Source organism: Pseudarthrobacter sp. fls2-241-R2A-168 (assembly GCF_030209335.1).
In the GTDB taxonomy this organism is placed as follows: Bacteria; Actinomycetota; Actinomycetes; order Actinomycetales; family Micrococcaceae; genus Arthrobacter.
Genome location: NZ_JARVSG010000030.1, coordinates 1 through 56,601 on the forward strand (window position 1 = coordinate 1; position 56,601 = coordinate 56,601).

Below are 56,601 nucleotides of genomic sequence, written 5' to 3' on the forward strand. Positions count from 1 at the left end.
CCGGCTGGACCTCACCCACCGGCCGCCACTACAAAGCCGAACAACCCGACCACGATCCACCCCAATGGCCACCCGGACACCTGCCCCGTGCAACCGACACAACCCGGCTCCCGACGCGTGCGCCGGAAACAACAAGGCTCTTGAAGGGTGCAACGGATACAACCGGACTCCTGACCCGTGCAATCGACACGACTGGATTCCTGACGCCTGCTCAAGATCCACCCGCAACGGAATCAAGTGGATCCATGGACTTTCCGGGCTTCAACCCGCCCTTTGCAGAGCCAGTCGATGACGACCTTGACGATCCCTCCGACTACGCGCCGGACGATCCCATCTGGGCCGACTTCTACGCCCACCCCCCAAAACTGCCCAAAGACCCGCTCAAGGAGTGGCAGCGGAAGTGGGAGCGGGACATGATTAACTCCTGAAGCCGCCGGCAATCTGGAGTCGCCTGAAGTCCGATTCTGTTTTGAAGTCCGAGCTGCTCTGAAAACGTCAGCTCCGCTGGAACGACGAGCTCATGAACGGGACATAGGCAGAGCCAGTCCCGTCGGCCACTCCCGCTTCCTCATGCATCCCGCTGTCCCCCGTGGCCTTGTCGTCACGGGTACGAAGCTCCGTCACATGGGTCAGCACGTCGCCATCCACGCGCAGCGTATGGCGGGTCCAGCCGGCACCGCCGCGGCGCTCCACGCGCAGGGCTCCGTTGTGCCATGTGCACCGGACCGCAGCCGCGGGTGCCGGGCCTGCATTGTCTACGTAGTACCAGAAAACGTCCTGGTGATCCGGATCGACCGTGAAGATGCCATGGCCTTCGAAATGCGTCCCGTCCGGTTCGCGGTGACTATAGCTCTGCACCACCGCGGACCCGCCCGCTACCGGGGTGTACGTCACCTCGGCATCGACAGTTCGCTCGGGGCCCCAGGCACCAGCAGCGAACCGGGTACTCCCGCGCCAGTGGCCCAGGAATCCTGCCAGGGCCCGCGGGGCGCGGCCGGGAGGGATCCGTTCCACATCCCTCACCTCCAGAACTGAAGCCTTGCCCGGCCACCGGCCAGGTCCTGCCGTTCCCGCTGAGTCACGCCGTTCCCGCTAAATCCAGCCGTTCCGGCCAGGTCCGCGGTTTGCCCGGTTAGAGCCCGAAAGTCTCGGTCTCTTCAAAGGGTCCCACAACAGTCACGGTCCTGGGTGCCGCAGCCAGCTCCGCCGCAAGGTCCTGGACCTGCTCGGCCGTCACAGCCTTGATGAGCCGCAGGGTTTCATCGATGTCCTGGTACTCACCGGAGACGAGTTCGGCCCGGCCCAGCCGGGACATCCGCGAGCCCGTGTCCTCAAGGGCCAGCACGATGCCGCCACAGAGCTGGCCTACGGCCTTGCGGAGTTCGTCGTCGGAAATTCCATGCTCGGCAAGCTTCTCCAGCTCGATCGACAGCAGGTCCAGGACCTGGCGCACCTTGGATGGGGTGCAGCCGGCGTACATGCCGAAGTACCCGGCATCGGCGTAGGAGGACGCGAAGGAATACGTGGAGTAAACGAGGCCGCGCTTCTCACGGATCTCCTGGAACAGGCGCGAGGACATGCCTCCGCCCAGAACCGCGTTCAGGACGCTCATGACATAGCGGCGTTCGTCGGTGGCGACGATGGTGGGGCACCCCATGATGATGTTCGCCTGCTCCACCGCCCGCTTGACCACGTGGAGGCCTGCGGTCCCGGTGATCAGGGCCCGGTCCGTGGAACGGCGCTCGACGGGCGCGGCGTCGGGTTTCAGCGACCAGCCCGCAGACTCGAGGGCGTCCACCACGAGGTTGCAGACGACGTCGTGCTCCAGGCCCCCGGCAGCGGTGATCACCAGTTCATCGGGCCGGTAATACCGCTGATAGTGTTCCCACACGGAGTCGCGGGCAACGGCCTTAATGGCATCGGGCGTGCCGCCGATGGGCCGGCCCAGGGGATGGTTGCCGAGTACAGCGGAGACAAAGTGTTCGTGTGCGACGTCGGTGGGGTCGTCGCTGTCCATCGCGATTTCCTCGAGGATGACGTCGCGTTCCTGCTCCATCTCCGCCGGGTCCAGCACCGCTCCGGTGATCATGTCCGCAATGACGTCGATGGCCATGGGCAGGTCGGAGTCCAGGACGCGGGCGAAGTAGCAGGTGCTTTCCTTGGCCGTGGCAGCGTTCGACTCACCGCCTACCTCGTCAAAGGCGGAAGCGATTTCAAGGGCTGTCCGGCGCTTTGTCCCCTTGAACAGGAGATGCTCCAGGAAATGCGTGGATCCGTGCTGTCCGGGAGCCTCGTCCCGGGAACCCACTCCCACCCAAAAACCGATGGTCGCAGACCGCTGCCCCGGCATTGCCTCCGTCAGCACCCGCACTCCCCCGGGCAGCACGGAACGCCGGACCTCGGAGCCGCCGTCGGAACCGTGGACCAGGGTGTCGCCGCGGTGGTTCTGCTCAAGCGGCAGGGGTACAACAGTCATTGAGGCCTTTCAAAAGGGGCAGCCGGGATCTGGCTGCCATCGTAACAGCGGCGGGGCCGGTGGATCATCCACCGGCCCCGCCGATTCATGCAAGTACTGCGGGCTTCGCCCGCAAGCCGGAGCTGTTAGACGTCAGCGCCTTCAGCAGGTTCGGTGGTGTGGGCGCGCTCGGTCTCTACCTCGGCGCCTTCTTCCTCGGCAACCACCGGGGCGAGCGAGAGCTTTCCGCGGTCGTCGATCTTGGTGATCTCCACCTGGACCTTCTGGCCCACCGAGACAACGTCGTCGACGTTGTCCACGCGCTTGCCGTTGGCCAGCTTGCGCAGCTCGGAGATGTGCAGGAGGCCGTCCTTGCCCGGGGTCAGCGACACGAAGGCACCGAAGGTGGTGGTCTTGACGACCGTACCCAGGTAACGCTCGCCGATTTCCGGGACCTGCGGGTTGGCAATGGCGTTGATGGCGGAGCGTGCTGCTTCTGCAGACGGACCGTTGGTGGCGCCAATGTAGACCGTGCCGTCGTCCTCAATGGAGATGTCGGCGCCGGTGTCTTCCTGGATCTGGTTGATCATCTTGCCCTTGGGGCCGATGACCTCGCCGATCTTGTCCACGGGGATCTTCACGGCGATGACGCGCGGAGCGAACTCGGAGAGCTCGTCCGGGGTGTCGATCGCCGAGTTGATGACCTCGAGGATGTGCAGGCGGGCTTCGCGGGCCTGCTTCAGCGCTGCTGCCAGCACCGAGGCGGGGATACCGTCGAGCTTGGTGTCCAGCTGGATGGCCGTGACGAACTCGGAGGTACCGGCAACCTTGAAGTCCATGTCGCCGAAGGCATCTTCAGCGCCGAGGATGTCGGTCAGTGCCGCGTAGCGGGTCTGACCGTCCACCTGGTCGGAGACCAGGCCCATGGCGATACCGGCGACGGCGGCCTTCAGGGGCACACCGGCGTTCAGCATGGACAGGGTGGAGGCGCAGACGGAACCCATCGACGTCGAACCGTTGGATCCGAGGGCCTCGGACACCTGGCGGATGGCGTAGGGGAATTCCTCGCGGGACGGCAGGACCGGCACGAGCGCACGCTCGGCCAGGGCACCGTGGCCGATTTCGCGGCGCTTGGGCGAACCCACGCGGCCGGTTTCACCGGTGGAGTACGGCGGGAAGTTGTAGTTGTGCATGTAGCGCTTGGTCTTCACCGGCGACAGCGAGTCGATCTGCTGTTCCATCTTCAGCATGTTCAGCGTGGTGACACCCATGATCTGGGTCTCGCCGCGTTCGAAGATGGCCGAACCGTGAACGCGCGGCAGGACCTCAACCTCGGCGGTGAGCTGGCGGATATCCGTCAGGCCGCGGCCGTCGATGCGGATCTGGTCCTTGAGGATGCGCTGGCGCACCACGTGCTTGGTGACCGAGCGGAATGCTGCGGACAGCTCCTTCTCGCGGCCTTCGAACTGGCCGGCCAGGGAAGAGGTGACCTCGTCCTTCAGGGCGTCCGAAGCGTTGTCACGCTCCTGCTTGTCGGCGATCTGGAAGACGGCAGCCAGCTTCTCGGCGGCAGCGGCTTCAACAGCGGCGTAAACGTCGTCCTCGTAGTCGAGGAAGACCGGGAACTCAACGGTGGGCTTGGCTGCACGGGCAGCCAGGTCCGCCTGGGCGTCGCAGAGTGCCTTGATGAACGGCTTGGCAGCCTCGAGGCCCTCGGAAACAACCTCTTCGGTGGGGGCGGTGGCGCCCTGTTCCTTGATGAGGTTCCAGGAGTTGTCGGTTGCTTCGGCTTCAACCATCATGATGGCGACGTCGTCACCGGCAACGCGGCCGGCCACCACCATGTTGAAGACGGAGTTTTCCAGCTGGGAGTGCTTGGGGAAAGCAACCCACTGTGATCCGTTGTCGTCGGCGACCAGGGCAACGCGGACGCCGCCGATGGGGCCGGAGAACGGCAGGCCGGAAAGCTGCGTGGACATGGAGGAGGCGTTGATGGCCACCACGTCGTAGAGCTCGTCCGGGTTGATCGCCAGGACGGTGACCACGATCTGGACCTCGTTGCGCAGGCCCTTGATGAAGGCGGGGCGCAGCGGGCGGTCCATCAGGCGGCAGGCCAGGATGGCTTCGGTGGACGGGCGGCCTTCACGGCGGAAGAACGAGCCCGGGATGCGGCCGGCAGCGTACATGCGCTCTTCGACGTCGACCGTCAGCGGGAAGAAGTCAAAGCCTTCACGCGGGTGCTTGCCGGCAGTGGTAGCGGACAGCAGTGCGGTGTCATCGTCGATGTACACCATGGCTGCGCCGGCTGCCTGCTTGGCAAGGCGGCCGGTTTCGAAGCGGATTACGCGCTTGCCAAAACGGCCATTGTCAATGACTGCTTCCGAGAACTGGATTTCGGGACCCTCCAAGAGAGTCACCTCCGTTTCTGTTTGACGGAAGTCCAGCCGCATCAACCCGGCCAGCATCTGTCTACTGGCCCTGCACCCGGTCATCGATCGAGACCCACGGGCCGCCGGCTTCAATCAACGAAGCCGTTCCCGGGGATCACTACCGAGGACCGCGAATGCGTGATGCGGTTGATCCTCCTGTTTAATTTTTCATTTGAAGAAGGCGGCCCGTTCCGCGATGGAAAGGGCCGCCCCTAAGTCCGACTAGCGGCGCAGGCCGAGGCGCTCGATGAGCGAACGGTAGCGGGCGATGTCAGTCTTCTTGAGGTAGCTCAGCATGCGCTTGCGACGACCAACCATGGCCAGCAGACCGCGCTGGGTGTGGTAATCGTGCTTGTGCTCCTTCATGTGCTCAGTCAGATCCTTGATCCGCTGGGTCAGGACTGCAACCTGGACCTCCGGTGAACCGGTGTCGCCTTCTCCGGTTGCGTATTCCTTGATGATGGACTGCTTTACAGCGGCGTCAAGTGCCACAATAACTCCTAGGGATGTGCCGTGAGGGCCCAGGTCAGAAACTCACTGCCGGGTCTGCCGCTTGCAGCCGGACCAGGACATCCTGGCCAGCGCCGCGCGCGGCAGGAACCAGCCGCCACGGACTGCAGCCGGATCCATCGTCCAGTTTACCGGCCCCGTCCCAATCTTGTCGAAACAGGGCCCGCCAAGGAGGCAATCAGTCGAGGCAGGCACCCAGCTAGCGCAGCAGCCGGTCCCGGATCGCCGACATCCCGTCCAGGACTTCCTCGAAGCTGGTGCTCAGCGGCGACAGCCCCACGCGGATGCCGTGCGGGGCGCGGAAGTCAGGGATCACGTCGTCATCCCACAGCGCCGCCACCGTCTCCTTGCTGAAGGCGGGATGGTCCAGGGTGATGTGGCTGCCCCGCTCCCCCGGTCCCCGCGGCGTGGCAAGCTCCACGCCCAACGGGGCCAGCAAGGCATCGAAGACCTCGATGGCGAAGGTGGTCAGCTGCACTGACTTCTCCCGGATGGCAGCCATGCTTGCCTCTTCGATGAGGTCCAGCGTGCCGCGCATGGCGAGCATCCCAAAAATTGCCGGCGTCCCGCTGAGGAATCCGCGGATGCCGGGAGCAGGCTCATACCCGGCCGCCATTTCGAACGCATCCTTGCGCCCCATCCACCCCCAAATGGGCTGGTTGAGTGTGCCAACGTGCCGCTGGTTGACGTAGGCGAACGCGGGCGACCCCGGGCCGCCGTTGAGGTACTTGTACGTGCAGCCGGCAGCAAAGTCCGCGCCCGCACCGTCCAGATCCAGCTCCACCGACCCCGCGGAATGGCAAAGATCCCACACCACCAGCGCACCGGCGTCGTGCACCGCTTGGGTGATGGCCGGCAGGTCAGCCAAATGGCCGGAACGGTAGGCGATGTGGCTCAAAAGTACGACGGCGGTGCGCGGCCCTGTCACCTGGCGCACCTGGTCAACGGTCACCCCGGCCGCGGGATCGGTTTCGATCCAGCGGAGCGTCAGGCCTTCCTCGAGGGCGATGCCCTCGACAAGGTAGCGGTCCGTGGGGAAGTTTTCGGTGTCCAGTACCAGCTCGTTCCGGTCCGGGTCGGAAACGGCGGCGAGGGCTGCGCGGATGAGTTTGTACAGGACCACCGTGGTGGAATCGGCGATGATGGTCTGCCCCGGAGCCGCGCCGAGCACGGCCCGTCCCAGCTGGTCGCCGATGGCCTGGGGCAGCTCGAGCCATTCCTCGTCCCAGCCGCGGATTAAGCGGCCGCCCCAGCCGTCCCGGATAAAAGCGCCGATGTCCTCCACGGTCCGCTTCAGCGGCCGGCCCAGCGAGTTCCCGTCCAGGTAGGACAGAGGCGTGTCAGTGCCGATGAAGAGGTTCCTGTAGTGCGCCAGCGGGTCCTGCCGGTCCAGCACGGCAGCGCGCTGCTTCAGGGATGCGTCCGCGCTTTCTGCGTTTCCTGCCGCCGCGTTTCCTGCCACGGGCTGCTTTTGGATGCTCATTGGCCGATCTCCGTCCTGACCGCGAATAGTTCCGGGAAAAACGTCAGTTCCAGTGCCTTCTGCAGGAATGCGGCACCGCTGGACCCGCCGGTCCCCGACTTCATGCCGATGGTCCGCTGCACAGTGCGCAGGTGCCGGAACCGCCACAGCTGGAAGTTGTCCTCCAGGTCCACCAGTTCCTCGCAGGCCTCGTAGGCGGCCCAGTTGTCGGCAGCATTTTCGTAGATGTGCTTGAACAGTGGAACGAGTTCCGGAGTGAATTCATGGGCCTGGGCAACGTCCCGCTTGAGCACGGACTCGGGAACATCAAAGCCCTGCCGCGCCAGGTAGGCCAGGAATTCGTCGTAGATGCTGGGCGCATTAAGCAATTGCTCCAGCATGGCGTGGGCTTCGGGATCGGACTCGAAGACCGAGAGCATCTTGCCGTTTTTGTTGCCGAGGATGAACTCCACGGCGCGGTACTGGCTGGACTGGAATCCCGAGGCATGGCCCAGGAAACCGCGGAACTGCGAATACTCGGTTGGCGTCAGCGTGGCCAGCACGGACCACTGTTCGGTGAGGGTTTTCTGGATGTGCTTGACCCGGGCGATGCCCTTGAGCGCCGAACCAAGATCGTCGTCCCGCAGCCACGCCGCGGTGCTGCGCAGCTCATGCAGTACCAGCTTCAGCCACAGCTCGGTGGTCTGGTGCTGGATGATGAACAGCATCTCGTCATGGTGTTCCGGCCGGCTGACCGGGTGCTGTGCGCTGAGCAGGGTTGGCAGTTGCAGGTATGAGGCGTAGCTCATCCTCGAGCTGAAATCGCGGACAATACCTTCGTCCAGTTTCCTGGTGTTCTTCTCAACGGACACGGTACTGCCTTTCGCTCCTGCGCTTGTTGCCGGCGGCCTGGCTGGAATTCCTGCCTGCGCTTCCTGACTGTGGCGCCGACGTTCGAACCGTCAGCGCCTGGCCAGGAGGTCGTGCGCCTGGACCACGTCCAGGCGCATCTGGTCCACCAGCGCCTCAGGCCCACGATAGGCCACCATGCCCCGGAGCCGGGCCACAAATTCAACAACTACTGTCTGGCCGTACAGATCGAAGTCTTCCACCGCTTCATGCGGACGGTCGATCACGTGCGCTTCCACCTGCCGGCTCACGCCGTCGAACGTGGGATTGGACCCCACGGAAATGGCCGCGGGCCACCGTGTCCCGGCCTGGTCCACCAGCCAGCCGGCGTAGATGCCGTCGGCGGGGATGAGTCCGCTGGCATTGGAGGAGAGGTTGGCGGTTGGAAATCCGAGGGCGCGGCCGCGGGCAGCGCCATGGACCACTTCGCCGCGCATCCGGTGGGAACGGCCCAGCACTGCGGCCGCGGTGGCCACGTCCCCTTCCTGGAGGGCTTCGCGCACCCAGGTGGAGGAGCAGCGGCGGTCCGTGCCGTCGTCGTTATGCAGCGGGTAGCCCTCCGAGCCGAACTCGCTGATCACCTGGACGTCGAAGCCGAACTTCCCGCCCAGGGCCTTCATGGTGTCCAGGTCGCCGGAATTGCCACGGCCGAAGCGGGCGTCGTGGCCGATCACCACGTGGCTGGCGTGCAGGCAGTCCACCAGGAACTGCTCCACGAACTCTTCAGCGGTGAGGCTGGCGAGGTCCAGCGAGTACTTCATCACCAGGATGGCGTCCAGGCCGAGCTCCCCCAGTGCCTCAAGCTTGTCCTCAAGCCCCATGATCAGTTCAGGTGCCGACTCAGGGCGGTGGATCAGGGCCGGGTGGGGATCAAAGGTGACTGCCACGGACCTGGACCTGGTGAGCCGGGCGGTGCGGATCAGCTCGGACAGCACCTGCTGGTGGCCGCGGTGGACGCCGTCGAAGTTGCCGAAGGTGACAACAGATGGGCCGAAGTCCGCCGGGACTTCGGACGGATCGTTCCAGATGTAGACCATCACCCTCGCCTTTAACTGCGTGCAAGTATCAACGTTCAGGACCGTACCGGCCACGGAACTCTCTAAAGATTACCCGCACTCAGAGGTGCGGCTTTGCCAAGGGCCGGCTGCGGGAACCCGGCTCCTTGGCGGTCATGCCATCAGTGAGGGCCGGCGGCGGTACAGCCAGACCAGGCCCAGGATGGGCAGCAGCAACGGGATGAATCCGTAGCCACGGCCAAACAGCGACCAGACGGTCTCGTGCGGGAACTGGACGGAGTCAAACACGCTCAGGGCGCCCACCACCAGCACTCCCACCAGTTCCACCAGGACCGCGGCGACAGAGACCTTGAACCATGTGCTGCCGGGCTTGGCCAGGGACACTGTGGCCACCACGTACACCAGCGCGGCGAAGGCGGACAGCAGGTAGGCCAGCGGCGCCTCGGAAAACTTGGTGAGGATCTGGTACCCGGCGCGGGCAGTGGCTGAAATGGCGAAGACCGCGTAGACCGCGATCAGCAGTCGCCCCGGCCCGGTGTTGCGGGTGTTCTTGGCACCCGTAGCGTTGGCGGCTGCGCCCTTGGCGGGGGCTGCGGAGTTCTGGTTTTTCACGTTTGGTGCTTCTTCTTCCACTTCAGTACCAGATCTGGTTCATTCGGGCGGCCATCACCAGTGCGGTGACGCCAACAGCGGCCAGGACAAAGTTGCTCCACCGGGTCCGTTCCAGGATGGACCAGTAGACGGCGGCCGGCGGCAGGAGCATGGCGGTGGCGAGGTAACCCCAGAACTCCCAGGCCTCTCCGGCGATGGGTTCGCCGGCGATGACCCGCACGATGGATCCCACCAGGTACACCAGCAATGCCACCTCGACGGCCGCCACCGAGAGGATGGTGACGTCGTTCGGGGCTTTCTTGAGGATGCCCGCCAGCAGGCAGGTCCCGGTGGAGATCAGACCCACCACCAGGATGATGTAGAAATACGCGTCCACGCTCAGGCCGCCCCGGAGGTGCCGGGGACCGGCCTGTCGGTGGTGCCCGGCCGGTCGGAGGTGCCGGGGGCTGGCCCGTCGGTGGTGCCCGGCCCGTTTGAGGGTCCGCCGGTCCCGGGTGCGAACACCAGCACGGGTTTGGCGAAGCTGCCGGCGTCGGCCAGCAGTGCCACCAGGCTTCCGTCCGGGGCGAAGGCAGCGGCGGGATGTTCGGCAGTGGCTGCGGCGGAACTCCCGGGGGCGGCGCCGGCAGCGATCCGCCGGCCGAAGGAGATCTCCGTGGTTTCCTCCGGGCTGAGTTCGCGGTTGGGCATCAGCGCCCGGGCGGCATCGGCCATGTCGAGGACGTTGAGTTCCTCGGCAAGCTGTTCAAGGGTGCGCGCCTGCTCCAGCGAGTACGGTCCCACGTGCGTGCGCCGCAGGGCTGTGAGGTGTCCCCCGACGCCCAGCGCATTGCCGAGGTCGCGGGCCAGCGCACGGATATAGGTCCCCGACGAGCATTCCACGGTGACGTCCAGGTCCACGACGTCCGCCGCGGCGTCCCTGTTGATGCTGTGCACCTCGAACCGGTGGATGGTGACCGGGCGCGACGCGAGCGTGACTTCTTCCCCCGAGCGGACGCGGGCATAGGCACGTTCACCGTTGACCTTGATGGCGCTGACGCTGCTGGGCACCTGCTGGATCTGACCGGTAAGGGCCGCAACGCCGTCGTGAATTGCCTGCTCAGCCACCTCCGCAGTGGAAGCCGTGGCAGTCACTTCACCTTCGGCGTCGTCCGTCACGGTGGACTGTCCAAGGCGGATGGTGGCGGTGTACGTCTTGGAGGTGCCAACAATGTAGGTGAGCAGGCGGGTTGCTTTGTTGATGCCCACCACCAGCACGCCCGTGGCCATGGGATCGAGGGTGCCGGCATGGCCTACTTTCCGGGTACCGGCGATGCGCCGCATCCGGCCAACCACATCATGGCTGGTCCATCCCTGCGGTTTGTCCACTATCACCAGTCCAGAAAGCACGCTTCCCAGTATATCGGCGCTGGTCCCGGCCCCGGCCCACACCCGTCGGGCCTCGGCTGGCGGCCGACCCCTGCGGCTGATTGTGCAGTAAAGAGCCGGTTAGGATGGCAGGCATGCCTGAGCTTGCCGCCCATGTCCGCGACGTGCCCGTCAACCAGATCCGCGAGATCACCGAGGCCGCGTGGCGCACCCCCGGCGCGCTGGTCCTCAGCATCGGCGAGCCCGGGTTCCCGCTCCCACGTCACGTCCTCGACGCCGGCATCGCCTGCCTGGACAGGGACGAAACCAACTACACCCCCAATGCGGGCGTCCCGGCGCTGCGCGATGCGTTCGCGGCGCGCTTCCGGGAACGCGCAGGCGTCGGCCACAACAACAGCATTGGTGCTGAACGGGTGTACGTGGTGGCCGGCGCGCAGCAGGGCCTGCACCTTGCCATGAGCCTGCTGCTCTCCCCCGGCGACGAGATCCTGATTCCCAACCCGGGCTACCCCACTTTTGCCATGACCAGCCTGCTCCTGAACGCCGTCCCGGTGGGCTACCCGCTCTACCCGGACCACGATTTCCAGCCCAGGACCGAAGATATCGAGGCGCTCATCACGGACCGGACCCGGGTGCTGGTCCTGAATTCCCCGTCCAATCCGCTGGGCGCGGTCCTCGCGGAAGAGCTGACGCGGGAACTCGTGGAGCTGGCCCGGCGCCACGATCTGTGGGTGATCTCGGACGAGTGCTACGAGGCGTTCACCTACGATGTGCCGCACGTGAGCCCGGCGAGGTTCGACGGCGAACAGCCGGGCGAGGCGCGTGTCTTCACCTCCCTGACACTGTCGAAGACGTACGGCCTCACGGGGCTCCGGATCGGCGCCCTGGTGTGCCCGCCGGGCCTGGAGCAGAAGATGAACAATGTGATGGAGTCGATTGTCTCGTGCGTGGCATCGCCGTCACAGTACGCCGCTATCGCAGCTCTTACCGGACCCCAGGATTACGTCCGGCACGCGCACGAACACTACCGGGCCAACCGGGACGCGGCGTCCGCGGTGCTCGATTCAAAGGGCATTCCGTATTTGAAGGCCGACGGCGCGTTCTACCTTTGGGCGGATGTGTCCCATGTCAGCGGCGGCGACGTCCGGGCCTGGGTCCGGCGCTTCCTCGCCGACTCAGGTGTTGCCCTCGCACCGGGGACGGCGTTTGGTTCCATTGGCGAGGGCTGGGTGCGGATTGCGCTGTGCGGCAAGCGGGAGGAACTGCTCGAGGGACTGTCCAGGCTTCCCGAACGGGTGTGACTCAGCTGCTCAGCGCAGCTTTTCCGTCAGCGCCGCGTTCCCGCCAGCGCACCATCCAGCCAGGTGCGGAGCGCTTCGGCCGGTGCCGCTCCCGCCTGCCGGGCAGCCACCTTTCCGTCAACGATCACCATCAGTGTGGGGATGGCCTGCACGTCGAACCGCCGGGACAGGCCCGGATTCTTGTCCACGTCGACCTTGACCAGCTTGACGGCCCCCTCGCGCTCGCGGGCCAGTTTGTCCAGGACCGGGCTCACCATGCGGCACGGTCCGCACCAGGCAGCCCAGAAATCCACCAGCACCGGCACGGGCGACTGTTCGGCCACCGTGCTGAAATCGGCGTCGCCTGCGTCCACGATCCAGGGCAACCCGCCGTGGCAATTGCCGCAGCGTGGCCGCCCGGCGGCATGGGCCGGGACCCGGTTGGTTTTCCCGCAGTGGGGACACTTGATGAGGGAAGCTTCCATGCCTAGTAGTCCTTCCGGCTTTTATGCGCGCCCCAGGCAAGGAACGGGGCGTCCGACGCCGGCACATCGCCTCTGCTGACCGGCAGCAGCTCGGGACGGGTGCCGGAGAAGTAATCGTAGAAGATGGCATCATCAAAGCCGGCGGACGCGGCGCCGTAGCGGTCCGCCGCAAAGTAGACACGGTCGATCCGTGCCCAGAGAGCCGACGCCAGGCACAGCGGGCACGGCTCGCAGCTGGTGTAGAGGACTGCCCCACGCAGGTCAAAGTTCCGAATGGCGGCAGCTGCCGTGCGGATGGCCACCACTTCGGCGTGGGCGGTGGGATCGTTGTCGCGGGTGACCCGGTTGACCCCCTCGTGCACTTGCCCGTCTTTGGTCACCACCAGGGCACCGAAGGGACCGCCGCCTTCGGCAACGTTCCGGGTGGCAAGTGCCACGGCCCGTTCGAGGTAATGGTTCGCAGCGCCCTGGTCCGCTTGGTTCATAGCTCGATCCTAGCCAAAGGGGTTGGTATTAGGGGACGAAGTAGGGGGCGGATTAGGGGGCAGTTCCCCGGCAACTACCCGTGGGTACAGGCCTAGTCTTAGGCCGGGAGCTCCCTGCCCGTCCTCCCATCCACTCCATTCCCCGGCTCCCAAGGCCAAAAATCACGGAGTACCCAATGAAGACAAAGTTTCCGATCGCCGCGTGTATTGCTGCCGCGGCGTTAGTCCTTCCCGCTGGGCCCGCGGTTGCGGGTTCCAGTGACCAGCCGACTCCGCGCACGCGGGCCGAGGGCCTGGCAACACCTCTCAGCCTGGCCGTGGATGCGGAGGAATCGATCCTCGTCACCCAGAACTTCGCCGGCCTCCTCAGCCGTGTCCATGATGACGGCACCACCACTACGCTCTACCAAGGCAAAGAGGGTTGGGACGTTGGCGGCGTCGAAATGCACCACGGAACCACGTATTTTGTGGAGAGCATAGGCGCGGGCGTCGGTATACCCGAGAACCTCCAAGGCCACTTGAAGTCCATTGACGAGGACGGAGACGTCCGAACCATCGCGGACCTGGCCCGCTACGAACGTAAGCACAACCCGGACGGTGATCAGCATTACGGCTTCAGTGACGACGTCTCAGACAAATGTCTGGAGGGTTGGCCTGAGTTCCCGCCCGCCCGTTACAAGGGCACGGTCGATTCACATCCCTACGGTGTGGCGGTGAAAGGCGGTAAGGCGTATGTAGCTGACGCTGGCGCAAACGCCATTCTTGAAGTCGACCTTGAGAGCGGCGACATTTCCACATTGGCAGTGCTGCCCCCGCGGCGCACGGTTATTCCAGAAAGCGCTGCCCGTCCAGAGGCGGAGGGTGGCCTTGGTGTGCCGGCCTGCGTTGCTGGTGAAAAGTATGCTTTCGAGCCTGTGCCCACCGACGTAGAGTTCGGCCCCGATGGCCGGCTGTACGTCACGTCCCTGCCTGGCGGTCCGGAGGATCCGTCCCTGGGAGCCAGGGGTGCAGTGTTCCGGGTGGATCCCTGGGACGGCGACGTGCATCTGTGGGCTGACGACATCCTGACCCCCACTGGCCTTGCGATCGCTGACAATGGCGATATCTACGTCGCTTCGCTCTTCGGCGGCAACATCCTGAAGTTGAGTTGCTGGGGAGACCACCGGTCTGAGTTCGTGACAGTAAACCAGCCGGCGGCCGTCGAATTCCAGGCCGGACACCTGTTCGCTACGGTTGATGCGCTGTCCGGCGCTCCGGCGGGCCCGGGAGCGGCTCCTCCAGCAGAGCAATTCAACGGCAAAGTGGTCCGGATTCATGTCGACTAGCCACTGACGGCAGTTTTGCGGGAAACGGAAGGCCCGGACCATACGGTCCGGGCCTTCTGCTGCGTTGCCTTTGTTGCTACTTGTGGCCGTCTTCGTCGAATTCCTCGGCATCGGTGAGGTCGAGGTCCTCTTCGTCGAAGTCGTCTTCGTCGATGTCCACATCGCCGGACGCATCGGTCTTGTAGGGATCAGGGTCACCCGCATGCCTGGCCTGCGCCGCGAGGGCGGCCACTTCGGCGTCGCGCTTCTTGGCCTCCCGGAGCAGCTCCTCGAGGTTCGAAGCGATAACGGGAATCTCATCCGAGACGAACTCAAGGGTGGGAGTCAGTCGGATGCTGAGGTTGCGCCCCACCTCCTGGCGCAGCACACCCTTGGCCTTCTCCAGGCCCTTGGCAGCGTCAGCCTGGACAGCCTGGTCACCCAGAACGGTGTAGTACACAGTGGCATGCTGCAAATCATTGGTCACCCGGGCATCAGTAACAGTAATACCCTCCAGCCGGGGATCCTTAACCTTCCGGCCCAAGGCCTCAGCAACAACAACCTTAATCCGCTGCGCCAACTTGGCAGCACGTGCCGGATCAGCCATGAACAACTCCTAAAATTTGGGACGTACGACGGCATGTTGCAGCAGCCGTACCCACATTGGACTAATTGATGCCACGCACAAAAGGTGAGTCAAAGACGGACCCGTCGGGATTCTTCCGGCGGCCCGGGAGTGGCATCGGGCCTGCCGAAGCTGGGCGGCAAAGGATCGCAGATCCGTTGCCGCCCAGCGAAGGGGCGGGGCCGCCGGAAAAATCCCGACGGCCCCACGATAGAAGATCAACGCTTAGACGCGCGGCTTCTCACGCATCTCGAAGGTCTCGATGATGTCACCTTCGGTGATGTCGTTGTAAGACCCAAGACCGATACCACACTCGAAGTCCGTGCGGACCTCGGTGGCGTCGTCCTTGAAGCGCTTGAGCGTCTCAACGGTGAGGTTGTCACCGATGATCTTGCCGTCGCGGCTGATGCGTGCCTTGGTGTTGCGGCGGATGATGCCCGAGCGGACGATCGAGCCGGCGATGTTTCCGAACTTGGAGGAGCGGAAGACTTCGCGGACCTCGGCGGTGCCCAGCTGGAATTCTTCGTATTCCGGCTTGAGCATGCCCTTGAGCGCCATCTCGATGTCATCGATCGCGGAGTAGATGACGGAGTAGAAGCGCATGTCCACGCCTTCGCGGTCTGCCAGTTCGGCAACCCGCTCGGCGGGCTTGACGTTGAAGCCGATGATGACGGCGCTGTCCACTGTTGCCAGGTTGACGTCGTTCTGCGTGATGGCACCAACACCGCGGTGGATGACGCGCAGCTGCACGCCTTCGCCCACGTCGATCTTGAGCAGGGCGTCTTCGAGGGCTTCCACGGCACCGGACACGTCACCCTTGAGGATGAGGTTGAGGGTGTCGATCTTGCCTTCGGCCACGGCCTGGTCGAAGTCTTCGAGGCTGATGCGCTTGCGGCGCTTGGCCAGTGCGGCGTTGCGGTCGGCAGCTTCACGCTTCTCGGCGATCTGGCGGGCGGTGCGCTCGTCAGCGGTCACGAAGAAGGTGTCACCTGCACGCGGGACGTTGGACAGACCCAGCACCTGGACGGGGCGGGACGGGCCGGCCTCGGTCAGGGCACTGCCGTCGTCGTCGAACATCGCACGGACGCGGCCGTGGGCCGTGCCTGCCACGATGGTGTCGCCGACGCGCAGGGTGCCGGACTGCACCAGGACGGTGGCTACGGAACCGCGGCCCTTGTCCAGGTTCGCTTCGATGGCGATACCGCGGGCGTCCTTGTTCGGGTTGGCGCGCATGTCCAGGGCAGCGTCCGCGGTGAGCAGGACTGCCTCGAGCAGCTCGTCGATGTTGAGGTTCTGGCGGGCAGAGACCTCCACGAACATGGTGTCGCCACCGTATTCTTCGGGAACCAGGCCGTACTCGGTCAGCTGGCCGCGGACCTTGTCCGGGTTGGCGCCTTCCTTGTCGATCTTGTTCACGGCCACCACGATGGGCACGTTGGCTGCCTGGGCGTGGTTGAGGGCTTCAACGGTCTGGGGCATTACGCCGTCGTCCGCTGCGACCACCAGGATGGCGATGTCGGTGACCTTCGCACCACGGGCACGCATGGCGGTGAACGCCTCGTGGCCCGGGGTATCGATGAAGGTGATCTTCCGGTCGTCGCCTTCGTGGGTGTGCGTGACCTGGTAGGCACCGATGTGCTGCGTGATACCGCCGTGCTCGCCCGCCATAACGTCGGACTTGCGGATGGCATCGAGCAGGCGGGTCTTACCGTGGTCCACGTGGCCCATAACGGTGACTACCGGAGGACGTGCCTCGAGGTCTTCATCGCCTTCGGCTTCGAGTTCGGCTTCGAAGTCGATGTCGAAGCCGGAGAGCAGCTCGCGCTCCTCGTCCTCCGGGGACACAACCTGGAGCTTGTAGCCGAGCTCTTCACCCAGCAGCGCGAAGGTTTCCTCGTCGAGTGACTGCGTGGCCGTTGCCATTTCACCGAGGTGGAACAGCACGGTCACCAGTGCGGCGGGGTTTGCCTCGATCTTGTCAGCGAAGTCCGTGATGGACGAGCCGCGGCGCAGGCGGATGACGGTGTTGCCGTCGCCGCGGGGTACGCTCACGCCACCCAGCGACGGTGCGCTCATCTGCTCAAGTTCCTGGCGCTTTGCACGCTTCGACTTGCGCTGCTTGCCACGTCCGGCGCCGCCCTTGCCGAAAGCACCCTGGGTGCCGCCGCGTCCGCGGCCGCCCTTGCCAAAGCCACCGCCGGCGGGAGCTCCGCCGCCGCCACCGGGACCACCGGTTCCGGGAGCGCCGCCCGGGCGTCCGGGACCACGGCCGCCGGCACCGGGACGTCCTGCACCGGCCGGAGCCGGGCGTTCAGTGCGGTTGGGCATCATGCCCGGGGTGGGACGGTTTCCACCGGCACCACCGGGGCGCGGTGCACCGGGGCGGGGGCCACCGGCACCCGCTGCGGGACGAGGCCCGCCAGCGCCGGCCGCGGGACGGGGACCACCGGGACGGGGTCCACCGGCACCTGCTGCGGGACGCGGACCGCCGGGACGGTCGCCGTCGGTACGGCCTCCACCCGGGCGGGGCATGCCCTGCGAGGTAGCGAACGGGTTGTTGCCCGGACGGGGAGCACGCTCACCGTCGCCGCCACGGCCACGGGGCATGCCCTGCGAGGTAGCGAACGGGTTGTTGCCCGGGCGGGGACCGCCGGGACGGGGAGCAGAGCTGCCTGCCGAACCGCCCTGTCCGCCGGAGCGGGTGGGGGCAGCGGGAGTTTCGGCCTTGGGGGCCGGACGCGCACCGGGCTTTGCGCCGGTGGATGGAGCAGTGCTGGTAGGGGCGGCGGGGGCCGCCGGAGCTGCAGGCCGGCTGGCAGCAGGTGCCGCCGGAGCCGAAGCAGCAGGCTGGGCCGGTGCTGCCGGAGCGGCGGGGGCAGGTGCCTGCGCCGCGGGAGCCGGAGCCTTGGGAGCTGCCGGGCCGGGAGCCGGAGTTGAAGGACGTGCTTCTGCCGCCGGGGCGGGCGCCTTGGGCGCGGCCGCCGGTGCTGAGGCCTTGGCCGCAGCGTCGGGGAAGGCGTTGCGCAGTTTACGCACAACGGGGGCCTCAATGGTGGAAGAGGCGGAGCGAACAAATTCGCCCAGTTCCTGCAGTTTTGTCACTGCATCTTTGGAAGTAATACCGAGCTCTTTGGCGAGCTCATGTACGCGGACCTTGGCCACATTTCTCCTGTCTCGGTCCGCACCGAGCCAGGCACGAACCGTCTACTTCTTACTGCGGACCCCAGCCGCGATTACTACGGAAGGGCCCATTGCAGAGCGCAACAAAGTTGTTGTCATCGTTACGCACTCATCGCTGGGAACTCATCGGGTTTCCATCAGATTTCTGACCCGCTTTCAGGTTGGACGGTTGGTGTTGCAGTTGCCGTGGTGCCTGCAACGTTCGTTTCCGGCTTGATCCAGTCTTCGACGGCGGCAGTTTCCGTTGCGCCCGCAAGGGCACGTCCGAAAGCCCGCCGTTTGATCGCCAGAGCCAGGCACGATTCGCTGGGGTGCAGCCAAGCACCCCGGCCAGCCAGCCGGCGTCGTTCATCCACCAGGACAGCGGCAGAGCCGTTGCCTTCGGCGACGAGCCGGAGCAATTCAGACCGCAGGCCCTTCTTCCGGCATCCGATGCAGGTACGTTCGGGGTGATTCCCGGTGGAAAGCTCTGCCACGGTCATCTTCCTGACATGTATATCTGCTGGCCCCGGGAATGCCTGGCCTTCCGCTGAGTCAGCGGAAGGGGCATGCTCGAGGCACACGGCTGCCGGCCGTTGGGCGCGGCCTTTTCTATTCTAGCCCCTCCGGGCCGTTCTGCCCGAAACCGCAGAGCAGTCCCGGCGTGGCCACCCCGGAGAGGGTTGGTTCAGTTTTCGCGCGGAGCCGCTGCGTCGGACACGATATCGATGCGCCAGCCGGTCAGCTTGGCCGCCAGGCGGGCGTTCTGGCCCTCCTTGCCGATGGCCAGGGAAAGCTGGTAATCGGGAACCACCACGCGGGCGGAACGCGTAGCTTCGTCGGTGATGGTGACCGAATTCACCCGCGACGGCGACAATGCGCTGGCAATGAAGGTGGCCGGGTTCTCGCTGAAGTCAACGATGTCGATCTTCTCGTCGTTCAGTTCCGTCATCACAGCCCGCACGCGGGAGCCCATTTCACCGATGCAGGCACCCTTGGCGTTGATGCCGGGGGTGTTGGCCTTAACCGCGATCTTGGTGCGGTGGCCGGCTTCCCTGGCCAGGGCAACGATCTCCACGGAGCGGTCGGCGATCTCGGGAACTTCCAGTTCGAAGAGCTTCCGGACGAGGCCGGGGTGGGACCGGGACAGCGTGACGGACGGGCCCTTGGAGCCGCGGTGCACATCGATCACCAGGGCACGCAACCTGTTCCCGTGGAGGTACTTCTCCCCCGGCACCTGCTCGGGCGGCGGCAGGAGCGCTTCCACGGTGCCCAGGTTGACCTGGACCATGTGCGGGTTGTGGCCCTGCTGGATGGTGCCGGCCACAAGTTCGCCCTCACGGCCCTTGAACTCACCCAGGACGTTGTCGTCCTCAACGTCGCGCAGACGCTGCAGGATAATCTGGCGGGCGGTGCTGGCGGCGATACGGCCGAAGCCCTCCGGGGTGTGCTCGAACTCGCCGATGGGGGCGCCGTCGTCGTCGATCTCCACGGCCCAGATGGTCACGTGGCCGCTCTTGCGGTCAAGCTCCGCGCGGGCCTTCTCGAAGGCGCCGGGCGACTTGTGGTAGGCCACCAGGAGCGCCTGCTCGATGGTGGGGATCAGGAGGTCCAGCGGGATTTCACGCTCACGCTCCAGAAGTCTCAGTGCGCTCATGTCAATATCCATCAGGCCTCCTCAGAAGGTCCATTGTGTTCAGGTTCCAGACCGTCCTCGTGGAGGTGGCTGAATTCGATCTCGACTTTTCCGTTGCGGATCCTGTCGAAAGGAAGCTTGATGGGATCGCCCTGCCTGGGCTTCATTCCCTTTTTGACCGCTATCTCGGGGACGATGGTCACGCCTGAGGCGTCCACCGCCTGGATGCGGCCCGTGACGTTGTCGCCTTGGAGGACGTTGACTTTCGCCATTCGCCCCTTGGCGCGGTGCCAGTGGCGCGGCTCCGTCAGGGGTCGACCGACGCCGGGCGAAGAGACTTCGAGGTCGTAGGGGCGGCCGTCATCTGCGGGATCATTGTCCAAAACATCGGAGAGCACCTTGGAAATTTCGGCGATGACATCAAGGCTGACTCCGCCGGTCTCCTCCTGCGGCAGATCCACCACTACGTGGACCACGCGGTGGGATCCGGGGATGATAGCCACGTCCTCCAAGTACAGGCGGTTGGCCTGGACGGAGGGTTCAAGGAGCGCCCTGAGCCGTGCAGCTTCCGGATTGTGCGCGGCCTCAGCCTTACCCGTTCCGGTATGGTCTGATGAAGCTGTGGCTTCTGCATTGCTCACGATGCCGGCCGCCTCCCTATAGATGATGTTGTGTGTACTAGCGTAGCTATTTTACCGGTTCATTGGAGCACGGGGATTCCCCCTCGACGTGGCACCATGGTCTGTTGTGAAAGACGACAACCAGGAAAACCGCCCGCGGATGCGCTATTTCCGGTACGCCGTTTTTTCCCTCGCAGCCCTTCTGGTGGTCAGCCTGGGCTTCGCTTTTTCCCCCGCTGAACCGCCCGCTCCTGCGGAACCGCCTTTCTCGGAGCAGGCCCGCGAAGCCGCGCTGAACGAGGCGCTCGAGCTGCGGTCCGCAGCGTTGGAGCTGGGCGCTGCAGACGCCGGCAGCAATGCCGGCGCTCCGGCGGAGGAGCCGATGACCCAGGTTGTGACGTTGCTGACCATCCAGGCCCGGGCACTGCTGCTGCCTGGAAGCCAACCTTCCGCGGAGGCACCCGGGCCAACCTCTGCGCCGGCTTCAGCGGCCGGGGTCCCGCCAACCGCCGCTCCCCCACCCTCCAGTCCTCCAGTGGTGACCGTTGCGGACTTTGCCGCCAGCCTCGCCGCCAGTGGCCGGCAACGCCTCAAGGATGCGGAAACGGCCGACGGCGGCATGGCACGTTTGCTCGCCGGCGCCGGCACAGCACAACTCCTCGCCGCCGAACGGCTCGGCGCGGCAGGCTCCCTTGAGGCAGAAGCGCAAGGGACCGAATCTCACGACGCCACGGTGCCGGCCCCTGCGTGCCCTGCCACGCCCTCCGCTGCTGGCTCCGCCTCCACGTCCCCTCCCACCGGAGCCAGCCTGGGAACCGCCCTCGTCGCGGCCGCCGGCGCCGAACTGGAGACGGCGTACGGCTACCAGGCAGCCCTCACGCGCCTTCCGCCTGAAGCCGTCCGCCCGGCGTCGGAATTCCTGGCGCAGCACCAGGACCTTGCCGTCCATGCCGAGGAATACGGGCGAACGCATTGCGCGACACTGCTCCCGCAGCCGCCGGGATATGTCCTGGACCAGGGGTTCCTTGACGCCCCGGCGGCCGGACTTGCCGGCCTGGAAGCGGACACGCTGCCGCTGTACGGCGACGTTGTGGCGCTGGCCGACGGGGCCACACGCGCCTGGGCACTGGCGGCCCTGCAGGATGCCGCGCGGAGGGCGCAGCACTGGGGGGCGGACACAAGTCCTTTGCCGGGCCTGGTGCTGGATGAAGGGCAGCTTCCGCCGCTGCCGCAGTAATCACAGGGCTCCTCCTCCGCTGCATGCCGTGCTGGCAGGCCGGGGCGCCGGATGGTTTGCTGTAGGGATGGACACAGCCAGTGCATCCGCCTTCCATGACAATGAACCGCACAGCAATGACCTGGCCCAGCGCCTCAACTGGCTGCGCGCCGGTGTCCTGGGCGCCAATGACGGGATTGTCTCCGTGGCAGCGATCGTGGTGGGAGTCGCCGGAGCAACCGCTGCCTCCGGCCCGATCCTTGCCGCAGGCGCAGCCGGCCTGGTGGGCGGCGCCGTATCCATGGCGCTGGGCGAGTACGTCTCGGTGAGCAGCCAAAGCGACAGCCAAAAGGCCCTGATCGAGAAGGAACGCCGCGAGCTGGCCGAAGAACCGGAAGTGGAGCTCGCAGAACTCACGGCGATCTACCAGGCCAAGGGCCTGAGCGAGGAGACGGCAGGACGGGTGGCGGCGGAATTGACAGCACACGATGCCCTCGCCGCGCACCTGTCCGCGGAGCTCAACATTGACGAGGACGACATCGTCAGCCCCTGGCATGCAGCTTTTGCATCAGCGGTGTCCTTCGTGATCGGGGCGGCCCTGCCCATGCTGGCGATCCTGCTTCCGCCGCGGGACGTCCGGGTTCCGGTCACGTTCCTCGCCGTGCTCCTGGCATTGGCACTGACGGGCGCACTCGGGGCGTGGATCGGCGGCGGCTCCAGGTTCCGCGCCGCAGTGCGGGTAGTGGCCGGGGGCGCACTCGCCCTCGCCGCCACCTTCACCATCGGCAACCTTCTGGGGGCCACGGGCGTGGTCTGAAGGGTATCTGCGGTACGTGCCGCACCAGTGGACTTAGGCTGGAACTGATGAGCCAGCCAGCGGTAGTACCCATCCCTCCGGACCTCACTGCCCGCTACACCCGCAGCAGTGCCGGACGCGCCTGGCTCGCTTCCCTGCCGGACCTCATCCAGGGCCGCCTGGACAACTGGGAGCTGGCCCCGGACCTGCGTCCCGGCGCCCTGCCCTGGAACGGCCATGGCGGCATCGTGATCCCGGTGCGGCAGCAGGACGGCACCCCGGCAGCCCTCAAAATCGCCTTCCCGCACGACGAAGCACGGGTTGAGCGGCACGCCCTGGCCCTCTGGCAGGGCCACGGCGCGGTAGCACTGCTCGCCTCCCACGCCGGCACCTGCGCCATGCTCCTGGAACGGCTCGACGGCGAACGCTCGCTCGCCACCGTGCCCATGGAGGACGCGGTGGTGGTATGGGGCGGCCTGGTGCGGCAGCTGAGCGTCACCCCCGACGACCGGCCGCAGTGGTTTGAGTTCGAGCACATCGCCGCCCGCGCGGAGCAGTGGAGCGATGACCTGCCCGCGGACTGGGAACAGCTGGGACGGCCGTTCCCCCGGTGGCTCCTCGAGGCCGCCCTGGAGGTGTGCCAGACCCGGGGTGCGGTGGGACGGCGGTCCGCCCGCGACGTCCTCGTCCATACCGACCTGCATTACCTCAACATCCTCGCCCGTCCGGCTGACCCTGGCCGGCAGGTGCTTCCGACGGCGGAGGGTTACGCCGCCATCGACCCCCAGCCGATGATCGGGGATCCCGAGTTCGCCGTGGCACCGCTGTTGTGGAACCGCCTGTCGGATCTGCCGTTGGACAACCCTGCGGCCGGCCTGCGACGCCGTTGCGCCGGGTTCAGCTCCGCGGCGGGCCTGGACCCCGAGGCAGCCAGGCAGTGGGGAATTGCCCGGGAGGTGGCCAATGCCCTGGGGTATGCAGGCAAACCGGATCATCGCGGGGACCTGGCCCGCTCCCTCTGGGTGGCCAGCACCCTCGCCGGCAGGACCCTGGACGGGCTGCCTCCGGCCCACCGCCTGCCGGAGCCCGGCGAAGCGGTAGGCGCCCGGTAAAGGGGCGCCCGCTAAGGACGTACCGTGGTCAAGCGTGCCAGTGGTCAGGCACTGCGGACTGCGGCAACGGCGGATCCGACCGCAGCAACGGCAGTGGCCACCTCTTCTTCCGCCGTCTGCCAGTTGCTCACGGAAACACGCAGGATGTCCCGGTCCCGCCAGCGGGAGCCGGACATCCACACTTTTCCGTCCTCGATAATGCGCGCCGTCACCGCGCGGGTGGTGGCATCATCGCCGAACGCCACGCTCACCTGGGTGTACTCGACGTCGTTCAGCACCTCCACGCCGTCCAGGGCTCCCAGCCCCGCCGCGATCTCCGACGCGGCAGCCGCCAGCCCCTGCACCTGGGCTGCCACGCCGTCGCGGCCAAGGCTCTTCAGTGCCGCCCAGACCGGCACGCCACGGGCGCGGCGGGACAACTCCGGGACTTTATCGAACGGGTCTCCGGGCCCTTCAGCGTCATGGATCAGGTAGCTCGTGTGCAGGCCCATCGCGGACCGGAGGGCTGACGCGTCCCGGACGACGGCAATGCCGCAGTCGTACGGCACGTTCAGGGTCTTGTGCGCATCGGTCCCCCACGAATCGGCGTCCTCGTACCCGCGGGTCAGATGGCGAAGCTCCGGCGCTGCCGCCGCCCATAGGCCGAAAGCGCCGTCGACGTGGACCCAGGCCCCGTGCTGCCGGGCAATGCGGATGGCTTCGGGGAAGGGGTCAAAAGCGCCGGAATGGAGGTTCCCTGCCTGCAGGCACACGAGAGCCGGCCCCGTCCCTTCAGACAGCGCAGCTTCCAATGCTGCTGGGATCAATCGTCCCTGGGGGTCTGCGTCCACCACCACCGGCCTGCCGAGCCCCAGGTACCGGAGGCCGAGGTCCACGGTGTCGTGCCGCTCCCTGCCAACGAAACACCGGATCCGGGGTGCACCGCTGAGCCCGTCACGGTCCAGGTCCCAGCCGGCATCGGCGAGGAGCCGCCACCGCCCCGCTGCCATCCCGGTGAAGTTGGCCATCGTCGCGCCGGTGACAAATCCGACGTCGGACCCTGCCGGAAGCCCCAGCAGCTCCAGCAGCCAGGTGCCGGCACTTTCCTCAATGGCTGCCATCGCGGGGGTAGCGTAGCGGAGGCCGGCGTTCTGGTCCCAGGCGCTGACCAGCCAGTCTGCAGCAAGCGCAGAGGGCAGGGTTCCGCCGATGACCCAGCCGAAGAAGCGGCCTGAGGGCATGGCCATGAGCCCGGGTTCGGCTGTCCGGGCAAGGAGGTCCACGACGTCGGCTGCGGGCATGCCCGAGGTTGGCAACGGTCCGCCGAACGCCCCGGTCAGGTCGTGGGCCGGTAGGAGGGGGCCGACGTGACGGTCTGGAAGGCTTCGAAGCCATGCCGCGGCATGGCCCGCCGCTGCGGATAAAGCACTGGAGTACTCATCGTCACCATTGGGCATATCTGCATGCTACGCCCGGCTCCCGACAGCCACGAGAGCCTTGTCCTACCCTTGTCCGGCGAAGTTTTCCTGCCAGACGTCATAGCCGAGCTTAACGATCAGCGCAGCCACCACCACCAGGAAGACCACGCGGACAAATTTGCTGCCCTGCGCCACCGCTGTCCGTGCCCCGAGATATCCGCCGGCCATATTGGCAGCGCCCAGCAGCAGGCCCAGCGCCCACAGGATGGACCCGTGCGGCAGGAAGAACAGCAAGGCCCCCGCGTTGGTTGCCATGTTCACGATCTTGGCCTTGGCACTGGCTTCCAGGAACGCGTACCCCATCGCCGAGACCAGGGCGATGACCAGGAAGGATCCGGTACCCGGACCGATCAGGCCGTCGTAGAAGCCGATCACGGCACCGATCAGGCAAGCCACCACGTAGTGTTTATGGCCGTCGTGCCGCAGCGCCGTGATGTGGCCGGCATCCGGTTTCAACGCCGTGAAGAGTGCCACCGCCACGAGCGCGGCAACAATGATGGGTTTGAACACGCTGGACGGCAGGTTGGCGGCCAGCACTGCGCCGCCGAAGCTTCCCGCCAGGGCAATAACGGCCATCGGCAAGGCCGTCCGGAGGTCCGGCCCCACCCGCCGATAGTACGTAACGGCGCTGGTGGCAGTACCAAAGATGGACCCCATCTTGTTTGTTGCCAGCGCCTGGACGGGCGTAATGCCCGGCACCAGCAGCAGGGCCGGGAGCTGGATCAGCCCGCCCCCGCCCACCACGGCATCCACCCAGCCGGCAGCGAAACCGGCCACCACGATCAGGACCAGCGTTGTCAGCTCGATGGATTCAAGCCCGGGGAGCACGCCCGGGGATCAGGAGGCGCGGACGGCGTTGACCACGTAGTCAACGGCCTTGTCCACGGCTATGTTCTCGGCTTCGCCGCTGCGGCGGTCCTTGATCTCCACCACGCCGTCCACCAGGCCGCGGCCGACGGCGAGGATCGTGGGGACGCCCACAAGTTCGGCGTCGCCGAACTTGACGCCCGGCGAGACCTTGGGCCGGTCGTCAAGCAGGACATCGAGGCCTGCGGCTTCCAGGTCCGCTGCCAGCTGCTCTGCGGTGGCGAAGATGTCCTCGCCCTTGCCCACGGCCACCACGTGGACGTCAGCGGGTGCCACGGCCCGTGGCCAGACCAGGCCTTTGGCGTCATGGTTGGATTCGGCCAAGGCCGCCACGGCGCGGGTGACGCCCACACCGTAGGAACCCATGGTCACGGTGACCTGCTTGCCGTTCTGGTCCAGGACCTTCAGTTCCAGGGCTTCGGCGTACTTCCGGCCCAGCTGGAAGATATGGCCCATTTCGATGCCGCGGGCCGTTTCAAGCGGCCCGGAGCCGTCCGGGGCGGGATCGCCTTCGCGGACGTCGGTGCATTCGATGACGCCGTCCCAGGTGAAGTCCCGGCCCGCAACGAGCCCGAATACGTGCTTACCGGCTTCATTGGCGCCGGTAATCCAGGCGGTGCCGCTGACGACGCGGGGATCCACCAGGTACACCAGCTTCGTGGCGCTTTCAGTGCCCAGCAGAGGTTCCTCGAGCGTCAGGCCGGGCCCAAGGTAGCCCTTGACGATCAGCGGCTGCTTCTTGAGGTCATCGTCGTTCGCGGCCTCCAGTCCGATCTCGCCGGCGATGGGCAGGAAGGATCCGATGTTCGCTTCGACGCGCTTCAGGTCCACCCCGCGGTCGCCGGGCAGGCCGATCACCACAAGCTGGCGTTCCCCGGTGGGCAGGGTCACGGCTAGGACAACATTCTTCAGCGTGTCCGCACCGGTCCAGGCGCCGCCGTCAGCCTCCGAGCGGGGGGCTATCTGATTGGCGGCGGCCACCAGCGTTTCGATGGTGGGAGTGTCAGGGGTGTCCAGCACCTCGGCAGCCGGGGCGCCGGTGTAGTCGATGTCCGCCGGGACCACGGTGGTCACGGCCTCAACGTTGGCAGCGTAGCCGCCGGCGGACCGGACGAAGGTGTCCTCGCCGATATCCGTGGGGTGCAGGAACTCTTCGCTCTTGGACCCGCCCATGGCACCGGCAGTGGCCGTGACCGGGATGACTTCCAGGCCGAGGCGCTCGAAGATCCGCAGGTAGGCGCCGCGGTGGGCGGCGTAGCTGGCGTCCAGGCCGGCGTCGTCCACATCGAAGGAGTAGGAGTCCTTCATGATGAATTCGCGGCCGCGCAGCAGGCCTGCCCGGGGGCGCGCCTCATCGCGGTACTTGTTCTGGATCTGGTACAGGCTCAGCGGGAGGTCCTTGTACGAGGAGTAGAGGTCCTTGACCAGCAGCGTGAACATTTCCTCATGCGTGGGGGCCAGCAGGTAGTCCGCGCCCTTGCGGTCCTGGAGGCGGAACAGTCCTTCACCGTATTCGGTCCAGCGGTTGGTGGCCTCATAGGGTTCACGCGGCAGGAGCGCAGGGAAGTGGACTTCCTGGGCGCCGATGTTCGCCATTTCCTCCCGGATGATGGCCTCGACTTTGCGCAGGACGCTGAGCCCCAGCGGGAGCCAGGTGTAGATCCCGGGAGCGGCACGGCGGATGTAGCCCGCACGGACCAGGAGCCGGTGGCTGGCCACCTCGGCGTCGACGGGATCTTCACGCAGCGTGCGCAGGAAAAGCTGGGACAGTCTTGTAACCACGGGTGGATATCCGTTTCTGGGGAAGTGCTGGATCAGCAGGGGCCGGACAAATTCGTCTGGGTACTAATCTACCGGCACTGGACACCTGGCCCCGACTCCCCCGGCAGACCCTGTGCCCTGGCCGAAGACCTGGCCACGGCGGAGACAGTAGAGCCACGCCCGGAAATACAAAGCCCCTGGCCCCCCTCGAGGCTGGTCATTGCATCCGGGCGTGGCTCAACGCCGTTATCGCCTAAGTACTGGTGAGGACTGGTGAGACCGCCCACGCCACTCCAGCGCAGCTAGTTCGAACCTAAGTGATGGCGCCCACATTTATCAAGTGCTTTTCCATTCAAGGCTGTTGATTACCCGCAAAGCCGGGCTTAGATTTAATTCATCAGGTGATGAATTATTGGCCTTCCGGCCCGGCACCTGCCCTTCAGCGGAGGCGGACATGTCACGTTCGGCAGTACACAATTTGGCGGATGCGGATGCGGACGACGGCGAGGCGGTGGCGGCCGGCGGCCTGACGGTTGTGCGCCGAAGTGTTCCCGTCCTTCGGGAACTGGACTTCGCCATTCCGGCCGGACAAATCACCGGCCTGCTGGGTCCCTCCGGAAGCGGAAAAACCACGCTGATGCGCGCCATCGTCGGGGCGCAGCGCATCACGTCCGGGTCGGTGCGGGTCCTGGGGCTGCCGCCCGGCAGCAGTGCCCTGCGGCACCAGGTGGGGTACGTGACCCAGTCCCCCAGCGTCTACCCTGACCTCACCGTGGAAGGCAACGTACGCTACTTCGGTGCCATGCACCGCCAAGGGGCGGCCGAGGCAGCGGAGGCGATTGCCGCCGTCGGACTTGAACGCCAGGCGCGGCAGAAGACCGCGGACCTGTCCGGCGGCCAGCTCAGCCGGGTATCCCTCGCCTGCGCACTGGTGGCCCGTCCGCGCCTCCTGGTGCTGGACGAGCCGACCGTTGGACTGGACCCAGTGCTCCGCGCGGACCTCTGGGGCCGGTTCCGCGCCATGGCCGCCCAAGGGACCACCTTGCTTGTATCAAGCCATGTCATGGAGGAAGCCAGCCACTGCGAGTCCCTGCTCCTCCTGCGGGAAGGCCGGCTCCTTGCCCAGCTGACGCCGGCGGAACTGAGCCGGCGCGGGCACAGCGCTGACCTTGAAAAGGCGTTCCTGCACATCATCCAGGAAGCGGGGGAAGATGCCGGTCCCGCTGCCGAGGACGGGGCAGCACAAGACCGGACAGCACTGGACCGGGCAGCACAGGACGGGAGCGTACGGTAATGGACATCCTGATGATGCTCGCAACTACCCGCCGGGTGCTGGAGCAGCTGCGGCATGACCGCCGCAGCATCGCCTTGATCCTGGTGGTCCCGGCATTGCTGCTCACGGCCGTCTACTTCCTCTTCGAGAATGAGGCCCTGCCGCCCGGGGCGCCGCGCACTTTCGACCGCGTGGGGCTGATGATGCTCGCCATTTTCCCGTTTGTGGTGATGTTCCTGGTCACCTCCATCACCATGCTGCGTGAGCGGACCTCGGGAACGCTGGAGCGGCTGCTCACCACTCCTGTCCATAAGGCGGACCTGCTCTTTGGCTACGGCCTGGCGTTTTCCATCATGGCCGCCCTGCAGTCATTGGTGGCTACTGCGGTGGCGTACTGGGTATTCGATCTCGATATCGAGGGCCCGCCCGGCTTCGTGGTCCTCATCGCCGTGATCAACGCCGTCCTGGGCGTGGCCCTTGGCCTGCTGTGTTCGGCGTTTGCCCGGACCGAGTTCCAGGCCGTCCAGTTCATGCCGGTGGTGGTGGTACCGCAAATCCTCCTGTGCGGACTGTTCGTGGCGCGGGACCGCATGAACGATGCCCTCGAGTCGATCTCGAATGTTCTTCCCCTCACGTTCTCCGTGGACGCCCTGCAGGAGATTGCCGCCAATCCCGAGGCCACCGAACAGATGTGGCAGGACGCGGCCATCATGGGAGCCATCGTGCTGGGAGTGCTGGTGCTGGCCTCCCTGACGCTGCGGAGGCGGACTGCATGACCCTGCCTGAGGGGAACGCCGAACCTGAGGGGAACGCCTTGTCCGGGGGGAACGCCCGGCCGGACGGTCATTCCGTGCGGCAAGGCACTCCCGGTGATCCCCCGCCGGCAAGGCGGGGGCGGCGCGGCGGATCAACGGTGTCCAGGGAACGAATCCTGGACAGTGCCCGTCGGCTGTTCGCAGAACACGGTTTCGAAGGCACCAGCCTGCGGCAGGTGGCCCGTGCGGCGGGTGTGGATCCTGCTATGGTGCACCATTTCTTCACCGGCAAGGATGAGCTGTTCGCCCTGAGTGTGGAACTCCCGGCCGATCCGGAAGAGGTACTGGCCGGAGTTTCGTCCGCCCGCCCCGAACAGCGCGCCGAGTTGATCGTCCGCGCCGTCCTTCGCCTCTGGGAAAGTCCGGCGCAGCCAAGCCTTGTGGCCTTCGTGCGGGGCACACTAGGCTCGAAGGCCCGGACGGCGCTCCTCCGGGAGCTGGTGACGCGGACTGTCCTTGGCCGGATCATGGCGGGGGTGCCGGGACCGCCCCAGGAAGTTGCCTTGCGCGGAGATCTGGTGGCCACACAGATGGTGGGACTCATGATGGTCCGCTACGTGGTGCGGCTGGAACCCCTCGCCTCGGCCGCACCGGAGGACCTCGTCAGGCTCGTCGCCCCCAACGTGCAGCGGTACCTGACGGGCGAACTCACTTAACGGGCCAACTTACTTCGGCAGGCTTATTCGACAAGTGCGGCAGCGGTATCCAGCAGAGCGCCGGCACGCCACGCAGCATCGGCCTCGCTTTCACCGCCTGACGCGACGGCGCTGAGCAGCACCCCGCGCTCAACGGCCAGGGCGGTGATCATGGACTGCACGCGGCCATCGGGAAGCTGGGTGTCAGTCCTGTAGGCGACGGTATTGGACATTCCTCCCACGCCATCCATGGGCGTGATGGAAACCGCGACGTCCACCCCTGACGCTTTCATGGTCATGTTGGCGCACTGTCCCAGCTGAACCGGTTGATTGGCGACCCCTGCGAGAGCGGCCTCATCCAGGCCTGAGGTAAGAGACACCGCGGTGGCCGCGCCGGTGGCCGGATCCGTGCTTTGACCCAGCGCCATTGCAGCATTGCCCATCTGGGGCACAGTGCTGGACACGGCCAACTCCTTGCATTCGGCCGGGGAGACTTCGATGGCGGCGATCAAAGCCCTGGTCTGGTCCAGGATGTCGGTAAGGTCGCTGCCCGCCAGGACTGAAAGTTTCCGGCCTTCGGAGTCCTCGAGCTGCTGGAGGATTCCGGCGAGCTCCGTGGACGTGTAGGCCTTGGCGGCGGGAGTAGGCGTGGCTGCGGGCGTTGTGGCAGGTGGCGTGCTGCCGGTTTTCAGGCTTTCCGATGCGGGCGGTGCACTGGACGGCGGTGCGCTGGCCTGGGGTTCGGCAGGGCCGGCGCAGGCTGAGATTGCCGTGCCGAGAATGATGGCAGCCCCGAACGCGCGCAGCACGGATGTCTTCATGTGTTCCCCCAATGACTTATCTGCAAGCAACCGCCCGCTAGAAAAGAACAGTAGCGAATGTGCCCACCTGGCGGAAGCCGACCCGCTCGTAGGTGGCTCGTGCCCGCAGGTTGAAGCCATTGACGTAGAGGCTGGTAATGGGTGCGACTCTCCGCGCGTGCTCAACGACGGCGGCCATGTACCCGGCGCTCAAGCCCTGGCCGCGGTACAGCGGGTTCATCCAGACGCCTTGGATCTGGGTGACCTCGGCCGTGACGGCGCCCAGTTCGGCCTTGAACACCACCTCGCGGGCGTGGTTCAGGTGGACCAGGGAATGCCCTTGGCGGATGAGCCCTTCCACCCGCCGGCTATAGAACTCCCGGCCGCCCAGGAAGGGCGAATATCCCACTTCTTCCTCGAACATTGCGGCGCAGGCAGGCAGGATGCGGTCAAAGTCCGCAAGGTTTCCCGGTTCAAGGCCGGGATTTGGCTTGATCGCCGGCGGCCCCTCGATGGTCATGAGGGGCTGTTCCGCGCGGACTTCGTGGGCCCGGTGGCCGCGTGCGAGGAGTTCCGCGTGCAGCGCCAGGACCGCCTCGGCCGGGCCAAAGGCCGAGGCATAGCGGCGGCCGGATGTGTTGGCCACTTCCGCGACCACCCCTGCCAACTCCGGGTCCAGCTGGACCGGAACCAGGTTTGCCCCTGCCCAGCACGCACCCACCAGGATGCCGTCGTCGAAAACACCGATCACGCCGGCGCCGCCGCTGGTGGGTGCGGCAGTGCCGGCGGCACGCAAATGCGCGAGGATAAAGACGTTGGTGACCGGATCCTGCTGCGCCAGCATCCGGAGCGCAGCAGTATCCGTGCCGTCCAGGGTGCGGACGGAAAGTCCCGGGGGGTCGGGGACGTCCTTACGAGACGCTAACCACGGGGCTACCCTTGACAGCATCTTCGCCATCGGCCTCCCCCATCTCTTCCGCGATACGCATGGCCTCTTCGATCAGTGTCTCAACAATTTGACTCTCGGGCACAGTCTTGATGACTTCACCCTTCACAAAGATCTGGCCCTTGCCGTTGCCGGAAGCAACGCCAAGATCTGCCTCGCGGGCTTCACCGGGACCGTTTACCACGCAGCCCATCACGGCCACGCGCAGCGGGATCTCCATGCCTTCCAGGCCTGCAGTCACCTGCTCGGCAAGCGTGTACACGTCCACCTGCGCGCGGCCGCAGGACGGACAGGAGACAATCTCCAGTTTCCGGGGGCGCAGGTTGAGGGACTGGAGAATCTGGTTCCCCACCTTGATTTCCTCCACTGGCGGGGCGGAGAGCGAAACCCGGATGGTGTCGCCGATGCCGCGGGACAGGAGCGCCCCGAAGGCCGTGGCCGATTTGATGGTTCCCTGGAACGCTGGCCCGGCCTCGGTCACGCCGAGGTGAAGCGGCCAGTCGCCCTTCTCCGCCAGCATCTCGTACGCCGCCACCATAATCACGGGGTCGTTGTGCTTTACGGAGATCTTGAAGTCGTGGAAGCCGTGCTCCTCGAACAGGGATGCTTCCCACACAGCGGACTCCACCAGCGCTTCAGGCGTGGCCTTGCCGTATTTCTTCAGGATGCCGGGCTCCAGCGAGCCTGCGTTCACCCCGATACGGATGGAGGTGCCGTGATCGCGGGCGGCCGCCGCGATCTCCTTGACCTGGTCATCAAACTTACGGATATTCCCGGGGTTCACACGCACCGCGGCGCAGCCCGCTTCGATGGCAGCGAAGACATATTTCGGCTGGAAGTGGATGTCCGCGATCACCGGGATCTGGGACTTCTTGGCGATGATGGGCAGCGCTTCGGCGTCATCGGCTGAGGGGCAGGCGACGCGCACGATGTCGCAACCGGAGGCGGTGAGTTCCGCGATCTGCTGCAGGGTGGCGTTGATGTCGGTGGTGGGCGTGGTGGTCATGGACTGCACGCTGATGGGGAAATCAGAACCCACCCCCACAGAACCGACCTTGATCTGGCGGGTCTTCCGGCGGGGGGCAAGGACGGGCGGCGGTGCCGCAGGCATTCCCAGGCTGACCGAGGTCACGTGGACTCCTAAAAGTTTGAAAAGTGGGCGGCTAGGCGGTGAGACCGGCCAGCATGCCGGTGATGGGAGACCATTCGGTGATGCGCGTTCCGGCGATAACTCCGGCGGCCGCAAAGGGGTCCTGCTTGAGGATCGAGTTCAGGGCGGCCTCGTCGGCGGCCTTGAAGATCAGCAGCGCTCCCGCCCCGTCACCGTAAGGCCCGCTTGCCAGGATGGCACCGTCCTGCGCCAGGCCGGCGGTCCATTCGCGGTGCGCCGGACGGGCTTCACTGCGGGCTTCGGTGGAATCGGCGGCGTAAACGTACTCAACGGCAAAAACTGTCATACGGCTACCCTATCGCCCTGCCTGCCGTTGCACGTATCCGGACAGCCGGATGGTTGCCGTCCCACCTCCGCACCAGCCTGGATCACAAGACAAGTGTTCCCAGGACATGTCTCACCAGTACACGTGTCCCGGGCGACGGGATCCTAGGACAGGAACAGGACTTTGACGGCTGCTGCTGTTCCGGCCGCCCAGAGCATGGAGGTTAGGGTTCCAATGATGAAGCGCTCTGCCGCGACCGGCGTTTCCTTGAGCTCCGCAAACCTGCCCAGGCCCTTGATGGCCACAATGTAGGCGATGGCCACCGGCTGCCCGGTCAGGATTGCCAGGCAAACCCCGAGCCTTTCCAGGATTCCGATGATCGCGCCGCCACGCAGGATGCGCTGGGTTGGCGCCGGCGGCCCGGAAGCAGAGCCGGCCGACGGCGGGACGTCCGGTGGCGCCGTCAGCTCACCGTCCACACTTTGGTTTTCGGCGTGGCTGGGATCAACAGTGACGTCTGCAGCAGGATCCTCCGCTGCCCTCCGGGCTTCCTCTGCCGCTTTGGCGGCATCCGCCTTATCATCGATGGTCCGGGCGAGCCTGAACACCAGGGCCGTCACAGGCCAGCCGGCGAAGCCTGCCACCAGCAGGGCGGCGGTTATCCAGACGGCGGTCACGTGTCTCCTTCGTTCCGGGGCGGGGTCGTTCCGGGCGGTGCAGTTACAGGCGGTGCAGTTTCAGGCAGTGCAGTTTCAGGCAGTGCAGTTTCAGGCGGAGCAGCCGTGGCATCGGCAATCCGGCTCCGCGCGTATTCCAGGAGCATGGCTGCTGCCGGCCTGGCTGCCCATTCTTCCTGCCAGCCGGAGCGGAGGACGGCACGGCTCACCGATTGCTCCGTTATCCCCAGCTCCTTGGCAACCTGTTTCTGGCTGCCGTGCTTGCCATCGCCGGCCTGCACGGCGCGGAGGCGGTCCACGACGCGCCACTGGGCCTCCGTACGTTCCTGCACAAGGCGTCCGATCAACCGGAGTACTGCCTGGGCGTTGGCACCTGCCATGGCACCCTCCTTGGTGTGGTCCGGGATTTCCTTGCCACGGCCCATCATCCCCGCCACCACTGACAGCGGCACCTGGCCTGCAGCAGTCTTCGCCAGTTCCACGGCTTTTCGCGCGGCCACAAATCCGCTTCCGGACCCTTCGCGGGGGCTGCCTCCCGGAGCGACCTGCACCATACCGATGCCAATCCCCACGTACCAGTACCCGGACCGGAGGGCATGCAGGGCCACGTCCACCACCTCATCGGGCCGGTCCACCACGCCCTGGAGTTCGTCGCCCACGGAACGCTCAAACCGTGCGGGGGTGAGCCTCCGCAGCTCGGCTATCAGCTCCGGTACGCGGTCGACGTCCGAAGTGCTCCCCCGCTGGTCAATGGTCAGAACGTACATGTCCTAACCGTATGCAGCTGATCCGCAATAATCAATCACAAATAGCTGATTATTTGATATCAGCCAATATTGGCTGATATGGAGAAGTCAGTCGTGGGGCGTTTACCTTGCCACGAAGATCAGCCGAAGAGGTTTACCGGCTTCACGATGTCCGCATAAATGAGGAGTGCGCTCATGCCCATCAGCAACGCTGCCACCACATAAGTCACCGGGAGGAGTTTGGCGATATCAAAGGCTCCGGGGTCAGGCTTGCCGAACAGTTTCGCCACCTGGCGCCGGGCACCTTCGTACAGCGCTCCCGCCACGTGGCCGCCGTCGAGAGGCAACAGCGGAACCAGGTTGAAGACCGCCAGCGCAAAGTTGAGTCCGGCCAGCAGTCCGGTCAGCGTGGCAACGCGCGACTGGACGGGGATTTCCTCCATCGCGGCCACTTCGCCGGCCACCCTGCCCACGCCCACCACGCTGATGGGGCCGTTGGGGTCGCGCGGTTCCTCACTGAAGGCAGCTTTGGCCACGCCCACCACCCGCGCCGGGAGGTTGAAGATCACGCCTGCCACCTGCTTGATGTTCTCCCCCGCCATGGGCAGGACGGACGACGCCGGCTGCGGCACCAGTTCCGTCTGCGCACCAATGCCCAGGAAGCCGACGTCCTGGTACAGGAGGTTGCCGGCGTCGTCCGTTGCCTGCCGGCCGTCCACTCCGATGATGGGCCGGGCGGACAGCACGGGGGTCACGGTGGTGGACACCGGCGAGCCGTCCCGTTCAACGGTGATGGCCACTTCGCGGCCTGCCGAGGCACGAATCCATTCGGTCAGCTGGTCCCAACTGGTGACGGTCTTGCCGTCGAAGGAGGTGACGGTATCGTTCGGTTTCAGGCCGGCAGCGGCGGCCGGGGTGAGCTGGCAGTCGGCCGAATCCGGGTCCACTGTTTCACCGGCTGCCACCTGGCACTTGGAGACATCGGAGATGGTGGTGGTGGCCGTGGCGAAGCCGAATCCCATCAGCAGTACGGCTGTCAGGATGACGCCGAGGACGATGTTCATGGCAGGACCGCCCAGCATCACAATGATCTTTTTCCACACCGGGAGCCGGTAGAAAACCCGGTTCCCGTCGCCCGGGCCAACTTCCTCGTGCGCCATGGAGCGGGCTTCCGTGGCCAGGGTCTGGAACATTCCGGTGCTGGAAGGACGGACCGTCCCGTCCTCTTTGTTGGGCGGGTACATGCCGATCATGGACACGTAGCCACCCAGCGGGATGGCCTTCACGCCGTACTCGGTTTCGCCTTTCCGCCGTGACCAAAGCGTGGGGCCAAAGCCGATCATGTACTTGGTGACCCGGACCTTGAACAACTTGGCGGGCAGGAGGTGGCCCACTTCGTGGAGCGCGATGGAGGCCGCGATGCCGATGGCTACAAAAACGACACCGAGGACAAAGAGGAGAACGGGGGTCATGGAGGTGCTTACTGCTTCCTAGAGACTGCTGACTGCTAAACGTTCATTGGCGCGCGCACGTGCCCAGCTCTCAGCATCCAGTACGGATTCCACTGTCAGCCCGGAGGATCCTGGGTGTTCGCTGAGAACGGCTGCGATGGTGTCCACGATGTCCGTGAACCGGATGCGGCCCGCATGGAACGCCGTGACGGCTTCCTCGTTTGCGGCGTTGAAGACCGCCGGGAACGTGCTGCCCTGTTTCGCGGCGTCCTTGGCAAGGTCCACCGCAGGGAAGGCCGCAACATCCAAGGGTTCGAAGGTCCAGGTGGCTGCCTGGGTCCAGTCGCAGGCCGAGGCCGCTTGGGGAACCCTGTCCGGCCAGCCCAGGCCCAGGGCTATGGGAAGGCACATGTCCGGCGGCGAGGCCTGGGCAATGATGGATCCATCGACGAACTGCACCATGGAATGCACCACGGACTGGGCATGGACCACCACGTCGATGCGGTCCAGCGGAACGTCGAACAGCAGGTGGGCCTCGATGACTTCCAGCCCTTTGTTGACGAGGGTGGCGGAGTTGGTGGTGACCATGACCCCCATGTCCCACGTGGGGTGGGCCAGCGCCTCCTGCGGCGTGACGTCGTGGAGTTCGTCCCGGTTCCGGCCGCGGAACGGGCCGCCGGACGCTGTCAGGATCAGTTTGTCCACTTCAGCTGCCGAGCCGGAACGCAGGCATTGGGCTATGGCCGAATGCTCGGAGTCCACCGGGACGATCTGGCCTTCGCGGGCCGCTGCCTTGACCAGTTCCCCGCCGACGATCAGGGATTCCTTGTTGGCCAGGGCGAGTGTGGCACCGGATTTCAGCGCCGCGAGCGTGGGCGCGAGTCCGATTGATCCCGTGATGCCGTTGAGCACAACGTCAGCTTCCACCTCCGCGATCCTGGTGGACGCGTCCGGCCCGGCAATGATCTCCGGCCGGTAACCACGCTTCCCCGCTGCGGCGGCCGCCTCATCGATCAAGGCAGCCAACCGGCGGGGATCACCGGTCGCAATCCCAACAGCCGCGGCACCGGTGTGCACAGCCTGGCGGGCCAGGAGCTCGAGGTTGCCTCCCCCGGCGCTGAGCGCCACCACCTCGAAAAGGTGCGGGGCGCCGTCGACGACGTCAATCGCCTGGGTGCCGATGGAGCCGGTGGATCCGAGGAGGGCGATCTTGCGTGGCTGCATCCGTTAAGTATCGCGCACCAAACGTGGCCCGCCGCCCCTTGGCCCATGCTCTTTGACCCCGCCGTCCGTGGCCCAATGCTCCTTGACCACAGGAGGGCCCGGCGTAACGTGGATTGCGTGGACTGGCTCACCTGGTTTGACGCCCCGGAATACGAGTTCGCCCGGCAAGTGCTGCAGCGCGGGGTGGCAGCACTGTATTTTGTTGCGTTCCTGTCCTCCCTGAACCAGTTCCCGGCCTTGCTGGGTGAGCGGGGGCTTCTGCCGGTACCGGAGTACCTGGCAGGTTTCAGCCGCCTGCGCCGGCCCACCCTTTTCCGCTGGCGTTACTCGGACCGGCTGCTGCGCTGGGTATGCGCGGCAGGTCTTGCAATATCCGCCCTGCTGGTGGCCGGCATCCCCCAGGTGGGGCCGCCGTGGGTCCCGTTGATTGCTTTCCTGGCGCTGTGGCTGCTCTACATGTCCATCGTGAATGTGGGCCAGACGTTCTACGGCTTCGGCTGGGAGATGCTCCTGCTGGAGGCGGGATTCACGGTGGCGTTCCTGGGTTCAGACCAGACTGACCCGCCGCGCACCATCCTGATCCTGATCGTGTGGCTCGTGTTCCGGCTCGAATTCGGCGCGGGCATGATTAAGATCCGCGGCGGCAGGGAATGGCGGGACCTCACCGCGCTCTACTACCACCACGAGACACAACCGATGCCCGGCCCCCTGAGCCGGCAGGCGCACCTGCTGCCCAAGCCCCTCCACAAGGTGGAAGTCCTGGGCAACCATTTCGCCCAGCTGGTGGTGCCCTTCTTCCTGTTCGCGCCCCAGCCCGTAGCCGGCGTGGCAGCAGCGGTCGTCATCCTCACCCAACTATGGCTGGTGGCCAGCGGAAACTTCGCCTGGCTGAACTGGATCGCCATAGTGCTGGCCTTCGCCGCGGTCAGCGATCCTGTGGCCCACGCGGTGTTCCCGGTGATCCCACTGGACTGGCACGGCGGTGCGGACCGGGAGACCCCGCTCTGGTGGCTGGCCATCACGCTGACCGCCACCTTGCTGCTGCTGGTCCTCAGCTACTGGCCGCTGCGCAACCTGTTCTCGAAGCGCCAGTTGATGAACGCCAGTTTCAACCGGTGGCAGCTGGTCAACACCTACGGTGCGTTCGGATCAGTGACGAAGCAGCGCATCGAGATCGTCGTGGAGGGCACGCTGGACAACGCTCCGGACGACTCCTCGGACTGGCGCGAGTACGGCTTCAAGGGCAAACCCGGGGACCTTAGGCGGGTGCCCCGGCAGTGGGCGCCCTACCACCTGCGGCTGGACTGGCTGATGTGGTTCCTTCCGTTGCGGACAGTCCACGAGGAGTGGTTTTACGCCTTCCTGGGCAAGCTGCTGGAGGCGGACAGGCAGACGCTGCGGCTGCTCCGGGATGACCCGTTCGACGGCGAGGCCCCGCACCTGGTGCGCGTGCGCAGCTACCACTACCGGTTCTCCACGCGGAAGGAGTTCCGCGAAACGGGGAACCGTTGGGTCCGGACGCTGGTCCACGAACCGATCCCGCCCGTATCGCTGCGGGGGTCCAGCGGGCGGAGGCGCTAGACGCGCTCGCCTTTACGCCGAAGAATGGATTCGGCGTGCTTGAGGATAGGCCCGTCGACCATCTGGCCCTTGTATTGGAAGACGCCTTGTCCCGCAGCTTCCGCGGCCTGCAGCAATTCTGTTGCAGCGGAGACTTCGGCTTCGGATGGTGCGTACGCTTCCCGGACCCCGGCGGCCTGGCTGGGGTGGATGCAGGCCTTAGAGCTGAATCCGGAGGCGACGGCGTCGGCGGCTTCCACGGCCAGTCCGGCAAGGTCCGGAATGTTGGTGTAGACGGCGTCCACGGCCTCCTTGCCAAACGCCCTGGCGGCGATGAGGACTGTGGAACGTGCGTGCAGCGCAACAGCCCGGTAGCCGCCGTCGTCCGTCCTGCTGGAGGTCCCGCCCAAAGACGCCAGCAGGTCCTCGGCGCCCCACATCAGCGCCACCACGTTCGGGGCGGCTGCAATTGCGGGAGCGTTCAGGACACCGGCCGCCGTTTCGCACAGGGCGATGACCTGGTACCCGGCCAGGGCTTCCAGCTGCGCGGCGCTCTCAGCCTTGGCGAGCATCACCGTGCGGTACGGCGTGTGGGCCAGGCAGTGCAGGTCCTTCTCGAACTCCTCGGTGCCTGCAGGGTTGACCCGGATAATGGTCCGGCTGGGATCCAGCTCGGGCGCGTCACCGGCGGCTCCGAGCTGGGCCAGGATGGCACCACGTGCACGTTGCTTGTCCGCCGGAGCCACGGCATCCTCGAGGTCGAGGATCACAGCGTCCGCGCGGGTGGCGGCTTTCTGGTAGCGCTCCGGCCGGTCAGCGGGGCAAAAAAGCAGGGCGGGGCCCATCACAAAGGTCATACCGGTATTGTGCCCCCTTCGCCGCCAAGCTGCTGCCGGTGCGCGTCCCGGGTCCACATCAGGCAGCTGCGCGTGGCCAGGGCCACCACGGTGCCGTCCTGGTTGCGGCCGGTGTGTTCCATGGTGACGATGCCCTGGCCCGGCCGCGATGCGGAGAGCCGCTTCCCGCTGATGACTGTCTCGGTATAGAGGGTGTCGCCGTGGTACAGCGGATGCGGGAAGGAGACGTCGGCAAGGCCAAGCTGGGCGATGATGGTCCCCTGGGTCAGCTGCGACACAGACTGGCCCACCACCGTGGCCAGCGTGAACATGGAGTTGACCAACCGTTGGCCGAACGGCTGCCCGGCGCTCCAGGCCGCGTCCAGGTGCAGGGCCTGGGTGTTCATGGTGAGGGTGGTGAACAGGACGTTGTCCGCTTCCGTAACGGTGCGGCCTGGCCGGTGGGCGTACAGCACCCCTTCTTCCAGCTCATCGAAGTACAGGCCGCGCTGCTCGATGACGCGCTGCTCCCCCGCGCTGGAACCGGAGCCCACTGGGTCTCTACCGTCCGTCATACGGTCAGTTCCCGGTCTTCTTCGAAAAGCTCTGCGCCGGTGGCTGCGGCCACTTCCTCCACCGAAACGTTGGGCGCCAGTTCCCTCAGCACCAGCCGGGAGCCTGAATCATCCGTTACAACATCGATGACTGCCAGGTCTGTAATGATCCGGTCCACACAGCCCTTGCCGGTCACTGGCAGCGAGCACTGCTTGACGATTTTGGGGTTCCCGTTCCGGTCAACGTGTTCCATCATCACAATGACCTTCTTGGCGCCGAACACCAGGTCCATGGCCCCACCCATTCCCTTGACCATCTTTCCCGGAATCATCCAGTTTGCGAGGTCGCCGTTCTGGGCCACCTCCATGGCGCCCAGGACGGCCACATCCACGTGGCCGCCGCGGATCATGCCAAAGGAGGTGGCGGAATCGAAGAACGCAGCCCCCTTGTTGACCGTGACAGTTTCCTTGCCCGCGTTGATCAGGTCCGGGTCAACAGCATCCTCCGCGGGATAGGGGCCGACGCCGAGGATTCCGTTTTCGGAGTGCAGCACCACTTCAACGCCGTCAGGGATGTAGTTGGGGATCAGCGTGGGCATGCCAATGCCCAGATTGACGTACTGGCCGTTGCTCAGTTCGCGGGCCACCCGGGCGGCCAGTTCATTCCTGGTCCAGCCATTGGCGCCGCTCCCGTCTGCTGCCATCTCATGCTGCTGGGCGGCCCGGCGGTACTCGGGGCGGACGCCTTCGGGCCGCGGTGCATAGGGGCTGTTCGGGTCCATGGCTACGCTCCTGCCTGCGGGTTGCTGCTGTTCCGGGTGGACACGTGGGCGTGGCTGCCGTTCCCGGCCGGCGGAGCCAGGGCAACTGTCCGTTTCTCGATGCGCTTCTCGGCATTCGCGGCCAGGACTACCCGCTGGACGAAGATTCCGGGGGTGTGGATGTGTTCGGGATCCAGCTCGCCCGGCTCCACGAGTTCCTCCACCTCGGCAATGGTGATACGGCCGGCCATCGCACAGAGCGGGTTGAAGTTCATGGCCGTGGCATGGAACACCAGGTTTCCGTGCCGGTCGCCCTTCCATGCATGGACCAGCCCGAAGTCCGGCGCCAGCGCCTCTTCCAGCACGTAGTCAACCCCGGCGAAGGAGCGCACCTCCTTTGGTGCGGACGCGATCGCTACCCGGCCTTCGGCGTCGTACTTTTGCGGCAGGCCGCCCTCGGACACCTGGGTGCCCACCCCGGCTTTGGTGTAGAAAGCCGGTATGCCGGCGCCGCCGGCGCGGAGTTTTTCGGCCAGCGTTCCCTGCGGCGTCAGAACCACCTCGAGTTCGCCGGCGAGGTATTGCCGGGCGAACTCCTTGTTCTCGCCCACATAGGAGCTGATGGTGCGGCGGATCCGGCCGTCGCGCAGCAGGATGCCCAGGCCCCAGTCGTCCACGCCGCAGTTGTTGCTCACCGTTTCCAGTTCCGAGGTTCCGGCCTTGTGCAGCGCGTCAATGAGGGTGACCGGGATTCCGCACAAACCGAAACCGCCCACGGCCAGGGAAGCGCCGTCCGGGATGTCCGCCACGGCTTCCTCCGCGGAGGCAACAACCTTGTTAATCATCGGTGATCCTTTCAGGCCGGCTACAGTCCCTGTCCATACAAACCCGGTGGCTACAAACCAAGTTCGCGGGCGATCAGCATCAGCTGGACCTCCGTGGTGCCCTCCCCCACTTCAAGGATCTTGGAGTCGCGGTAGTGGCGCGCCACGGTGAACTCGTTGATGAAGCCATAGCCGCCGAACACCTGGGTGGCATCCCGCGCATTGTCCATGGCCGCCTCGCCTGCGACCATCTTAGCGATGGCCGCCTGGGTCTTGAACGGCTTCCCCGCAAGCATGCGGGAGGCCGCATCGTAGTAGGCCAGGCGGGCGGTGTGGGCCCTTGCCTCCATGCGTGCGATCTTGAACGAGATGGCCTGGTACTTGCCGATCTGGTGTCCAAAGGCGCTGCGTTCCTTGGCGTATTTGACCGAGAGGTCCACGCAGCCCTGGGCCGCACCCGTGGCCAGGGCTGCGATGGCGATGCGGCCCTCGTCCAGGATGGACAGGAAGTTGGCGTATCCGCGGCCTTCCTCACCCAGCAGGTTTTCTTCCGGTACCCGGACGTCCTTCAGGGTCAGCGGGTGGGTGTCCGAGGCGTTCCAGCCCACCTTGTTGTAGGGCTTCTCGGCTTTGAAGCCGGGTGTGTCAGTGGGAACCAGGATGGTCGAGATTTCCTTCTGGAGGGAGCCGTCCGCGCGTTCCTTCTGCCCGGTGACCGCGGTGACGGTGACCAGGCGGGTGATGTCCGTGCCGGAGTTGGTGATGAACTCCTTGTTGCCGTTGATCACCCACTCGCCGCCCTCCCGCCGGGCGTGGGTCTTGGTGCCGCCGGCATCCGATCCTGCTTCCGGCTCGGTCAGGCCAAAGCCGGCGAGCGCCTGGCCGGACGCGAGCATGGGCAGCCACTCCTGCTTCTGCTCCTCAGTGCCGAAACGGTAGACGGGCATGGCTCCCAGGGACACCCCGGCTTCGAGGGTGATCGCCACCGACTGGTCCACGCGGCCCAGCTGCTCCAGCGCGAGGGCCAGGGCGAAGTAGTCCCCGCCCATCCCGCCGAATTCCTCGGGGAAGGGCAGCCCGAACAGGCCCATTTCCGCCATCTGCTTGACCACCTCGTAGGGGAAGCTGTGCTCCTCGTCGTGCTTGGCCGATACCGGGGCCACTACTTCGTCGGCGAATTCCCGGACGGTGTTGCTGAGGTCCTGGTATTCCTCGCTGAGTTCAAAACCTGCCATGGCTAGGCTCCTTTGCCTGTTGCGTCTGTGTCTGGGGCTGCATCTCTGTTTGCTGTTGTGTCCGTGGGGTTGGTGCTCTCAGCAGCGGGGTGCGGATGAATGGTGGCCAGCACCTGGTCCGCCTTCACGAGGTCTCCGGGACGGGTGGTGAGGTGCACTGTTCCGTCCAGCGGAGCCAGCAGCTGGTGCTCCATCTTCATGGCCTCCACCGAAACGAGTACCTGCCCGGTGGTGACGGCGTCACCGTCACTGACCGGAACGGACACCACCGTTCCCGGCATGGGCGAACGCACGGCTGGATCGGCGGCGCCCTCCTCCCGCTGGATGGCCGCAAGCACCCGTTCAAGCCGGGACTCCCGGGTCAGGACTTGCAGCCGGCAGGACCAGCCCCCGTTGCCGAGGAAAATTTCGGCAGGCAGAGGGTTGTCAGGCCCGGGCGGATGCGGTCCGGGCTGCACCCTGGCCAGCGAGTACGTTGCGGACTCACCGTCAAGGGTGATCTCAGCGCGGCCGGCACCGGGGAAACTCAGTGTGGCTTCACGCCGGGCGCCACCACCCACGGCAACGGTGGCAGTCCCCTGCAGGGGGGATTCAAGCACCTGCACTGTTGCCACACCGCCGTCGGGCGTTCCCAGGCTGATCCGGCGGGGCGCGGGCGCTCCGAGCCGCCAGCCGGTGCGGGCGTGCCACGGGCCGGCCGGCAGCTCCCCGCCCTCTGGTCCCTCCGCCGCAATTGCGAAGAGCGCCGCCGCCACCAGTTCCGCGTCACCCACGCGGCGGAAGGCCATATCCGGCAGTTTGCGCTCGATCAGGCCGGTGTCCAGTCGGCCGGCGCGGACATCGGGATCATTGATCAGCAGCCGCAGGTATTCGACGTTCGTGTCCAGGCCGAGGGCCGTGTAGCCCGCGAGCGCAGTGTCCAGCGTTTCCAGGGCTGTGGTGCGGTCTTCGCCCCAGGCGATGACCTTGGACATCATGGGGTCATAGCTGGAGGAAAGCTGCAGCCCCTCCACCAGGGAGGAATCCACCCTGACCCGGCCTTTGCCGGCAGCCGCCTCCACGCCGGGGGTGCTTCCCGGCCACTGTCCGGGAGCGGGCAGTTCGTCCAGCAGCAGAACTGTCCCGGTGGACGGCAGGAAGTTCTTCTCGGGGACTTCGGCGTAAACGCGCGCTTCCACGGCGTGTCCGTTAAGTTCGACGTCGGCCTGCCGGACGGTGAGTTCCTCGCCGGCGGCGATCCGCACCTGCCACTCCACCAGGTCCACCCCGGTGACCATCTCGGTAACCGGGTGCTCCACCTGCAGGCGGGTGTTCATCTCCATGAAGTAGAACTCATCCGGCGCTTCGTCCGAGACCAGGAACTCGACGGTTCCGGCGCCACTGTAATTGACGCTGCGCGCAGCGTTGCAGGCGGCCTCGCCAATACGGGCACGGATGGCGCCGCCATCGGGCAGGGCTTCCAGCAACGGCGACGGTGCCTCCTCGATGACTTTCTGGTGCCGCCGCTGCAGCGAGCATTCACGCTCGCACAGGTGAATGACGTTGCCATGGTTGTCAGCGAGCACCTGCACTTCGATGTGCCGCGGCGTGGATACCAGGCGCTCGAGGAAAAGGGTGTCATCGCCGAAAGCGCTGGCCGCCACGCGCCGGGCGGTGGCCAGGGTGGCCGGGAGGTCCTCGGGGCGTTCAACCACATGCATGCCCTTGCCGCCTCCGCCCGCGGAGGGCTTGATCAGGAGCGGAAATCCGACAGCGCCGGCGGCCTGGATCAACTGCTCATCGGCCATGCCGGGCTTCGCTATCCCCGGAACCACGGGGACACCGTAGCCGGCAACGTGGTTTTTGGAGCGGATCTTGTCCCCCATCATGTTCAGCGCCCCGATGCCGGGGCCGATGAACGTGATGCCGGCCTGGTCCAGGGCGCGGGCGAAGTCGGCGTTTTCGCTCAGGAAGCCGTATCCCGGGTGCACCGCTTCGGCCCCGGTCGTACGGCAGGCTTCAAGGATGGCGTCGATCTTCAGGTAGCTCTCTGCTGCCGCGGCGGGGCCGATCCGAACGGCGGTGTCAGCTTCGCGGACGTGCCGGGCGCCGGCGTCGGCATCGCTGTATACGGCGACCGAACGGATGCCGAGGGCGCGCAGGGTACGGATGACCCGGCAGGCGATCTCGCCGCGGTTGGCCACCAGGACTGTGCCGAAGAGAGGTTTCCGGGCTATGGGCGTGGTGGTAAGGGAAGGCGTGGTCATGGGGCTCACATCCTGAAGAGGCCGAAGGAGGTTTCCGGCAGCGGGGTTCGGGACACCACGTCCAGCGCCAGGCCCAGGATCATGCGCGTGTCGGCGGGATCAATCACGCCGTCATCCCATAACCGGGCGGTGGAGTAGTACGGGCTGCCCTGGTCCTCGTATTGCCGGCGGATGGGCGCCTTGAAGGCTTCCTCGTCCTCGGCGGACCACTCCTGGCCGGCTGCCTCGTACTGCTCACGCTTGACAGTGGCCAGGACGCTGGAAGCCTGGTTGCCGCCCATCACGGAAATGCGCGCCGCGGGCCACATCCAGAGGAACCGCGGCGAGTACGCGCGGCCGCACATGGAGTAGTTGCCTGCGCCGAACGAGCCGCCGATGACCACTGTCAGCTTAGGCACCCGGGCGGTGGCGACGGCCGTCACCATTTTGGCGCCGTTTTTGGCGATGCCGCCTTGCTCGGCGTCCCTGCCCACCATGAAACCGGAGATATTCTGCAGGAACAGCAGTGGGATCCCGCGCTGGTCGCACAGTTCGATGAAGTGCGCGCCCTTGAGCGAGGACTCGCTGAACAGCACACCGTTGTTGGCCACGATGCCCACCGGGTGCCCGTGCAGGCGGGCGAAACCCGTCACCAGGGTGGTGCCATACTCCTTCTTGAACTCGTGGAATTTGCTGCCGTCCACCAGCCGGGCAATGACCTCATGGACGTCGTACGCGGCGTTGACGTCCGCGGGCACGGCACCATAAAGCCCTTCAGGTTCTGTGACGGGTTCGACGGCGGCACTCACGTCCCACGCCGGTGGCGCGGGAGGAGGCAGGGTGGCCACGATGTCGCGGATGATCTGCAGGGCGTGTTCATCGTTCTCTGCAAGGTGGTCCGTCACGCCGGAGATCCTGGAGTGGACGTCCCCGCCGCCCAGCTCCTCGGGGCTGACGATTTCACCGATCGCCGCCTTCACCAGCGGCGGTCCGCCCAGGAAGATGGTGCCCTGGTTACGGACGATCACGGTTTCATCGCTCATCGCGGGAACGTAGGCGCCGCCGGCCGTGCACGAGCCCATCACGGAGGCGATCTGCGGAATCTTGGCCGCCGAGAGCCGGGCCTGGTTGTAGAAGATCCGGCCGAAGTGGTCCCGGTCCGGGAAAACCTCATCCTGTTTGGGCAGGAAGGCGCCGCCGGAGTCCACCAGGTAGATGCACGGCAGCCGGTTTTCCAGCGCGATCTCCTGGGCCCGGAGGTGCTTCTTGACGGTCATCGGGTAATAGGTTCCGCCCTTGACCGTGGCGTCGTTGGAGATGACCAGCACGTGGCGGCCGTGGACCACGCCTATCCCGGCGATCACTCCTGCGCCGGGAGCCTCGTCGTTGTACATCCCGTTGGCTGCGAGCGGGGCAATTTCGAGGAACGGGCTGCCGTCATCCAGCAGCTGGTCGATGCGCTCACGCGGCAACAGCTTCCCCCGGGCCACATGGCGCTGCCGGGATTTCTCCGGTCCGCCCAGGGCGGCGTCGGCGAGTTTCTTCCGCAACTCTTCGGCAAGCTCACGCTGGGCGGCACGGTTGGCCGCAAACGCCTCTGCAGCCTCATCGAGCCGGGTGGCAAGGGTCTCCATTGACGGTCCGTTCCTGTTCCGATCCGAGGACTGCTTGGGCAACTCGGTTAGTGTTCAATAACTGAAATTCAGGTTAGTCTGGATTAACTGTGAAGTCCACCACATAGCCGCTCTTGCTAGAATCTGCGGGATCCGAGGAGGAAATGTGCGCAGTACCGACGCCACGCAGACCGGCGCTGCCCGGACCGGCCCGTCAACGCAGGGTTCATCAATACAGGGTTCATCAACACAGGGCCCGCCAACACCCGCCCCATCACCACCGGCGCCATCAACACCGGCGCCATCAACACAGCGCGGGCAGGCGAAGGAGAGCCGCAGGCAGGCGCTGCTCTCGGCTGCGGCGTCGCTGTTTGCGGTGAACGGGTTCAACCGTGTTTCCCTGGAGGACCTGGGGGCGGCCGCCGGGGTCAGCGGGCCTGCCGTGTACCGGCACTTCCCCGGCAAACAGGCGGTCCTCGCGGACCTTCTGGTCACCGTCAGCCAGGAACTGCTGGACGGCGGCCGCCAGGTCGCGGCCCGCAACGCGGACCCTGCCTCCGCCCTGCGGTGCCTGGTGGAATTCCAGGTGGACTTCGCCCTGGGCAAGCCGGACGTCATCCGCGTCCAGGACAGGGATTTCAGCAACCTTTCCGAACAGGACCAGGCAGCAGTACGGGCACTCCAACTGAGTTATGTCGAGGTTTGGGTGGACGTCCTCGCCAAGCTGCACCCCGACACCGATATCGCCGAACTCCGGATGCGGGCGCATGCCACGTTTGGACTGATCAACTCCACGCCGCACTCCGTGCGCAGCCACGGCCGCAAAATGGCCGCCCGTTCCGCCCGGCCCCTGCTGGAAAGCATGGCGCTGGCCGCGCTGCTGGTGGACGCCCCGCAGGACTAGGACACCCGCGCGTGGGATTCCCTCTTGGGGAATCCCAACCACCTTTACACGGGGACGGCCCTGGGCCGCTCAAAGCGTTGCTGGCGCGCAACGCTTACGCGGTCCAGGGCCGCGGCTTCGCCAGAAAGCTGCCTACACCATGGTGAGGACCATTCCCGGGTCGGCCAGGATGGCACCGACATCGGCCAGGAAGCGCGAGCCCTGCTCCCCGTCCACCAAGCGGTGGTCGAAGGACAGGCTCAGCGTGAGGACCTGGCGCAGGGCCACCTCGCCCTGGTACTCCCATGGCGTGTTCCGCACGGCCCCGAGGGCCAGGATGGCTGCCTCCCCCGGGTTCAGGATGGGTGTGCCGGCGTCAATCCCGAAGACGCCAATGTTGGTGATGGAAGTGGTTCCGCCCGACAGTTCGGCCGGTGCGGTTTTGCCGGCCCGCGCGGTTTCCGTCAGTTCGGTGAGCGCGTCCGCAAGCTGAAGGAGGGACAAAGACCCGGCGTCCTTGACGTTGGGAACGGTCAGTCCCCGCGGCGTGGCGGCTGCGATGCCCAGGTTCACGTAGTTATAAGTCACGATCTCCTGGTTCGCCTCGTCCCACCGCGCGTTCAGGGCGGGGTTCCGGCGCAGAGCGATGAGAACGGCCTTCGCTGCGATGGTGAGCGGCGTCAGTTTGTGGCCGGTGAACTCACGGCTGCCCTTGAGCCTGGCGAGCAACTCCATGGCGGGAGTGACGTCCACGGTCAGGAACTCCGTGACATGCGGCGCGGTGAAGGCGCTCTGCACCATGGCGGCTGCCGTGAACTTCCGTACCCCCTTGATGGCCGTGCGGGTTTCCCGCTCCCCTTGGGACACGGCCGCTTCCGGGGCAGCCCGCACCGGTTCGCGGGAGCCGGCGTTTGCCGATTGCTCCTCCACAAAATGCTGCACGTCCTCGCGGGTGATGAGCCCCTGTGGTCCCGTTCCGGCTACAACTTGCAGGTCCACACCAAGGTCGCGGGCCAACTTCCGCACCGGCGGTGTGGAACGCGGCCGGGTATCGGCATGCCCGGTTTCGACAGGCTCAACCACCGAAGACTTGGTTTCAGAAGGCTCAACCACCGAAGACTTGGTTTTTGCAGGCCCGGTTTCGACAGGCTCAACCACCGAAGACTTGGTTCCTGCAGGCTCGACCACCGGAGACTTGGTTCCTGCAGGCTCAACCGCCGGGGCCAGGTTGCGCGCCCGACGTACCGGCCGGCCGGAGCTTTCGACGACGGCTCCGTACCCCACCAGGTTCGGTTCCCTTTTGGCCGCCGCCGGCTCCTGCTCCGGATCCGGCTTCTGCCCTGCGGGGGACGTCGCGGGGGTGACGGGCGCTGAGGAGGAGGTCCCGGCGTCGTCCGCCACTTCAAACGACACGATGGGCTTTCCCACCTCCACGATGGTGCCGGGCTGCTCGTGCAGTTCCTTAATGACGCCGGCAAAAGGGGACGGAAGCTCCACCACAGCCTTGGCAGTTTCCACCTCGGCGATGACCTGGTTCAGGCTCACGGTATCCCCCACGCCGACTTTCCAGCTGAGGATTTCCGATTCGGTAAGTCCCTCGCCCAGGTCCGGGAGCCGGAATTCCTTGATCATGATGCCGCTCATCCTTCCAGCCCGCTGAGGGAATTCGGCCGGCCCAGGGCACCGTCCACCCCATCGAGGATCCGGTCCAGCCCCGGCAGGTGGTGCATTTCCAGCTTGGAGTACGGGTATGGGATGTCGAAGCCGGTGACCCGCACCGGCGCCGCTTCCAGGTAGTAGAAGCAGCGTTCGGTGATGCTGGCTGCCACCTCCGCACCTAGGCCGCCCGACTGGCCGGCTTCATGCGTCACCACCAGGCGGCCGGTCTTGCGGACCGAGGCAACAACGGTGCCGTAGTCCACCGGGGCCAGCGAGCGCAGGTCGATGACCTCGATGGAAATCCCTTCATCGGCAGCGGCCATAGCGGCGTCACGGGCAGTCTTGACCAGCGGGCCGTAGGCCACCAGGGTAACGTCGGTGCCGTCGGTGACAACCCGGGCCTGGTCCATCGGAACAGCTGTCCGCGGATCAAGGGCCTCGTCCACCTCACCCTTATCGTGGTAGCGGCGCTTGGGCTCGAAGTACAGCACGGGGTCGTCGCAGGAGATGGCCTGCTGGATCACTGTGTGGGCGTCCTGCGGGTTGGACACGGTCACCACTCGCAGCCCGGACGTGTGGGTGAAGTAGGCTTCCGGCGACTCGGAGTGGTGCTCCGGGGAGCCGATCCCGCCGCCGAACGGAACCCTGATGGTGATGGGCATCTTGACGGCGCCCCGGGTGCGGTAGTGCAGCTTGGCCACCTGGCTGACGATCTGGTCAAACGCAGGGTAGATAAAGCCATCGAACTGGATCTCCACTACGGGACGGTAGCCGCGGTAGGCCAGCCCCACGGCCGTCCCCACAATGGCCGATTCAGCCAGGGGCGTGTCCACAACACGGTGCGTGCCGAAATCCTTCTGCAGCCCGTCGGTCACCCTGAACACACCGCCCAGTGCGCCGATGTCCTCGCCGAGGAGGACCACTTTGGGATCGTTTTCCAAAGACTTGCGCAGGCCGGCGTTAATGGCGCGGGCAAAGGTCATCTGGGTCATCAGCGTGCACCTTCTTCTGACACGGCTTCAGCGGGATCCCCGAAAGAAGCCAGGTAACGGGCGTAATGGTCCTGCTGCCGGTCCAGCCAGGAGTTGGGCGTGCTGTACACGTGCTTGAAAACGTCCAGCGGCTGCGGGTCCGGCATGGTGGTGCAGCCCGTGCGCATTTCCCGGGCCACGGCGTCGGCCTTGTCCCGGACCTGCTGCTGCAGTTCTGCCGTGAGCAGGCCTTTGCGGTCCAGGAGCGCCGCAACACGGCTGATCGGATCCTTTGCCGCCCAGTCCTCCAGTTCGTTGGCATCGCGGTAGCGGGTGGGGTCGTCCGCTGTGGTGTGCGGACCCATCCGGTAGCTGACTGCCTCGATGAAGGTGGGACCGCCGCCGCGCCGGGCGCGGTCCAGCGCAACCCTGGTGGCGGCCATCACGGCCAGGACGTCGTTGCCGTCCACCCGGAGGCTGGGGATGCCGAAGCCTGCGGCCCTGTCCGCCAGCTGGATGTGCGACTGAAGCCGGACCGGTTCGGAAATGGCCCAGTGATTGTTCGTGCAGAAAAACACCACCGGCACCTGGAAGCTCGCGGCAAAAACCATCGCCTCGTTGACGTCGCCTTCACTGGTGGCGCCGTCGCCGAAGTAAGTGACGGCGGCTGAATCCGCGCCATCATTTTGGATTCCCATGGCATAGCCGGTGGCGTGGAGGGTCTGGGCACCGATGATGATCTGCGGCGTGGCCATGTTGATGGAGTACGGATCCCAGCCGGAGGAGGCGTTTCCGCGCCACACCCTCACGATGTCAGTGAGGTCTACGCCCCGGCAGTAGGCAACGCCGTTTTCACGGTAGCTGGAGAACACAAAATCGTCCTCGCGAAGGGCCCGTCCGGAGCCGATCTGAGCGGCTTCCTGGCCCAGCAGCGGGGGCCACAAGGCAAGCTCACCCTGCCGCTGCAGGGCTGTGGCTTCGACGTCGATGCGCCGGATGACGGTCATGTCCTCGAAGAGCGAGCACAAGTGGTCGTCGGTGATGTCCTGCAACCAGGGATCGAATTCCGGGTGGCTGACCCGTTCCCCGGAAGGGGTGATCAGCTGGACGAGTCCGCCTGCCCGCCCGGGGGCTTCAGCGGGACCGCCCGCGCCGGTGAAATCAGCAGCGATGGGGGCACTTGCGCTGCGTTGGCCCATTCCGTCTGTAGACACGATAGCCGCAACCTCTCACGTCGTTGACCTGCGGATTCGATGGACTTGTGGTCCCGCCGCCGCCGGCCTTCCGGGCGCCGTTGCCCCGGATAACTGTGACCCTACTCACAATGCTCATTGGGTACAACCACCGCGGCCGTCGCTGAGCAGAATGCTCTGTCTGGACGCTCGGGACGGTGCTAACGTTGCGCATTATGCAAGCTTTGGATGGCACTGATACCCGACTGCTCTCGGCCCTGGCCCAGGACCCGCGGCGGACGGTTGTGGCCCTTGCCCAGAAGCTGGGACTGTCCAGGAACACGGTGCAGGCCCGGATGGCCCAGCTGGAGAAAAAGCACGTGTTCCTGTCCTTCGAACGCCGGATCAATCCTGCGTCCCTGGGCTACCCGCTGATGGCGTTTATTTCTGTCCACGTCCAGCAGCAAAAGCTGGCGCAGCTGGCGAAGGACCTGGCCGACGTCCCCGAAATCCTGGAAGGCTACGGACTCACAGGCTCCGCCGACCTGCTGCTTCGTGTGGTGGCGCTGGACGCGGAGGACCTTTTCAGGATTAACGGAAAGATCCTCGCCTGTGACGGCGTGGACCGCACGGACACGGCCTTGGCCATGGGGGAACTCATCCCGTTCCGGGTCCAGCCCCTACTCGAGCGGGGTTCGCAGGGCGCTTAGCAGTCCCCCCGCTGTTGCCGAACCAGGGCCGCTGTCCCGGGGACGGGCGTCCGGCACGCACTCACGTCGGCTAGGGATGCCCCGCCATAAAGTACGACGCTACGCCCGCCCGCTATAGGCTGTTGCGAGTTATCCACGGGTGCCGTTCAGTGGCCCCGCGACCAGGCGATGTTTTGCACCCCGCCGGAAAGGCCTTATCTTGGGCAATCCTCAGGAACCGTACCAGCCGGGAGAACCCGGGTTCGCGCCGCAGCAGCAGCCTGTACCCGCACAGCAGTCGCCGGTGCGCAGCGGACAGGCCTACGGGACCCCCTCCAGTGCTGACGAGGCCCCCGCCGGTGCTTACCGCAATTCCGCCGCCGAATACCCTGAAGCCACTCCGTTCGGCCTGCCGGGCCAGCAGCCTCCGGCCAAAGGCAGGCGGAAGCTTTGGGTCATCCTCGGCAGCATCGGTGGCGTCCTGCTGCTCGTGATCCTGGGGATCGTTATCCTGGTGAACGTGGTGGGCAGCGCCACCAACCACGCACGGGGCCTTGCCGACGGTTTCACCAAACTCGTCATCGAAGGCGAAAATTCCAAAGCCTATGACGACTACCTCGACCCCGCCCTGCAGGAACAGCTGTCCAAGGAAGCCTTCATCACCGGCGTCGAAAGCCTGGACATGGACGGCTCCTGCAAGCCGTCCTACAACGACCTGAAGGTCAGCACCGAGAACGGTGTCAAGGCCGCGGACGTGGCCGGCGTCATCACCTGTGACGGCAAGGAAGTGGATCTTGCCTACCGGTTCGAAGGCACGGACCAGCTGAAGATGACCAACATCAAACTCCGGCCCAAGGCCTAGCCCCCAGCCAGGACCAGGAACACAAAAGAGCCTCCGCGCCAGGTAGCGCGGAGGCTCTTTTGTTGCCCGTGAGGAGGGGTCAGGTCCGGAGACCGGAGCGTCCCGGGATCAGTGGTTGACCGCCTTCTCGGCACCCACACCGGTGAGGGACCGGACCTCCATCTCGGCCTGCTTGGCAGTGTCTTCGCGCTTCTTGTCCAGGACGGTTCCGAGCCAGCCGAGCAGGAATGCCAGCGGGATGGACACAATGCCCGGGTTGCTCAGCGGGAACAGGGCGAAGTGGGCGTCCTTGATCATGGACGTCGCCCCGCCGGAAACCACCGGCGAGAAAATGATCAGCACAATCGCCGCACCCAGCCCGCCATACATGCTCCACACCGCACCCTGGGTGGTGAACCTCCGCCAGAACAGTGAGTAGATGATGGTGGGCAGGTTGGCCGAAGCAGCAACGGCGAACGCCAGGGCCACCAGGAACGCCACATTCTGCCCGTTGGCGAGGATGCCGCCCAGGATGGCAAGGATGCCGATGACCACCACGGTGCGCCGGGCCACCCGGACTTCAGTGTCGGCGTCGGCCTTGCCCTTGGCGATGACGTTGGCGTAGATGTCATGCGCGAAGGACGCCGCGGCGGTGATGGTCAGGCCGGCCACAACGGCGAGGATGGTGGCGAAGGCCACCGCCGAAATGAAGCCCAGCAGCAACGGGCCGCCCAGGTGGAAGGCCAGCAGGGGCGCCGCAGCGTTCACGCCGCCCGGCGCGGTCTTAATGGTGTCCGCACCCACCAGCGCGGCCGCACCGTAACCGAGCACCAGGGTGAAGAGGTAGAAGAGCCCGATCAGCCAGATGGACCACACCACGGACTTGCGGGCTTCCTTCGCGGTGGGAACCGTGTAGAACCGCATCAGCACGTGCGGCAGGGCGGCCGTGCCCAGGACCAGTGCCAGGCCCAGGGACATAAAGTCCAGCTTGGACGTCTCGGTCTTGCCGTACTGCAGCCCGGGATTCAGGACGGCCGGGTTGTTGGCCGTCTCCACCGCACCACCCAGCAGGGCGGAGAGGTTGAAGCCATAGATGGCCAGGACCCAGAAGGTCATCACCGCGGCCCCCGCGATCAGCAGGATGGCTTTGATGATCTGCACCCACGTGGTGCCCTTCATGCCGCCGATGAGCACGTACATGATCATCAGGGCGCCGACGACGATGATCACCAATGCCTGTCCGCCCCAGTCGCTGATACCCAGGAGCAGGGAGATCAGGCTTCCGGCGCCGGCCATCTGGGCCAGCAGGTAGAAGAAGCAGACGGCGAGGGTGGAGATGGCGGCGGCGATGCGGACCGGCCGCTGCCTGAGCCGGAAGGACAGGACGTCCGCCATAGTGAACTTGCCCGTGTTGCGCAGGAGCTCGGCAACCAGCAGCAGCGCCACCAGCCAGGCCACCAGGAAGCCGATGGAGTACATAAAACCGTCGTAGCCGTTGATGGCGATGGCGCCGGTGATGCCCAGGAACGAGGCGGCCGAGAGGTAGTCGCCCGCGATGGCGGTTCCGTTCTGGGAGCCGGTGAAGGAGCGGCCGGCCGCATAATAGTCGGCGGCCGTCTTGTTGTTGCGGCTGGCGCGGAACACAATCACCATGGTCACGGCGACGAACAGGCCGAAAATGCCCATGTTCAGCAGGGTGGTGTCCTTCAGTGCGGCGACATCAACCGCTGCAAGTACGTTGATCATTTGTTCGCTCCGCCCACTCGCTTGCCGTGCTTATCGAATTCGTGCCCCTCGATTTCGTCCCGGATCTCCTTGGCGATGGGGTCAAGGCGCTTGTTGGAGTAGTGGACATACCAGCCGGTGATGGCAAACGTGGAGACGAACTGGAGCAGGCCGAAGATCAGGCCGATGTTGATATTGCCCCAGACCTTGGTGGACATAAAGCCCACGGCGTAGTCCGCCAGCAGGACGTAGGCGAAATACCACAGCAGGAATGCCACTGCCATGGGGAAGACAAAGCTGCGGTGACGCTTGCGCAGTTCCTGGAACTGCCCGGTCGACTGGACCTGTTCAAAGTCCACGGACGCCGCTGCGTCCGGAGTGTGGGCCTCGTTACCCATCGTTCCTCCTCATTGAGACTTGCCTTGACACACCCCATCCCGGACAGGGAAACCACAAGTGTGACTGCAATCACTTTGCTTTCCGGGATGCCCCAGATTCCATACCTGGCCCCGCCGGCGTCGCTCAACGGTCGGGATGCTGCGCCAAACGGCACCCGCCGCTACGCTGGGCACCATGCTTGACTCCCCCCTCCTGACCGCCGCCGCGGTGGCGGTTATCGCCATGGCCGTGGCCGTCGTCGTCGGCGTGGGGCTCAAGGTGCTCCGCTCCTTCCGGGACCTGGGCACCGACGCGGAGCGGGCCACCTACCACACCCTGCATGCGGCATCGCAGGCGGGGCAGCACCTGCGCCGCGGCCTGAACCCGGCCGGCGCGGCCAAAGCCAGCCGGCACCTGCGGACGCTGCTGGGCTGCGAGGCCCTGGCCATCACTGACACCACCGGGGTCCTGGCATGGGATGGCGCAGCCGAGGAACTGAAGCCGCACGTGATGCGCCTCGCGGAAGGGGTTCTTGCCGGCGGCCGGACAGTGGTGTTGCCCGCCGGGAGCCCGACGTCGGCGGACGGCGCACCGACTGAGGGGACGGGTGGGCCACTTGCTGCGGTGATTGCGCCGGTGCGTGCGGGAACTGGCGTGGTGGGGGCGGTGGCGGCTTTTGCGCCGTCGGCGGGTGCTGGACTGGTCCGGGCCACCAGCGAGGTGGCGGACTGGGTGGCCGTCCAGGTGGAGCTGGCCGAGCTGGACGCATCCCGCACCCTGCTCATGGAGGCCGAGGTCCGGGCCCTGCGTGCACAGATCAGTCCCCACTTCATCTACAACTCATTGAACGCCATCGCATCCTTCATCAACACCGACCCCGCCCGCGCCCGGGAACTGGTGGTGGAGTTCGCCGATTTCACCCGCTACTCCTTCCGGCGCCACGGCGACTTCACCACCCTCGCTGAGGAACTCCGCTGCATCGACCGGTACCTGCTCCTGGAGCGTGCCCGGTTCGGCGAGCGTGTGCAGGTCAGCCTGCGGGTGGCGCCCGAAGTCCTGAGCACGGTCATCCCCTTCCTCAGCCTGCAGCCGCTCGTGGAGAACGCGG

The 56,601-nt window shown here is 65.9% G+C and carries 54 protein-coding genes (1 of these 54 only partly in view); 14 read left to right on the top strand and 40 right to left on the bottom strand.

From position 1 onward, the window contains the following. Positions 1 to 245: 245 nt before the first annotated feature. The gene (locus QRN11_RS15590) at positions 246 to 428 is read left to right on the top strand and encodes a hypothetical protein (protein WP_285313493.1); all 183 of its coding nucleotides are present in this window, start codon (positions 246 to 248) and stop codon (positions 426 to 428) included. Between the two features lie 67 nt (positions 429 to 495). On the opposite strand, the gene QRN11_RS15595 is transcribed toward QRN11_RS15590, so the two are convergent. The 10 genes from QRN11_RS15595 to truB all read right to left on the bottom strand — a co-directional run bounded on the left by QRN11_RS15595 (position 496) and on the right by truB (position 10,782). Beyond that, complete coding sequence (locus QRN11_RS15595; protein ID WP_142064174.1) at positions 496 to 1,014, bottom strand: DUF1579 family protein; 519 nt, start codon at positions 1,012 to 1,014, stop codon at positions 496 to 498. Positions 1,015 to 1,132: 118 nt separating this feature from the next. Next, a complete protein-coding gene (locus tag QRN11_RS15600) occupies positions 1,133 to 2,476 on the bottom strand; it encodes a M16 family metallopeptidase (protein ID WP_285313495.1) in 1,344 nt (447 codons plus the stop codon). A 125-nt stretch (positions 2,477 to 2,601) separates the two neighbouring features. Continuing rightward, complete coding sequence (locus tag QRN11_RS15605) at positions 2,602 to 4,863, bottom strand: polyribonucleotide nucleotidyltransferase (RefSeq protein ID WP_285313553.1); 2,262 nt, start codon at positions 4,861 to 4,863, stop codon at positions 2,602 to 2,604. A 243-nt stretch (positions 4,864 to 5,106) separates the two neighbouring features. Next, complete coding sequence (gene rpsO, locus QRN11_RS15610) at positions 5,107 to 5,376, bottom strand: 30S ribosomal protein S15 (protein ID WP_013600532.1); 270 nt, start codon at positions 5,374 to 5,376, stop codon at positions 5,107 to 5,109. 217 nt (positions 5,377 to 5,593) lie between these two features. Further along, positions 5,594 to 6,877 (bottom strand): kynureninase, encoded by a 1,284-nt coding sequence (kynU, locus tag QRN11_RS15615; protein WP_285313498.1) that lies wholly within the window; start codon positions 6,875 to 6,877, stop codon positions 5,594 to 5,596. Continuing rightward, on the bottom strand, positions 6,874 to 7,728 hold the full coding sequence (kynA, locus tag QRN11_RS15620) for a tryptophan 2,3-dioxygenase (RefSeq protein ID WP_285313499.1): 855 nt from the start codon (positions 7,726 to 7,728) through the stop codon (positions 6,874 to 6,876). The genes kynU and kynA overlap by 4 nt, the downstream gene beginning before the upstream one ends. Before the next feature lie 90 nt (positions 7,729 to 7,818). Beyond that, positions 7,819 to 8,802 (bottom strand): bifunctional riboflavin kinase/FAD synthetase, encoded by a 984-nt coding sequence (locus tag QRN11_RS15625; RefSeq protein ID WP_285313500.1) that lies wholly within the window; start codon positions 8,800 to 8,802, stop codon positions 7,819 to 7,821. Between the two features lie 132 nt (positions 8,803 to 8,934). Further along, positions 8,935 to 9,393: a hypothetical protein gene (locus QRN11_RS15630; protein ID WP_285313501.1), complete on the bottom strand. Its 459-nt coding sequence runs from the start codon at positions 9,391 to 9,393 to the stop codon at positions 8,935 to 8,937. A gap of 22 nt (positions 9,394 to 9,415) precedes the next feature. Further along, the gene (locus QRN11_RS15635) at positions 9,416 to 9,769 is read right to left on the bottom strand and encodes a hypothetical protein (RefSeq protein ID WP_091418140.1); all 354 of its coding nucleotides are present in this window, start codon (positions 9,767 to 9,769) and stop codon (positions 9,416 to 9,418) included. A 2-nt stretch (positions 9,770 to 9,771) separates the two neighbouring features. Beyond that, on the bottom strand, positions 9,772 to 10,782 hold the full coding sequence (gene truB, locus QRN11_RS15640; protein ID WP_285313503.1) for a tRNA pseudouridine(55) synthase TruB: 1,011 nt from the start codon (positions 10,780 to 10,782) through the stop codon (positions 9,772 to 9,774). 113 nt (positions 10,783 to 10,895) lie between these two features. Here truB and QRN11_RS15645 point away from each other — a divergent pair, with 113 nt between their 5' ends. Next, positions 10,896 to 12,062: a pyridoxal phosphate-dependent aminotransferase gene (locus QRN11_RS15645; protein WP_285313505.1), complete on the top strand. Its 1,167-nt coding sequence runs from the start codon at positions 10,896 to 10,898 to the stop codon at positions 12,060 to 12,062. A 26-nt stretch (positions 12,063 to 12,088) separates the two neighbouring features. Here QRN11_RS15645 and trxA read toward each other — a convergent pair whose 3' ends face one another. Together trxA and QRN11_RS15655 are read right to left on the bottom strand one after the other, a co-directional pair. Beyond that, positions 12,089 to 12,526: a thioredoxin gene (trxA, locus tag QRN11_RS15650; protein WP_285313506.1), complete on the bottom strand. Its 438-nt coding sequence runs from the start codon at positions 12,524 to 12,526 to the stop codon at positions 12,089 to 12,091. A 2-nt stretch (positions 12,527 to 12,528) separates the two neighbouring features. After that, positions 12,529 to 13,011, bottom strand: a complete 483-nt coding sequence (locus QRN11_RS15655) for a nucleoside deaminase (RefSeq protein WP_285313507.1) — start codon at positions 13,009 to 13,011, stop codon at positions 12,529 to 12,531. 176 nt (positions 13,012 to 13,187) lie between these two features. Between QRN11_RS15655 and QRN11_RS15660 the strand changes: the two genes are divergently transcribed. Continuing rightward, entirely contained in the window at positions 13,188 to 14,336 is a 1,149-nt protein-coding gene (locus QRN11_RS15660; RefSeq protein WP_285313508.1) for a ScyD/ScyE family protein, read from the top strand. A gap of 76 nt (positions 14,337 to 14,412) precedes the next feature. Here the strand turns inward: QRN11_RS15660 and rbfA are convergent, their stop codons facing one another. The 5 genes from rbfA to rimP form a co-directional block, all read right to left on the bottom strand. Next, positions 14,413 to 14,922 (bottom strand): 30S ribosome-binding factor RbfA, encoded by a 510-nt coding sequence (gene rbfA / locus QRN11_RS15665; RefSeq protein WP_285313509.1) that lies wholly within the window; start codon positions 14,920 to 14,922, stop codon positions 14,413 to 14,415. A 243-nt stretch (positions 14,923 to 15,165) separates the two neighbouring features. Then, positions 15,166 to 18,102 carry a translation initiation factor IF-2 gene (gene infB / locus QRN11_RS15670; protein WP_285313511.1) on the bottom strand — a complete coding sequence of 979 codons (2,937 nt, stop codon included), beginning with the start codon at positions 18,100 to 18,102 and terminating at the stop codon, positions 15,166 to 15,168. 155 nt (positions 18,103 to 18,257) lie between these two features. Further along, positions 18,258 to 18,602 (bottom strand): YlxR family protein, encoded by a 345-nt coding sequence (locus tag QRN11_RS15675; protein WP_285313512.1) that lies wholly within the window; start codon positions 18,600 to 18,602, stop codon positions 18,258 to 18,260. Positions 18,603 to 18,787: 185 nt separating this feature from the next. Next, entirely contained in the window at positions 18,788 to 19,768 is a 981-nt protein-coding gene (gene nusA, locus QRN11_RS15680) for a transcription termination factor NusA (RefSeq protein ID WP_142063013.1), read from the bottom strand. Further along, positions 19,768 to 20,376 (bottom strand): ribosome maturation factor RimP, encoded by a 609-nt coding sequence (rimP, locus tag QRN11_RS15685; RefSeq protein ID WP_285313513.1) that lies wholly within the window; start codon positions 20,374 to 20,376, stop codon positions 19,768 to 19,770. The genes nusA and rimP overlap by 1 nt, the downstream gene beginning before the upstream one ends. A gap of 106 nt (positions 20,377 to 20,482) precedes the next feature. Between rimP and QRN11_RS15690 the strand changes: the two genes are divergently transcribed. From QRN11_RS15690 to QRN11_RS15700, 3 genes are all read left to right on the top strand, one after another. Next, entirely contained in the window at positions 20,483 to 21,592 is a 1,110-nt protein-coding gene (locus QRN11_RS15690; protein ID WP_285313514.1) for a DUF4439 domain-containing protein, read from the top strand. 67 nt (positions 21,593 to 21,659) lie between these two features. Then, a complete protein-coding gene (locus tag QRN11_RS15695; RefSeq protein ID WP_285313515.1) occupies positions 21,660 to 22,388 on the top strand; it encodes a VIT1/CCC1 transporter family protein in 729 nt (242 codons plus the stop codon). Between the two features lie 47 nt (positions 22,389 to 22,435). Further along, on the top strand, positions 22,436 to 23,479 hold the full coding sequence (locus QRN11_RS15700; protein WP_285313516.1) for an aminoglycoside phosphotransferase family protein: 1,044 nt from the start codon (positions 22,436 to 22,438) through the stop codon (positions 23,477 to 23,479). Between the two features lie 44 nt (positions 23,480 to 23,523). Here QRN11_RS15700 and QRN11_RS15705 read toward each other — a convergent pair whose 3' ends face one another. Genes QRN11_RS15705 through QRN11_RS15715 form a run of 3 tightly spaced genes read right to left on the bottom strand, consistent with a single transcriptional unit; the run spans position 23,524 to position 27,585 of the window. Then, entirely contained in the window at positions 23,524 to 24,915 is a 1,392-nt protein-coding gene (locus tag QRN11_RS15705; RefSeq protein ID WP_285313518.1) for a pyridoxal phosphate-dependent decarboxylase family protein, read from the bottom strand. A 45-nt stretch (positions 24,916 to 24,960) separates the two neighbouring features. Next, the gene (locus QRN11_RS15710; protein ID WP_285313520.1) at positions 24,961 to 25,764 is read right to left on the bottom strand and encodes a sulfite exporter TauE/SafE family protein; all 804 of its coding nucleotides are present in this window, start codon (positions 25,762 to 25,764) and stop codon (positions 24,961 to 24,963) included. Between the two features lie 9 nt (positions 25,765 to 25,773). Then, positions 25,774 to 27,585, bottom strand: coding sequence for a proline--tRNA ligase (locus QRN11_RS15715; RefSeq protein ID WP_285313521.1), 1,812 nt, complete (start codon positions 27,583 to 27,585; stop codon positions 25,774 to 25,776). 433 nt (positions 27,586 to 28,018) lie between these two features. On the opposite strand from QRN11_RS15715, the gene QRN11_RS15720 reads away from it, so the two are divergent. The 3 genes from QRN11_RS15720 to QRN11_RS15730 all read left to right on the top strand — a co-directional run bounded on the left by QRN11_RS15720 (position 28,019) and on the right by QRN11_RS15730 (position 30,308). Beyond that, positions 28,019 to 28,858: an ABC transporter ATP-binding protein gene (locus tag QRN11_RS15720; protein ID WP_285313522.1), complete on the top strand. Its 840-nt coding sequence runs from the start codon at positions 28,019 to 28,021 to the stop codon at positions 28,856 to 28,858. An 11-nt stretch (positions 28,859 to 28,869) separates the two neighbouring features. Next, positions 28,870 to 29,613 (top strand): ABC transporter permease, encoded by a 744-nt coding sequence (locus tag QRN11_RS15725; RefSeq protein WP_142063027.1) that lies wholly within the window; start codon positions 28,870 to 28,872, stop codon positions 29,611 to 29,613. 137 nt (positions 29,614 to 29,750) lie between these two features. After that, entirely contained in the window at positions 29,751 to 30,308 is a 558-nt protein-coding gene (locus QRN11_RS15730; protein WP_285313523.1) for a TetR/AcrR family transcriptional regulator, read from the top strand. Positions 30,309 to 30,331: 23 nt separating this feature from the next. Here QRN11_RS15730 and QRN11_RS15735 read toward each other — a convergent pair whose 3' ends face one another. The 8 genes from QRN11_RS15735 to dxr all read right to left on the bottom strand — a co-directional run bounded on the left by QRN11_RS15735 (position 30,332) and on the right by dxr (position 37,567). Then, positions 30,332 to 31,108 (bottom strand): hypothetical protein, encoded by a 777-nt coding sequence (locus tag QRN11_RS15735; RefSeq protein ID WP_142062990.1) that lies wholly within the window; start codon positions 31,106 to 31,108, stop codon positions 30,332 to 30,334. 37 nt (positions 31,109 to 31,145) lie between these two features. Further along, positions 31,146 to 32,036 (bottom strand): GNAT family N-acetyltransferase, encoded by an 891-nt coding sequence (locus QRN11_RS15740; protein WP_142063024.1) that lies wholly within the window; start codon positions 32,034 to 32,036, stop codon positions 31,146 to 31,148. After that, entirely contained in the window at positions 31,999 to 33,165 is a 1,167-nt protein-coding gene (gene ispG, locus QRN11_RS15745) for a flavodoxin-dependent (E)-4-hydroxy-3-methylbut-2-enyl-diphosphate synthase (protein WP_091418168.1), read from the bottom strand. Before ispG ends, QRN11_RS15740 begins: the two co-directional genes overlap by 38 nt. Before the next feature lie 31 nt (positions 33,166 to 33,196). Then, complete coding sequence (locus tag QRN11_RS15750; RefSeq protein ID WP_091418170.1) at positions 33,197 to 33,490, bottom strand: YciI family protein; 294 nt, start codon at positions 33,488 to 33,490, stop codon at positions 33,197 to 33,199. 143 nt (positions 33,491 to 33,633) lie between these two features. After that, positions 33,634 to 34,146, bottom strand: coding sequence for a hypothetical protein (locus tag QRN11_RS15755; protein ID WP_142062987.1), 513 nt, complete (start codon positions 34,144 to 34,146; stop codon positions 33,634 to 33,636). Continuing rightward, positions 34,143 to 34,913, bottom strand: coding sequence for a MarR family transcriptional regulator (locus tag QRN11_RS15760; protein ID WP_285313525.1), 771 nt, complete (start codon positions 34,911 to 34,913; stop codon positions 34,143 to 34,145). Before QRN11_RS15760 ends, QRN11_RS15755 begins: the two co-directional genes overlap by 4 nt. 119 nt (positions 34,914 to 35,032) lie before the next feature. Continuing rightward, a complete protein-coding gene (locus QRN11_RS15765) occupies positions 35,033 to 36,364 on the bottom strand; it encodes a M50 family metallopeptidase (protein WP_142062983.1) in 1,332 nt (443 codons plus the stop codon). 18 nt (positions 36,365 to 36,382) lie between these two features. Continuing rightward, positions 36,383 to 37,567 (bottom strand): 1-deoxy-D-xylulose-5-phosphate reductoisomerase, encoded by a 1,185-nt coding sequence (dxr, locus tag QRN11_RS15770; RefSeq protein ID WP_142062980.1) that lies wholly within the window; start codon positions 37,565 to 37,567, stop codon positions 36,383 to 36,385. Between the two features lie 117 nt (positions 37,568 to 37,684). Between dxr and QRN11_RS15775 the strand changes: the two genes are divergently transcribed. Then, positions 37,685 to 39,148, top strand: a complete 1,464-nt coding sequence (locus QRN11_RS15775; protein ID WP_285313526.1) for a lipase maturation factor family protein — start codon at positions 37,685 to 37,687, stop codon at positions 39,146 to 39,148. Here QRN11_RS15775 and QRN11_RS15780 read toward each other — a convergent pair. Genes QRN11_RS15780 through QRN11_RS15810 form a run of 7 tightly spaced genes read right to left on the bottom strand, consistent with a single transcriptional unit; the run spans position 39,145 to position 47,196 of the window. After that, complete coding sequence (locus QRN11_RS15780; RefSeq protein WP_285313527.1) at positions 39,145 to 39,984, bottom strand: HpcH/HpaI aldolase/citrate lyase family protein; 840 nt, start codon at positions 39,982 to 39,984, stop codon at positions 39,145 to 39,147. The genes QRN11_RS15775 and QRN11_RS15780 overlap by 4 nt on opposite strands. Further along, positions 39,981 to 40,538 carry a MaoC family dehydratase gene (locus QRN11_RS15785; protein ID WP_142062971.1) on the bottom strand — a complete coding sequence of 186 codons (558 nt, stop codon included), beginning with the start codon at positions 40,536 to 40,538 and terminating at the stop codon, positions 39,981 to 39,983. The genes QRN11_RS15780 and QRN11_RS15785 overlap by 4 nt, the downstream gene beginning before the upstream one ends. Then, entirely contained in the window at positions 40,535 to 41,299 is a 765-nt protein-coding gene (locus QRN11_RS15790; RefSeq protein ID WP_142062968.1) for a CoA transferase subunit B, read from the bottom strand. Before QRN11_RS15790 ends, QRN11_RS15785 begins: the two co-directional genes overlap by 4 nt. 2 nt (positions 41,300 to 41,301) lie before the next feature. Next, positions 41,302 to 42,123, bottom strand: coding sequence for a CoA transferase subunit A (locus QRN11_RS15795; protein ID WP_142062965.1), 822 nt, complete (start codon positions 42,121 to 42,123; stop codon positions 41,302 to 41,304). Positions 42,124 to 42,173: 50 nt separating this feature from the next. Then, positions 42,174 to 43,337 carry an acyl-CoA dehydrogenase family protein gene (locus QRN11_RS15800; protein ID WP_285313529.1) on the bottom strand — a complete coding sequence of 388 codons (1,164 nt, stop codon included), beginning with the start codon at positions 43,335 to 43,337 and terminating at the stop codon, positions 42,174 to 42,176. Between the two features lie 2 nt (positions 43,338 to 43,339). Next, positions 43,340 to 45,583 carry an ATP-binding protein gene (locus QRN11_RS15805; protein WP_285313530.1) on the bottom strand — a complete coding sequence of 748 codons (2,244 nt, stop codon included), beginning with the start codon at positions 45,581 to 45,583 and terminating at the stop codon, positions 43,340 to 43,342. Positions 45,584 to 45,588: 5 nt separating this feature from the next. Next, the gene (locus QRN11_RS15810; protein ID WP_285313532.1) at positions 45,589 to 47,196 is read right to left on the bottom strand and encodes a carboxyl transferase domain-containing protein; all 1,608 of its coding nucleotides are present in this window, start codon (positions 47,194 to 47,196) and stop codon (positions 45,589 to 45,591) included. A gap of 145 nt (positions 47,197 to 47,341) precedes the next feature. Here QRN11_RS15810 and QRN11_RS15815 point away from each other — a divergent pair, with 145 nt between their 5' ends. Next, positions 47,342 to 48,079 (top strand): SACE_7040 family transcriptional regulator, encoded by a 738-nt coding sequence (locus QRN11_RS15815; RefSeq protein WP_285313535.1) that lies wholly within the window; start codon positions 47,342 to 47,344, stop codon positions 48,077 to 48,079. A 132-nt stretch (positions 48,080 to 48,211) separates the two neighbouring features. Here the strand turns inward: QRN11_RS15815 and QRN11_RS15820 are convergent, their stop codons facing one another. From QRN11_RS15820 to pdhA, 3 genes are read right to left on the bottom strand one after another with little or no spacing between them, the layout of a single operon-like run. Then, the gene (locus QRN11_RS15820) at positions 48,212 to 49,690 is read right to left on the bottom strand and encodes a 2-oxo acid dehydrogenase subunit E2 (RefSeq protein ID WP_285313536.1); all 1,479 of its coding nucleotides are present in this window, start codon (positions 49,688 to 49,690) and stop codon (positions 48,212 to 48,214) included. 8 nt (positions 49,691 to 49,698) lie between these two features. Further along, positions 49,699 to 50,709 (bottom strand): alpha-ketoacid dehydrogenase subunit beta, encoded by a 1,011-nt coding sequence (locus QRN11_RS15825; RefSeq protein ID WP_285313538.1) that lies wholly within the window; start codon positions 50,707 to 50,709, stop codon positions 49,699 to 49,701. Beyond that, a complete protein-coding gene (gene pdhA, locus QRN11_RS15830) occupies positions 50,709 to 51,860 on the bottom strand; it encodes a pyruvate dehydrogenase (acetyl-transferring) E1 component subunit alpha (RefSeq protein ID WP_502935043.1) in 1,152 nt (383 codons plus the stop codon). Before pdhA ends, QRN11_RS15825 begins: the two co-directional genes overlap by 1 nt. Before the next feature lie 236 nt (positions 51,861 to 52,096). Between pdhA and QRN11_RS15835 the strand changes: the two genes are divergently transcribed. Together QRN11_RS15835 and QRN11_RS15840 are read left to right on the top strand one after the other, a co-directional pair. Beyond that, the gene (locus QRN11_RS15835) at positions 52,097 to 52,570 is read left to right on the top strand and encodes an Lrp/AsnC family transcriptional regulator (RefSeq protein WP_091418192.1); all 474 of its coding nucleotides are present in this window, start codon (positions 52,097 to 52,099) and stop codon (positions 52,568 to 52,570) included. 199 nt (positions 52,571 to 52,769) lie between these two features. After that, entirely contained in the window at positions 52,770 to 53,411 is a 642-nt protein-coding gene (locus tag QRN11_RS15840) for a hypothetical protein (RefSeq protein ID WP_285313541.1), read from the top strand. Positions 53,412 to 53,519: 108 nt separating this feature from the next. Here the strand turns inward: QRN11_RS15840 and QRN11_RS15845 are convergent, their stop codons facing one another. Together QRN11_RS15845 and QRN11_RS15850 are read right to left on the bottom strand one after the other, a co-directional pair. Beyond that, positions 53,520 to 55,136, bottom strand: a complete 1,617-nt coding sequence (locus tag QRN11_RS15845; protein WP_091418212.1) for a monocarboxylic acid transporter — start codon at positions 55,134 to 55,136, stop codon at positions 53,520 to 53,522. Beyond that, a complete protein-coding gene (locus tag QRN11_RS15850; RefSeq protein ID WP_142062944.1) occupies positions 55,133 to 55,513 on the bottom strand; it encodes a DUF485 domain-containing protein in 381 nt (126 codons plus the stop codon). The genes QRN11_RS15845 and QRN11_RS15850 overlap by 4 nt, the downstream gene beginning before the upstream one ends. A 175-nt stretch (positions 55,514 to 55,688) precedes the next feature. On the opposite strand from QRN11_RS15850, the gene QRN11_RS15855 reads away from it, so the two are divergent. Next, positions 55,689 to 56,601, top strand: partial view of a sensor histidine kinase gene (locus tag QRN11_RS15855; RefSeq protein WP_091418513.1) — the 5' portion only. It continues 296 nt past the right edge of the window; 913 of the gene's 1,209 nt are visible here — the first part of the coding sequence; the start codon lies at positions 55,689 to 55,691; its stop codon lies beyond the right edge, outside the window.

Bases quoted from the DNA above. Each gene is read 5' to 3' on its own strand.
- QRN11_RS15590 (WP_285313493.1), top strand. From the start codon at position 246: ATGGACTTTCCGGGCTTCAACCCGCCCTTTGCAGAGCCAGTCGATGAC.
- QRN11_RS15600 (WP_285313495.1), bottom strand. From the start codon at position 2,476: ATGACTGTTGTACCCCTGCCGCTTGAGCAGAACCACCGCGGCGACACC.
- kynU (WP_285313498.1), bottom strand. From the start codon at position 6,877: ATGAGCATCCAAAAGCAGCCCGTGGCAGGAAACGCGGCGGCAGGAAAC.
- QRN11_RS15625 (WP_285313500.1), bottom strand. From the start codon at position 8,802: ATGGTCTACATCTGGAACGATCCGTCCGAAGTCCCGGCGGACTTCGGC.
- QRN11_RS15645 (WP_285313505.1), top strand. From the start codon at position 10,896: ATGCCTGAGCTTGCCGCCCATGTCCGCGACGTGCCCGTCAACCAGATC.
- trxA (WP_285313506.1), bottom strand. From the start codon at position 12,526: ATGGAAGCTTCCCTCATCAAGTGTCCCCACTGCGGGAAAACCAACCGG.
- QRN11_RS15655 (WP_285313507.1), bottom strand. From the start codon at position 13,011: ATGAACCAAGCGGACCAGGGCGCTGCGAACCATTACCTCGAACGGGCC.
- QRN11_RS15660 (WP_285313508.1), top strand. From the start codon at position 13,188: ATGAAGACAAAGTTTCCGATCGCCGCGTGTATTGCTGCCGCGGCGTTA.
- rbfA (WP_285313509.1), bottom strand. From the start codon at position 14,922: ATGGCTGATCCGGCACGTGCTGCCAAGTTGGCGCAGCGGATTAAGGTT.
- QRN11_RS15675 (WP_285313512.1), bottom strand. From the start codon at position 18,602: ATGACCGTGGCAGAGCTTTCCACCGGGAATCACCCCGAACGTACCTGC.
- nusA (WP_142063013.1), bottom strand. From the start codon at position 19,768: ATGGATATTGACATGAGCGCACTGAGACTTCTGGAGCGTGAGCGTGAA.
- QRN11_RS15695 (WP_285313515.1), top strand. From the start codon at position 21,660: ATGGACACAGCCAGTGCATCCGCCTTCCATGACAATGAACCGCACAGC.
- QRN11_RS15700 (WP_285313516.1), top strand. From the start codon at position 22,436: ATGAGCCAGCCAGCGGTAGTACCCATCCCTCCGGACCTCACTGCCCGC.
- QRN11_RS15705 (WP_285313518.1), bottom strand. From the start codon at position 24,915: ATGCCCAATGGTGACGATGAGTACTCCAGTGCTTTATCCGCAGCGGCG.
- QRN11_RS15720 (WP_285313522.1), top strand. From the start codon at position 28,019: ATGTCACGTTCGGCAGTACACAATTTGGCGGATGCGGATGCGGACGAC.
- QRN11_RS15725 (WP_142063027.1), top strand. From the start codon at position 28,870: ATGATGCTCGCAACTACCCGCCGGGTGCTGGAGCAGCTGCGGCATGAC.
- QRN11_RS15735 (WP_142062990.1), bottom strand. From the start codon at position 31,108: ATGAAGACATCCGTGCTGCGCGCGTTCGGGGCTGCCATCATTCTCGGC.
- QRN11_RS15740 (WP_142063024.1), bottom strand. From the start codon at position 32,036: ATGCTGTCAAGGGTAGCCCCGTGGTTAGCGTCTCGTAAGGACGTCCCC.
- QRN11_RS15750 (WP_091418170.1), bottom strand. From the start codon at position 33,490: ATGACAGTTTTTGCCGTTGAGTACGTTTACGCCGCCGATTCCACCGAA.
- QRN11_RS15760 (WP_285313525.1), bottom strand. From the start codon at position 34,913: ATGTACGTTCTGACCATTGACCAGCGGGGGAGCACTTCGGACGTCGAC.
- QRN11_RS15765 (WP_142062983.1), bottom strand. From the start codon at position 36,364: ATGACCCCCGTTCTCCTCTTTGTCCTCGGTGTCGTTTTTGTAGCCATC.
- dxr (WP_142062980.1), bottom strand. From the start codon at position 37,567: ATGCAGCCACGCAAGATCGCCCTCCTCGGATCCACCGGCTCCATCGGC.
- QRN11_RS15780 (WP_285313527.1), bottom strand. From the start codon at position 39,984: ATGACCTTTGTGATGGGCCCCGCCCTGCTTTTTTGCCCCGCTGACCGG.
- QRN11_RS15785 (WP_142062971.1), bottom strand. From the start codon at position 40,538: ATGACGGACGGTAGAGACCCAGTGGGCTCCGGTTCCAGCGCGGGGGAG.
- QRN11_RS15790 (WP_142062968.1), bottom strand. From the start codon at position 41,299: ATGGACCCGAACAGCCCCTATGCACCGCGGCCCGAAGGCGTCCGCCCC.
- QRN11_RS15795 (WP_142062965.1), bottom strand. From the start codon at position 42,123: ATGATTAACAAGGTTGTTGCCTCCGCGGAGGAAGCCGTGGCGGACATC.
- QRN11_RS15800 (WP_285313529.1), bottom strand. From the start codon at position 43,337: ATGGCAGGTTTTGAACTCAGCGAGGAATACCAGGACCTCAGCAACACC.
- QRN11_RS15805 (WP_285313530.1), bottom strand. From the start codon at position 45,583: ATGACCACGCCTTCCCTTACCACCACGCCCATAGCCCGGAAACCTCTC.
- QRN11_RS15810 (WP_285313532.1), bottom strand. From the start codon at position 47,196: ATGGAGACCCTTGCCACCCGGCTCGATGAGGCTGCAGAGGCGTTTGCG.
- QRN11_RS15820 (WP_285313536.1), bottom strand. From the start codon at position 49,690: ATGATCAAGGAATTCCGGCTCCCGGACCTGGGCGAGGGACTTACCGAA.
- QRN11_RS15825 (WP_285313538.1), bottom strand. From the start codon at position 50,709: ATGACCCAGATGACCTTTGCCCGCGCCATTAACGCCGGCCTGCGCAAG.
- QRN11_RS15835 (WP_091418192.1), top strand. From the start codon at position 52,097: ATGCAAGCTTTGGATGGCACTGATACCCGACTGCTCTCGGCCCTGGCC.
- QRN11_RS15845 (WP_091418212.1), bottom strand. From the start codon at position 55,136: ATGATCAACGTACTTGCAGCGGTTGATGTCGCCGCACTGAAGGACACC.
- QRN11_RS15850 (WP_142062944.1), bottom strand. From the start codon at position 55,513: ATGGGTAACGAGGCCCACACTCCGGACGCAGCGGCGTCCGTGGACTTT.